Below are 57,171 nucleotides of genomic sequence, written 5' to 3' on the forward strand. Positions count from 1 at the left end.
CTGTCCACCGCGATCGAGCCGTAGGTGCCAGTATTGGACCCGGCAATGCTCCAGGTGGCGGTGGCCGCGTGATCGATGTCGGTCGAGCTGAACTGGCCACTGACACTGAGGGTGGTGTCTTCCTTCACGGTGCCGGCATCGTTGCCGCTCGCGAAGCTGAGCACCGGTGCGTCATTGCTGCCAGTAATGGTGATGGTCACAGTCTGCGTCGCCGAAGCAGCGTTAGCCGCGCCGCTGTTGTCGGTGGCGACCACGGTGTACGAGAAGGTGACGGTTTCACCCGCGCCGAGGAAATCGAGGTTCTGGCTGGTGCTGTAGTCCCAGCTGTTCTGATCGACCGAGAACCCGGCGACCAACGCCGAAGCCACGCCCGCATTGAGCGTGCCGCCGCTCCAGGCGATGTTGCCGTTGGAGGTGTGCGACACAGTCACCACGTCGATGTTGTCCACATCGGCAAAGCTCAGTGCGCCGCTGTCGCTCAGTGTGGCCGTACCGTTGCCTTCGCTCATGGCGCCGGTGGTGTCGGCAATCGTCAGCGTCGGCCGGTCGTTGGTGCCGGTGATGGTAATGGTCACGGTCTGTACCGTGCCGTCGCCGATCGCCACGTTATAAGTCTGGGTGAGGATCTGGCCTTCGCCCAGGAACTGCACGGCGGCGTTGTCTACCGCGAAGTGCCAGCCCAGCGAACCGCTACCGGTGCCGGTGCTGTCGTGCAGTGGATCTGTGGTGAAGCTGCCCAGGTAGCCGGAAGCGCCCGGTGTGACGGTGACGCTGTGGGTGTCGATCAGGTCGGCGTCGGTGAAGGTGATGCTGCCGTTGGCGGCGTAGTCGCCACTGTCTTCCTTGGCATCGCCGGTCTGCACGCCGCTGGTGATGTGCACCTGGTCGTTGGTGCCGGTGATGGTGATGATCACATTTTGCGTTGTCGACGAACCATGCCCATCATTGACGGTGACCACATAGGTTTCGGTAGCTGTCTGACCCTGGGCCAGGTACTGGGCTGCCGCATTGTTCACGGTGTAAGTCCAGTTAACGGTGCCGTTGGCCGCATTGGCCGCTTCAATGACAGAGGCAAGGCTGAAGTTGCCCAGCGCTGTGATATTGCCTCCCGCCGCCACGAATGAAGCGGTATGCGTGTCGCTCAGATCGACATCGCTAAATGCAATCGTGCCCGTCGTACTCAGCGAATCGGTAGTGCTCGGCGTTGTGGGCGCATCTTCGGTCACCGTGCCAGCCTGCACGCTGACGTTCATCGTCACACTGTCATTCATACCGGCAAATTGCACTTGCGCAGTGGCCCAGCTGAGGGTGCCATTGCCGAGACGAATCGCATACGTAAAGCTGTCTGCCAGGGACGCTCCGGCAGCAAGCTCCTGAAGTTGCGTCTTGAAAGCAGTCGATAAGGTAGCGGCGTCGTAGCCGACTTTGCCATCCGATGTAATCCAGATTTTTGCCCCGTTGAGGCTGGTGTCGGTGCTCGTCGCCTCAATTCTGCTCGTGTCCTGGACCAGCAGATCGGCCGGGGCATAAACCTTGGTGGCAGTAGAAAGGCTGGTCGCGTTATCAACTGACCAGAGCGTCTTTGCGTTACCGCCCAGGTCATTGGACATGACATCCAGGTACACGACACCCTGCAGGTCTTCAGTGATGGTCACGTTGCTCGTGCCAATGACACCCGTAGTGAAAATGTCGTCCTGCGCCTGCGGCGTATTGGAAAACGAAGTAACGGTGCCGCCGCTGGTCGTGGTGGTGGTAGCCATGTCTTTCTCCCGAGAATGCTTTTTTTATTGGAATTGCCAGGGACTGCTAACAGGACGAAGTCCCGTGCTTGCGCCGCTCAGAGTGTTCAGGAGCGGTACGGGGCGGCTACCGGACATCGTCGACCGTCTGGGCTTGACGGGACAGGTGGTGCCGGCAGAGGGGCGCTGGTCTCGCGGGGGTGAAGAAACTCGCCGTACTTGAGGAGCGAATCGCAGAAGCGGTCGGGCGAACGTGGGCCCAAGCCTGAGGCTGCGCTGCGCGTGGCGCGCAGTATCCTGAGAGCGCCCATAGGGAAGGGACTCCTGAAGTAATGGCTGGATAAGGCCGTATTTTGGTACAGCACTGACTCAGGGATACGGCCTTTCCTGATATCAGTTTGATAGGTGTTTAGTTGTGGGGTCAGGCTTTGTAAAGGTGTTAAGCGCAGGTAACAGTACGATGTGCCAATATTCCGACAAGTGGGTGTTTTGGTGTCAATATTATGTCGATTTGTTTTTGGCGAAGTGACCGCAGGCACTCAATAGTGGTGCACCTCAAATGAGCTGAAACCCTTATGCGGCAAGGGCTGGCTGCATAATTCCAGTACAAGGAAACTCTAAAATTGCAGCGTCAGCGGTTAGAAAAGCCCGTCAGAGCATTCCTCTGGCAGTTTTTTTCTTGCTCGAACCACCTGACGACTTACGTGGAAAGTCCGTTATTGCTGTGCCTTACTTCTGACTCCACTCACGGAGCCAAGCAATGCGACACAGAGGTGCACAGTTCTGGTTATGGACCGACACCCGTTTGCCTCACCGCACCCATGAAGAAGTGCTCGGTGACGGGGTACAAGTGGAAGTGCGGGCGCGCGTGGGTCATGAGGGAATCACCCAGGTGTTCATCGGTGTTTACGATGCCCGTGGGATCATGCTGTGTGAGGAGTTTCACGACAGGGGCCGTGATGAGACTTACTGTGCGGCGTTGAAGTGGGGCGCTCTACGAGCGGGCGAGATCGTCGCGGGCACGCAGGCCTTCGTTGCACCTCATCGGGTGCAACTGACGCTCGGCACGGTCATCACCGATGAGTCGGTACTGGCGCTGCGGCGGATGGAAATGAACGAACGTGAGCGTTTCAAGCTCAGCTGTGAAGATGCGTGGTCGGAATACCTGACCGCCAAAGCGGCCATGCTTGACCTCATGCGCGCGCCCAAAGTCGATCCCAGGGTCTGGGCGGACCACAAGGAGCGACTGAAGCAGGCGATTGACCGGCGCGTCTGTGTACAACGCGCCTATTTACGCTGAGCTATTCAGAACCTGATGCCCGGGGCTGTCGCAGGGTCTCGATGGTCGCGATCAGGTCATCGTAGGACACCGGTTTTCCAATGTACTGGTCAAAGCCCGATTGACGAGCCTTTTTAATATCGCTGATAGCGCCATAGCCAGTCAGGGCAATGGCCGGCACATCCTTGACATGCGGCAACTGACGTAATGCTTGCATCAGTTCATGGCCGTTCATGACCGGCATGCCCAAGTCCGAAATGATCAGGTCGAAGTGGCTGTTTGCAGCCGCGTCCAGAGCGTCCTTCGGATGATCGAAGGCAACGACTTCGGCGTCCTCCATTTCCAGCAGCATCTTCAGGGTTTCCAGTACCTCGGCGGAGTCGTCGACCAGCAGAATCGTCAGGCCGCTCAGTTTTCCTGATACCTCATCGGTTGGCGTTGTGGTTTGGGTTTTGCCTTCACTACTGGCCAGGGGCAAATAGACAGTGAAGGTACAGCCTTCCCCAACGCCCGGCGAACTCACTTCAACCGTGCCATGTTGGGCCTCGGTCAATTGGCGCACCAGTGACAAACCGATGCCCAGCCCTTCGCGCTGGTGGTTGGCGTGCTGTGTTTCAGCCTGGCCAAACAGGTCGAATACGTGTTCGAGGTTCTCTGCCGCGATGCCGGTGCCATTGTCCTTGACGTCCAGCCGCGCCATGTTTCCGGCCAGGCTGGCGATCAATTGCACGCGGCCGTCGGGCGGGGTGAATTTCAGTGCGTTATTCACCAGGTTCCAGATGATCTGCTCCAGGCGCGTCGGATCGGCGCGCACCATCAACGGCTCCGAAGGCACATGCAGCTCGACGGTGGTGCTGTGCTGGTCGTTGAGGACGACGGTGTAAATATCGCGCAGCACACTGGCCAGATCCACGGCGATCGGTTTGAGCTTGAGCTTGCCGGTGCGCACGCGTGCGACATCCAGCAGGTCGTCGATGATCCGCGCCTGGCTGCTGACAGCATCGCAGATGGTGTTGACGGCTTTGGCGGCCGGCGCCACCGACTTGGTCACCGGCAAGCGCCGCAACAGTTCGGCGTTGAGCTGGATCAGGTTCAGAGGATGCTTGAGTTCGTGGGACATGACCGCGAAGAACTCATCCTTGAGGTAATTGGTGTTCAGCGTCTCGGCCAGTTGCTGGCTTTGTTCCTCATGCTGGCGTTTGTGACCGGTCAGGTCCCGGGCGATTTTCACGTAGCCGCGAAGGTTGTCACCGCTGAGCAAGGTCACTTCGCCGCTGCAATAGAAGCGGCTGCCGTCCTTGCGCAGGTGCCAGCGTTCATCTTCGGAACGGCCATGGGTGCGAGCCCCCAGCAGTTCGGATTCAGGCACGCCGGAGGCGCGGTCTTCGGCGGAAAAAATGAAGTCGTAGTAAGCGCCTTCGGCCTCAGCCTTGCTGTAGCCGAAGATCAGTTCGGCGCCTTTGTTCCAGGTGGTGATCACGCCTTGTTCATCAAGGGTGATGATCGCGTAGTCGCGGGTGCTTTCGGCCACCAGGCGCATGCGTTCTTCGCCCAGGCGCAGCTCTTCTTCGGCCTCGCGGCGTTTGGTGATGTCAATGAACGTCAGCACGGTGCCGTCGATACGGTCTTCGCTGGAGCGATAGGGCAGCAGGCGGGCGATGTACCAGTGCTTGTCGGTGCTGCTGACTTCACGTTCGATCATGTTCAATGATTCGAACACCGATGCCGCGTCACTCGCCAGGTCGTCGTAGTGCAGGCGATGGGTGATGTCGAGCAGGGAGCGGCCGGTATCCACCGGCAGCATGCTGAAGATATCGGTGGCACGCGGAGTGAACCACTTGATCCGCATGCTGCGGTCGACAAACACCGTGGCAATGTCGGTGGAGGCGATCAGGTTGGTCAGGTAGTCGTTGATCTTGTCAGTTTCTTCGACTTTGGTTTTCAGCTCGTAGTTGACCGTCAGCAGCTCTTCATTGATCGATTGCAGCTCTTCCTTGCTGGTTTCCAGCTCTTCGGTGGCCGAGCGCAGTTCTTCGTTGATCGCCTGCATTTCTTCGTTGGAAGCTTTCAGTTCCTCACTGGAAATTTCCGATTGTTCAATGGTGTCCTGCAAGTGCAGTTTGGTGCGTTGCAGTTCACGTTCCAGGTTGGACAATACCTGGCTCTCGGTTTGCAACAGGGGCGTGGTCGTCGCTTGCGAAGGATCGACTTCGACGTCCTCGAAAATCACCAGGATGAACTCGCCGTCCGCCTCTTCATCCTTGTAAGGCTGCACCTCCAGGCTGACCTTGTAACGCCGCTCCTCGAGCTTGATCGGCACCTCGCGAGACTTCACCGCCAGGCCGCTCTGCTGGGCCTGGAACAGCGTGGTGCGGATTTCCAGGCGCAGCTCCGGCAGGATCAGCGTCAGCAGGTTACGTGACAGCTCACCGCCCACATGCCGCAGGAAACGCCCGGCACTTTCGCTCATGTGCAGGATATCGGCATTGGTATCGATGATCATGCTCGGCGGGCCGGAGCGTTCGAGGGCGCGCTGGTGGATGTCGGCGAACGACAGTTTGCGCTGCACGGCGTGCTGCGGTGCCTGATGGGAAATATTGGAGCGCACATAACCACCGCGCGGCACGGTCGGCGTGCGTCGACTGTTGGTGGTGCCGGTCTTGGCGCGGAAGATCCGGTTGCGTTTGTCCACCGGCGTGAACAGCTCATGGCAAGCGTCTGCGCTTTCGGAGGAACCGAGGAACAGAAAACCGCCGGGGCGCAAGGCGAAGTGGAACATCTGCAGGATTTCGCGCTGTACTTCGCGATCCAGATAGATCAACAGGTTCCGGCACACGATCAGGTCGATTTGCGAGAAGGGTGGATCGGACAGCAGGCTGTGTTTGGCGAACAGCACCTTCTCGCGGATTTCCTTGCGAATCCGATAGTGCTCATCTTCCTTGATGAAGTAATGCCGCAGCCGCGTCGGCGGCACATCCGTCACGATGGCTTGCGGGTACAGGCCGGCCCGGCCGAAGCTGATGGCGCGCTCGTCGATGTCGGTGGCGAAAACTTGCAGTGAGGCCTTGCTGGCTTCCTGTTGCAGCTGATCATTGACCAGCATCGCCAGGCTATAGGCTTCTTCGCCGGTGGAACAGCCAGCCGACCAGACCCGGATTTCTTCCTTTTCAGGCTGCGCCGAAACCGCGGCGCTGACCAGTTGCGGAATGACATCCCGCTCCAGCGCTTCGAAGGCTTCGCGATCACGGAAAAAGTTGGTCACGCCGATCAGCATGTCCCCCAGCAGCGCCTTGGTTTCTTCGGGATTGCTTAGCAGGTAGCGGTAATAAGCTCCCAAGTCGGGCTGGGCCGTGACCTGCATCCGGCGTTCGATCCGCCGCAATACCGTTGCGCGTTTATAGTGCTTGAAGTCATGACCGGTGCCGGTACGCAACTGGATCAGGATGTCGTGCAGCATTTGTTCGGCGAGCACGGCATCACGTTCGGCTACAGAGGCGAAGGATTGCAGTTCCGGATCATTGGCGGCGGGCAAGCTGATTTCCCGGGAGTTGTGCCACAGGTCCAGCAGCTTTTGCGGCATGTCTGCTACGGGCAACACCAGATCGACCATGCCGGTCTCGATGGCCGCCCGAGGCATACCGTCGAACTCGGCGTCCTCCGGTACCTGGGCCAGGGTAATGCCGCCCTGTTCCTTGATGCGCGACAGGCCGACCGCGCCGTCGGAACCACTGCCTGAGAGCACCAGGCAGAAGGCACGCTCGCGGTGCACCTGCGCCAGGTCGCGGAAGAACAGGTCGATCGAGGCATGGCGTCCCAGTTGTGGGTCGTTTTCAATTACCTCAAGGTTATTGCCATTCATCACCAGTCGCCGCGCCGGCGGGATGACATAGACCCGGTTTTTCTCGATCGGTACGGTTTCGGTGACCTGCAGAACCGGCATCCGGGTCGATTCCTGGATGATCTTGTCTGCGACGCTTTGGTGGTCGGGCGACAGGTGAAGAATGATCACAAACGCCATGCCGTTGTCGTTAGGCATGTTCTCGAAAAACAATTTGATGGCTTGCAGTCCGCCAGCCGACGCACCGATGCCCACCACTGGAAAATCCAGGGTACTGAGGGTCAGGGCCTTTCGCTCGGGAGCCGTGGCCGAGTGCTTGGGGGTGGTGGTCATTTCCTGGCCTTTGCCGGCGATTTAGAGCGTATTGGGTTCAAGCGGATAATAATTAGCGTGCTTCAATAAATCAGGATAATCCCGTTTTTCAATAACGCCTTCAAATATTTAGCGCAGCCGTATGATCTTTTGGCAGTAAAAGGAACGATTGCACTCCCGCTGCTTCAAGGGAACGCGACTACTGGCCGATAACGCAACAAGCCGTTGTGATTTCATCGCTGGCGGCCGGTAAAGCTCATCACGCGATTGTGCGAAATTGCTTGATAGCCAATGGCCTCTCGCTATCATCTGCGCGCCTGAAAGGCCGCGAAGCTGAACTCGCAGCCATTGCCTTTAGGTTGTTCTTCCTTAAATTGCCTGGAAATCTTCGATGCTGTCGTATCACCAAAAAAGCTTTTTGATCGTCGATGATTTCTCGGATTTCCGCAGTTCCGTCAGGTCCATGCTGCGGGAGCTGGGCGTCAAGGACGTCGACACCGCTGATACCGGTGAGCAGGCGCTGCGCATGTGCTCGCAGAAGTCCTACGACTTCATCCTGCAGGATTTCCACCTGGGCGATGGCAAGAAAAACGGTCAGCAGGTGCTCGAAGACCTGATGATCGAGAAGCTGATCAGCCACGAAAGTGTGTTTGTCATGGTCACCGCCGAAACCAGCCAGGCCATGGTGCTCAGTGCACTGGAGCATGAGCCCGACGCTTACCTGACCAAACCGTTCAACCGCTCCGGCCTGGCCCAGCGCCTGGAGCGACTGGAACAGCGCAAGACCTTGCTCAAGCCGATCCTGCAAGCGCTTGACCGGGGCAAACCGGTTGAAGTGCTCAACGCCTGCATCGCCCTGTGCAAACAAGACATTCGTTATTCGCCGCTGTGCCTGCGCTACCGCGCCGATGCATTGCGCGACTTGAACCAGAACGAAGCGCTGGAGCGTCTTTACGACAGCATCATTGCGGATCGGCCTTTGCCCTGGGCGTTTGCCGGATTGGGCCAATTGCTGTTCAAGCGCGGGCAGGTCAGCCAGGCCAAGGGCATTTACGAAAAAGCCTTGAAAGTCTTCCCGATGATGCCGGCCCTCTACGATGGCATGGCCGATGTGCTGGTCGCCGAAGGTGACACCAAAGCGGCGCAGAAAGTGTTGGAAGAAGCAATTCGCCTGTCGCCGCTGGCGGTGCGCCGGCAAGCGTTGCTGGGCAAGTTGGCAATGGCCAACGAAGATTTCGACACTGCCTCCAAAGCCTATCGCCAGGCCGTGAACCAAGGGGCGCAGTCACGTTTCAAGGATGCGGAAAGCAACCTCGGCCTGGCCCATGCCTTGATCAGCAAAGGTGCGGAAAAGGGCCTGGACACGCGGACCCGCCTGGAAATCAACACGACGCTGAGTGCAGTGGCGAAGGAGAACCCGTCAGACCCGGGCCTGCAGATTCGTGCGCGTCTGATGAAGGCCACCAGCCTGCTGCTCAACGATGCCGAGACCGCCGAGAAGCTCACCGAGCAAGCGATGATGCGCCTCGATGGCATGGAACAGTTCATGAGCGCCGAAGCGGCGCTGCTGGTGGCCAAGCAGTTGCAAATGCTCGGGCAGGCGAGTGCCGGTGCTTCGATGTTGAAAAACTGTGCGGAAATCTACGGCGACGATCCGACCGTGATGAAGGGCATCGCCAAGCTGACCGACGACCCGACCATCCTCAACTCGGGCAATGCCGCCGCCGACCTCAACCGTCAGGGCGTGCGGGTGTACAAGACCGGCAATCTGGTGGAAGCCCGGGATGTGTTCCGCAAAGCCCTGGCGCTGCAACCGAAGAACATCAGTATTGCCCTGAACATGGCGCAGTCGCTGCTGCATGGCACCGACACCAGTGTCCCGTCGGCCGAGCTGGAAGAGTGCCGGGCCTGCCTGAAAACGGTCGGCCTGATGCCCGATACCGATGCGCGTTATCCGCGCTACCAGAAACTGAAAATCAAGGCGTTCGGCGAATGATCGACAGCGAACCGTCACTCGACTTCTCTACGGTGATTGCCTCCACCGTGCACGACATGAAGAACTCTCTGGCCATGCTGATGCAGGCGCATAGCCAATGGCTGGCGCGTTTGCCCGACCCTGAGCGGCACACCCCGGAGCAGGGCGTCATCGACTTCGAGTTCGCCCACCTCAATGGCATGCTGGTGCAGTTGCTGGGGCTGTACAAGCTGGGCGTCAACCAGATGCCATTGCAGCCGGCCTACCATGAGCTCGATGACTTCATCGAGGCGCAACTGGCGGCTCATCAAGAAGTGTTCGCCAGCCGCGGCATTATCGCGACCTATGAAGTGGACCCGTTGAGCCCGCTGGGTTTCTTCGATCGGGAGCTGATTGCCTCGGTGCTCGCCAATTGCATCAACAACGCCATTCGTTATGCCCGGCATGCCTTGTTGATCAGTGTCAGCGATGAGGCCGGGCAATTGGTGCTGACCATCAACGACGATGGTGAGGGTTATCCACTCGAGATGATCGAGCGTCAGGCCGACTATGTGCAGGGCATCAACCACAGCAGCGGCAGTACCGGCCTGGGCTTGTACTTTGCCGGGCGGATTGCCGCCTTGCATCAGCGTGATGGTGTGGGCGGACGTACCGAAATCAGTAATGGCGGGCCATTGGGTGGCGGCGTGTTCAGCCTCTATCTCCCCTGAACGACACGTTCCTCACAGGATTGCGCCTTTTTGTTTGACGCTGCTTGATATTCCGAACAGCCGGAGCCTATTTTGTACGGGTCGCCGTTCGCGGCTCGTACAACAACAAGGATTGCGTCATGACAACCGATGGCCATCGCTCACTCGCGCAGCGATTGACGGGCATTGATGAGATTGAATGTGTCACGCCGGACCTGAACGGCGTGCCACGCGGCAAAGTAATGACCGCTGAAGGATTTCTTGAGGGGCGGCGTTTGCAGATGGCGCGGGGAGTGCTGCTGCAATGCATCATGGGCGGCTATCCGCCCGCGCACTTTTACGGCAGCGATGATGGCGATCTGGCGCTGGTGCCTGATCCGGGGCAGATCCACCGCTTGCCCTGGAGTTCGCACCCTCGGGCACTGGCCATATGCGATGCACAGGAACTGACTGGCGAGAGCTCGCACCTGTCGACTCGCGGCCAACTCAAGGCGGTGATCGCTCGCTACGCCGCCCTCGGTCTGGCGCCGGTCGTGGCGACCGAGCTGGAATTCTTTGTGTTCGCGCCCAACCCTGACCCGACGCAACCCTTCCAGCCGCCAGTGGGCCTGGACGGTCGTCGCGAGGACGGACATTCGGCATTCAGCATCAGCTCCAATAACGGCTTGCGGCCGTTCTTCACTGAAGTCTACGCAGGCATGGCGGCGCTGGGCTTACCCCGCGATACCTTCATGCACGAGATGGGCGTCAGCCAGTTCGAGATCAACCTGCTGCATGGCGATCCGCTGCTGCTGGCCGACCAGACCTTGCTGTTCAAGCATCTGCTCAAGGAAGTCGCGCTCAAGCATGGCCTGACCGTGGTCTGCATGGCCAAGCCGTTGGCTCACACGCCGGGCAGTTCGATGCATATTCACCAGAGCGTCGTCGAGATCGGCACCGGGCGTAACGTGTTCAGCGACGAGGCTGGCGAGCCGACCGCGACCTTCCGTCATTTCATCGGTGGTCAGCAAGCTGGCCTTGCGGATTTCACCGCGCTGTTTGCGCCGAACGTGAACTCTTATCAGCGCCTGTGCCATCCTTTTGCATCGCCCAATAATGCCTGCTGGTCCCACGACAACCGCGCGGCCGGCCTGCGCATTCCAGCCAGTTCACCGGTCGCTCGTCGGGTCGAAAACCGCTTGCCGGGGGCTGATGCCAACCCGTATCTGGCGATCGCCGCGAGCCTGGCGTCGGGGCTGTATGGCATCGAAAACAAACTGGAACCGAGCGAAGCGGCCCGGGGCGAGTTCGTGGTGCCGGATAATCTTGCGTTGCCGTGTACCTTGCATGCCGCACTTGAACGTCTGAAACGTAGCCAATTGGCGAAGGAACTGTTCGGCAAGGAGTTCATCGAAGGCTACATCGCTTCGAAGACCCTGGAGTTGACCAGCTTCCTCGATGAAATTACTCCCTGGGAACGGCGTGTTCTAGCAGCCCAGGCCTGACGACCTGTCGCCATCGGGCTATCGTTGTCGATAGCCCGATACTCACTGCAAGGAGCCGCTCGGAACGCCAATGCGCCAAATCCTGAAATCCTTTCGAGGACTTTATTTCGCCTCGCTGATGATGTTGATCGGCTCGGGCCTGTTGAGTACTTACCTGGCCCTGCGCCTGGCGGCCGATAAGGTCGACAGCCTGTGGGTCGGCGCGTTGATGGCGGCCAACTATTTCGGCCTGGTGCTGGGCGGCAAGATCGGCCATCGGTTGATTGCCCGGGTCGGGCATATTCGAGCTTATTCAGCCTGCGCCGGGATCGTCGGTGCGGCGGTGCTGGGCCATGGCCTGGTCGATTGGCTGCCCGCGTGGCTGTTCCTGCGGGTGATTGTTGGCCTGGGCATGATGTGCCAGTACATGGTGATCGAAAGCTGGCTCAATGAGCAGGCAGAAGCCAAGCAGCGTGGCGTGGTGTTCAGCGGCTACATGATCGCTTCGTACCTGGGGCTGGTGTTGGGCCAGCTGATTCTGGTCATGCACCCGGGGCTGGGCCTGGAGCTGCTGATGCTGGTCGCTCTGTGTTTCGCCCTGTGTCTGGTGCCGGTGGCCCTGACCCGGCGGATTCACCCAGCGCCATTGCACCCGGCGCCGATGGAACCGCGCTTCTTCATCAAACGTGTGCCGCAGTCACTGAGCACGGTGTTGGGGGCGGGATTGATCGTCGGTTCGTTTTACGGCCTGGCGCCGCTGTATGCCTCCCAGCAAGGATTGTCCACCGAGCAGGTCGGTCTGTTCATGGGCAGCTGCATTTTTGCAGGCCTGGTGGTGCAGTGGCCGTTGGGATGGCTATCGGATCGTTATGACCGGGCGGTATTGATCCGAAGTTTTGCGTTTAGCCTGGCACTGGCCGCGTTGCCGCTGGCGATCATGCCGCAGGTGCAACTGGAGGTGCTGTTCATCGCCGGGTTCCTCTGTTCGTTGGTGCAATTCTGTCTGTACCCGCTGGCGGTGGCGTTCTCCAACGACCACGTCGAGGGTGATCGCCGGGTGTCGCTGACGGCGATGCTGCTGGTGACTTACGGTGTCGGCGCGAGTGTCGGACCGTTGGTGGCAGGGGTATTGATGAAGTTGTTCGGCAGCCAGATGCTGTATGCCTTTTTCAGTTTTTTTGCATTGGTGCTGGTGTGGCGAATCCGCCCGAAAGCAGTCACCAATCTGCATCAGGTGGACGATGCTCCGCTGCATCACGTGGCCATGCCCGACAGCATGACGAGTTCGCCACTGGTGGCTTGCCTTGACCCGCGTGTCGATGAGCAGGTGGTGCAGGATCAGATGCAGAACTCGGTCAACCCGGAGGCTGATGTCAATCCGGATGCCGAGCCAGAACCTGAACCAGTTTCGGATTCAGAAGACCCGGACGCAGGTCGCGAGCAAAGTTTTACCGAAGCGCGGCCTTGATCAAGGCATAAAAAAACGGGCAGTCCCCGCAAGGGACTGCCCGTTTTTTATTGGCGGGGTGTATCAGAAGTCGTCTTTGTCAAAGCGCCGCGCTTCACGCTGAAGCTGATAGACGAACCGCTCGACCTGCCGTTGCACCAGGCCGCTCATGTTGTGAAAGCGCACGCCGGCGAAGGTGGTGTTGATCTTTTCTTCAAAGTGCAGGTAACGCAGCTCCACCGGTGCCGTCATGCTGCCGAAGGGCAGGGCGGCGATGAAGCGGTCGTAGACCTGGCCCAATTGCAGCTTGGCGGTGATGTCGCCTTCGAAGCGCAATTTGCAGCCGGTGGCGGAGATGTCCAGCAGTTTGCCAGCGAGGGGCGACTTGAGTTTCTCGCCCCCCAGCTCGACATTGACCAGTTGTGCCAGCTTCAACGCAGCGCGGAAAGCATTGCGGCGCTGGTGGTAAACCACCTCATCGGGCAGCGTGCCGCGGTAGCAGCGGCCATCGCCGGACTCGTCGATGGTCAGCGGGCCATTGCTTTCCCAGGCGATGCGCACGCCGTCGTGGAAGCCTTCGACCTTGAACGGTTCGCCGGCCAGCAGAAAGCGTTCGCCGTCGCGCGGGATCATTTCGTCCAGGGCGATCATGTTGCTGTCACGGTCGACGTCCACCAGATAACTCTGGAAGCGCTGGCTGCGCTCGTGGAACGTGATGATCAGCGGGTCATGGCTGTCTTGCAGCTGACGCAGGTTGCCGGAGATTTCCAAAGGAGTGGTGAGCACCTTGGGTGGCTGCGGAGCATCTTCCGCGCTTAAGGCATTGGACACGGGGTATCAATCTCCAGGCAAATATGACTACTGGCCGGCATTCTGCCAGCATGTTGCGTGTCTTGATAGGGCGTGCTCATTGAAAGGCTTAAGCCTGACTGAGCGGGCGTGGCTTGGCGAGCTTGGAGGTTGATCCGCGGGCATCGTAGAGCGCTGGCGGCTCGCCGCCGGTGAGGATTTTCAGCTGGTTGGCCGTGGCGGCCTGCTGCACCAGAATCGACTGGCCATTGTTGGCATTGGCGGCTTGGCACTGGGCCAGGAGGTCGGTGAGCACGTCGCTCTGTCCCAGCAATCGTTCGCCAATGCTCGACTGGCTGGCGAGTTGCTCCAGGCCCTGGCGGTTGGTTGGCAGGTTGAGGCTGGCGAGGATTTCACTGCGCTTGCGGCCATGCTGTTCGAGCAGAATGATCAATGCCTGTTTATGCGCCAGAATTTCTTCGAGCAGTGGCATGTCGCGACCGTGCAAGGCAAGGGACTCGGTTTGCAGTAGCTCCAGCAGTTGTTGCGCCGGGGCGAAGTCGTCGATGATCAGTTGCAGTAATTGAGTGTCGTGCATGGCTGGCCTTGGGTTTTAAGCGTCCAAAAGCCTGGCGCGGGCCGTGGCCTAGCGCTGGGCTTCGAAGTTGAGCAGTTTGCTGGCTACACGGTTGCTGTCGACTTTATAGCTGCCATCGGCAATCGCTGCTTTCAACTCGGCCACGCGGGCGTTGTCGACGGCAGGCTGATCGCGCAGCTTGTCAGTGACCTTCTGCAACTGTTGAGCCTCATTGCTGAGGTGTACCGATTCCCCGCTTTTGGTGGTACTGGCCTGTTCGGCCGGGGTATTCAGCGGCGCGGATTGGCCGGCTTCGGCGGTTTCCTTGGCGGTGCTGGTACGCGTACTGCCCGTAAGTGACGAGGAGCTGTTTAAACGACTGAAATCGATGACCATGACAAAAAACCTCTGGATATTTGGACGCTTGCCATGTTTTCGGCGATTCCCCGAAAAACTTTAGGCCCATTTATCAATGAGCTCGCATGCGCCAGCGCATGCCCTGCATGCGGCACAGTTTAGGCAACCGCCAGGCGGTGCGCCATCACTTCACAAACACAGAGCCCTTACATGGCCACTTCCACCTGGCCGGGCGCTGTGACTTGCGCCTTGATGACCCGCTGGGAGTTAAGGTTTTTCACGCGAATCTGTTCCCTCAGGCCGCCGTTGGACAGCGCTTCACCCGGCATGCGCACACTGAGCGTACCACTGCGGGCGGTAATCACCACCTGGTCGCCCTTGCGAACCACTTCCGCCTGTTCGAGATGCACCAGCGTAATGATCTGATCGGCGACCATTGGTCGGGTAAGTTTTTGCCCGATAGCCTGATCGACGGAAGTCAAAAACCCCTGATTTATCAGGCTGATATCACGCTCGCGCAGGGTTACGTCCTGAGGTTCGATAATCCCTGTGCGCTTGAGCGGACGAGTGGTCGTCACAATGTCGCGAAACAGCTTCACTTGAGCGGGCACGAAGACCGTCCAGGGCGAGGCGCCATCGCAGCGAACCTTGACCGTGACCCGTCCCAGAGGCCTTGCCGGGCTCTCGAGGGTGGCTGTCAATTCCTTGTCGCACATAGGCATGCGCAGGCGCGGATCGAGCTGGTTGACCTGGATTTCGTAGCGACCTTGCGTTTGACTGGTGGCCAGATAGTCCTCTACGGTGAATTCAAGAAAGCCCTGGGTGACGCCGATAAGCATGTCAGGCAAGGTAACCGTATCAGCAAGGGCAGGGCTGCCAGCGTTGAACAGGCAAGCGGCCGACATCGCGCAGAGCAATCTGCGGCAGGTTGATGTCAGGTGTCGGAAAAATGTCGGTTCTGTGTTCATAAGAGTTAAAAAGCAAGCGCCGTGCCGTTTCGTGATGAATGTGCGTCGCAACACACTTAGCGTTGGTGTAGGAGTCTGGGCATGGCTGGTGTAATGGATTCGGTGAACCAGCGCACGCAACTGGTAGGGCAGAATCGCCTTGAGCTGTTGTTGTTCCGTCTCGACGGCCAGCAGCTGTATGGGATCAACGTGTTCAAGGTTCGCGAGGTGCTGCAATGCCCCAAGCTGACCCTGATGCCCAAGTCCAGTCCTGTCGTGTGCGGTGTGGCGAATATTCGGGGGGCAACCATTCCGATCCTGGATCTGGCGATGGCGACCGGTGCCGGTCGGTTGCTGGACCAGAGCAATCCCTTCGTGATCATCACGGAGTACAACACCAAGACCCAGGGTTTCCTGGTTCGGTCGGTGGAGCGCATCGTCAACATGAACTGGGAGGAGATTCATCCGCCACCCAAGGGCACGGGGCGCGATCACTACCTGACGGCTGTGACTCGGGTCGACAACCAGTTAGTCGAAATCATCGACGTCGAGAAGGTGCTGGCGGAAGTGGCGCCGACGCCGGAAGCGATTTCGGTGGGCGTGGTCGATGTTGAGACCCAGCACAAGGCGCTCTCTTTGCGCGTATTGACGGTCGACGACTCGTCGGTGGCACGCAAGCAGGTGACCCGTTGCCTGCAAACGATCGGTGTCGAAGTGGTGGCGTTGAACGACGGCCGGCAAGCGCTGGATTACCTGCGCAAGCTGGTTGACGAGGGGAAGAAGCCGGAAGAAGAGTTCCTGATGATGATCTCCGACATCGAGATGCCGGAGATGGACGGGTACACCCTGACGGCCGAGATCCGCGCCGATCCGCGCATGCAAAAGCTCCATATCATCCTGCATACTTCGTTGTCGGGAGTGTTCAATCAGGCGATGGTCAAGAAGGTCGGTGCCGATGACTTCCTGGCCAAGTTCCGTCCTGATGACCTGGCATCCCGGGTAGTCGACCGGATCAAAGCAGCAGATAACAGCTAGAGGCCTTCTGCCCCTGGCGGTCAACACGATTTAAGAGGCGGTATCTTTGTCTACGGGTAATTTGGATTTCGAACAGTTCCGGGTATTCCTGGAAAAAGCCTGTGGCATTTTGCTCGGTGAAAACAAGCAATATCTGGTCTCGAGCCGTCTCAACAAACTGATGGAACAGCAGGGCATCAAATCGTTGGGTGAGCTGGTTCAGCGCATCCAGACCCAGCCGCGCAGCGGTTTGCGCGAGATGGTGGTGGATGCCATGACGACCAACGAAACCCTGTGGTTTCGTGACACCTATCCGTTTGAAGTCTTGAAGAACAAGGTATTGCCTGAAGCGATCAAGGCCAGCCCCGGTCAGCGCCTGCGGATCTGGTCGGCGGCGTGTTCGTCGGGTCAGGAGCCGTATTCGCTGTCGATGTCCATCGATGAGTTCGAACGGGTCAACATGGGCCAGTTGAAGATGGGCGTGCAGATCGTTGCCACCGACCTGTCCGGCAGCATGCTGACCAACTGCAAGACCGGCGAGTACGACAGCCTGGCCATCGGTCGCGGTCTGTCGCCCGAGCGCCTTCAGCGTTACTTCGACCCCAAGGGGCCGGGGCGCTGGGCCATCAAGGCACCAATCAAGAGTCGGGTGGAGTTTCGCTCGTTCAACTTGCTGGACAGCTACGCGAGTCTGGGCAAGTTCGACATCGTGTTCTGCCGCAACGTGCTGATCTACTTCTCCGCCGAGGTGAAGAAAGACATCCTGTTGCGCATTCACAGCACGCTCAAGCCGGGCGGTTATCTGTTCCTTGGCGCGTCCGAAGCGCTGAACGGTTTGCCGGACCATTACCAGATGGTCCAGTGCAGCCCGGGGATCATTTACCAGGCGAAGTGATTCGATGACGGCATACAAAAAAACGGGAGTCCTCAGGGGCTCCCGTTTTTTTTGCCTGCTTGTTTCTCATAGGCACCCCAATACCTGTAGGAGCGAGGCTTGCCCGCGAAAGCGTTGGGGCGGTCAATGATGATTGTTGTCTGGCAGACCGTTTTCGCGGGCAAGCCTCGCTCCTACAGTTGATCGGTGTTGCCCTGGGAAAGCGGCAGAAAAGCGGCAGGCGGCGGAAATCGGTTGCCGCTTTTCTGGCATTGCCGCCTCGTTACTGCTCGCAAAGCCCCGGTTTACGGGCTTTTTTGAATTGGCACGCCGCTTGCTATGTTCACGTTACGAAAAATCAGGTCACCCGAAGGTTTCCCGACATGAGCATCAGCTTCGATAAAGCGCTCGGTATCCACGAACAAGCCCTGGGCTTCCGCGCTCAGCGTGCTGAAGTCCTGGCCAACAACATCGCCAACGCCGACACCCCGAACTACAAGGCTCGGGATCTGGACTTCTCGAAAGTGCTCGCCGAGCAGAACGAGAAAACCAAAAACGGCAAGTTCGCCTTGAGCATGACCAACAGCCGTCACATCGAAGCTGAAGGCCTGGGCAATGGCGACGAGTCGCTGATGTATCGCACGCCGATGCAACCGTCGATCGACCAGAACACCGTGGACGCCCAACTGGAACAGTCGAACTACGCGGAAAACGCGGTCAACTTCCAGGCCAGCTTCACCCTGCTCAACAGTAAATTCAAAGGGCTGGTGTCAGCCCTGCGCGGAGAGTAATTCATGTCCCTGTCCAGTGTTTTCAACATTGCCGGTAGCGGCATGAGTGCCCAGACCACTCGCTTGAACACCGTTGCCAGTAACATCGCCAACGCCGAGACCGTTTCGTCGAGCATCGACCAGACCTACCGCGCCCGTCACCCGGTGTTCGCCACCATGTTCCAGGGCGGCCAGAGCGGCGGCAGCGATTCGCTGTTTCAGAACCAGGACGCGGCCGGTCAAGGCGTGCAAGTGCTGGGTGTGGTCGAAGACCAGAGCAACCTTGAAGCGCGCTACGAGCCGAATCATCCGGCCGCCGATGCCAAGGGCTACGTCTACTACCCGAACGTCAACGTCGTCGAAGAAATGGCCGACATGATTTCCGCAAGCCGTTCGTTCCAGACCAACGCCGAAATGATGAACACCGCCAAAACCATGATGCAGAAGGTCCTGACCCTCGGTCAGTGATAAGGGGCGACTTTCGATGAGTGTTACCGATACCACCAGCGGCGTAAGCCTCAAGGATGTCCTGGCCAACTCTTCGGTCAAGACCACGACCACCAGTGATGGTCTTTCCGCGGCGACCAGCAGTGCCACCGGCAGCAAGGCATTGGGCAAGGATGCGTTCCTGCAACTGCTGGTCACCCAGCTGAAAAACCAGAACCCGCTCGATCCTCAGGACAACAGCGCGTTCGTAGCCCAGTTGGCGCAGTTCAGTAGTCTGGAAGGCATCACCACGCTGAACGACACCGTCAGCGGCATTGCCAGCAACTACAACTCGTCGCAAGCTCTGCAGGCTTCTTCGCTGGTGGGCCGTTCGGTCATCGCGCAGACCGGCAAAGCCGTGGTCGACACCTCCAAGAACCTCAACGGTACGGTTGTGCTGCCGGCGTCGGCGAACCCGGTTACGCTCAAAATCAGTGACGCCGAAGGCAAGACCATCCGCACCATCGACATGGGCAGCCAGAGCGCTGGCAACGCCAGTTTCATCTGGGACGGCAAAAACGATGCCGGAGCAGTCGCCGCGGCCGGCACGTACTCCTTCTCTGCCAGCGCAACCTACGACGGCAAAGCGACCTCACTGGTTACTTACCTGCCGGCAACCGTCAACAGCGTGACCATCAGCCAGACCGGCGGTGAGCTGATGCTGAACCTGGCAGGCCAGGGCAGCGTTGCCCTGTCCAAAGTGCAAACCATTGGTCTATAGAGCCGACTAACACGGCACAAAGGAGTGGAATATGTCTTTCAATATCGGCCTTAGCGGTCTCTATGCAGCCAACAAACAACTGGACGTGACCGGCAACAACATCGCCAACGTCGCGACCACCGGTTTCAAATCGTCCCGTGCAGAATTCGAAGACGTGTACTCGGCCACTCGCCTGGGTACCGGCAGCAAGACCATCGGTAACGGCGTGCGCCTGGCCAACGTTTCCCAGCAGTTCAGCCAGGGTGATGTGAACAACACCGGCAACGTGCTGGACATGGGCATTCAGGGCAACGGCTTCTTCATCCTCAGCGACAACGGTTCCCTGAGCTACACCCGTGCCGGTGCGTTCAAGACCGATGCTCAAAACTTTGTGGTCGATAACAACGGCAACCGTTTGCAGGGGTATGGCGTCGATTCCAATGGCAAGATCATCAACGGTGTGTTGACTGACTTGAAGATCGACACCTCGAGCCTGAAGCCGAATCCGACTACCAAGGTTGATCAGACGATGAACCTGAACTCGGCGGAAACCACGCCGACCGTGGCCCCGTTCAGCCCGACCGATACCAACAGCTATAACAAGACCATCTCCACCAAGGTTTACGACAGCCAGGGTAACGAGCACACCATGGATCAGTACTACGTGAAGACGGGTACCAATGCCTGGCGTGTCTATACCTACATGGACGGTCGCTCCCCGGCCAACCCTGCAACCACGCCTCCAGTGCCGATCACCGCTGACATCACTTTCAACTCCGACGGCAGCATTAACACGCTGACGGCGGGTGCCGGCTGGACCCAGACTGGCAACACGTTGACCATGACCGGTTGGGTGCCAGGTGCCATTACCAACGCCGCAACGATTCCTGTGACTTGGGGGCCGAACGGTTCCGTCGCTGCCACTGGCGGTATCGCGTTCAACATGGCGCTGACCACTTCTTACAACTCGCCAACCGCCCGTACCGCCCAATACCAGGACGGCTACGCCACCGGCCAGATCTCCAGCCTGACCATCGACGCCAGCGGCGTCATGACCGCCAACTTCAGCAACCAGCAAACCAAGGCCATCGGCCAGGTGGCTGTGGCGAGCTTCGCCAACGAGCAAGGCTTGCAGCCAATTGGCGGTACGCGCTGGAAAGAAACTTTCGCCTCTGGTGTGGCCGGTGTCGATGCGCCGAAGACCGGTACCCTGGGTTCGGTCGTGTCCAACTCGCTGGAAGAGTCCAACGTCAACCTGACCAACGAACTGGTTGATTTGATCAAGGCGCAGAGCAACTACCAGGCGAACGCCAAGACCATCTCCACCCAGAGCACCATCATGCAGACCATCATTCAGATGACCTGATGCTGGGTGTCGCTGCATAAAAAGCCCCTCGCGAGAGGGGTTTTTTTATGGCCGGGATATTTGTTAAGCATTGGGGCTTTTTGTCATTGGTGAGGGCCTCTTCGCGGGGTACTACTTTCCTTGAGGCAAAAGAAAACCCCCGACCAGCCAGAGGCTCATCGGGGGTTTCAGGTAAGCGCCCTGGAGCGCCTACCGGCTCAGCTTATTGGCAAGCTTCGCAATCCGGCTCGTCGATGGCGCAGGCCTTCGGCACTGGAGCTGGACCGGCTGGGGCTGCCAGGACCGAGTCGTCACCGTGGTTGCCGCCGCTGGAAACAGCGTTCAGCTTACCGGTGTTGATGGTCGACTTCTCGGTGCTGGTTGCGGCCAGGGCACGGAGGTAGTAAGTGGTTTTCAGACCACGGTACCAGGCCATGCGGTAGGTCACGTCCAGTTTTTTGCCCGAAGCGCCGGCGATGTACAGGTTCAGCGACTGAGCCTGGTCGATCCACTTCTGACGACGGCTGGCGGCGTCGACGATCCACTTGGTGTCCACTTCGAAGGCCGTCGCGTAGAGCTCTTTGAGTTCTTGCGGGATGCGCTCGATCTGCTGCACCGAACCGTCGTAGTACTTCAGGTCGTTGATCATGACCGAGTCCCACAGGCCGCGAGCCTTCAGGTCGCGAACCAGGTACGGGTTGATCACGGTGAATTCGCCCGACAGGTTCGATTTCACATAGAGGTTCTGGTAGGTCGGTTCGATCGACTGCGACACGCCGGTGATGTTGGCGATGGTTGCGGTCGGTGCGATGGCCATGATGTTGGAGTTACGAATGCCTTTCTGCACACGGGCGCGAACCGGTGCCCAGTCCAGGGTTTCGTTCAGGTCAACGTCGATGTACTTCTGGCCACGCTGCTCGATCAGGATCTGTTGCGAATCCAGCGGCAGGATGCCTTTGGACCACAGCGAACCCTGGAACGTCTCGTAGGCGCCACGCTCGTCAGCCAGGTCGCAGGAAGCCTGGATCGCGTAGTAGCTGACCGCTTCCATCGACTTGTCGGCGAATTCGACGGCAGCGTCGGAACCGTAAGGGATGTGCTGCAGGTACAGAGCGTCCTGGAAGCCCATGATGCCCAGACCGACCGGACGGTGCTTGAAGTTGGAGTTCTTCGCTTGCGGCACCGAGTAGTAGTTGATGTCGATCACGTTATCGAGCATGCGCACGGCGGTGTTCACGGTGCGTTGCAGCTTGGCGGTGTCCAGCTTGCCGTCGACGATGTGGTTCGGCAGGTTGATCGAGCCCAGGTTGCAAACGGCGATCTCGTCCTTGTTGGTGTTCAAGGTGATCTCGGTGCACAGGTTCGAGCTGTGGACCACGCCCACGTGCTGCTGCGGGCTGCGCAGGTTGCAGGGGTCTTTGAAGGTCAGCCATGGGTGGCCGGTTTCAAACAGCATGGACAGCATTTTGCGCCACAGGTCTTTGGCCTGGATGGTCTTGAACAGCTTGACCTTGCCCGGGTACTCGGTCAGGGCTTCGTAGTACTCGTAACGCTCTTCGAAGGCCTTGCCGGTCAGGTCGTGCAGGTCCGGTACTTCGGACGGCGAGAACAGGGTCCACTTGCCGTCATCGAAGACACGCTTCATGAACAGGTCAGGGATCCAGTTGGCGGTGTTCATGTCGTGGGTACGACGACGGTCATCACCGGTGTTCTTGCGCAGTTCGATGAACTCTTCGATGTCCATGTGCCAGGTTTCCAGGTAGGCACAGACAGCGCCTTTGCGCTTGCCACCCTGGTTAACGGCGACGGCGGTGTCGTTCACCACTTTCAGGAACGGCACGACGCCCTGGGATTTGCCGTTGGTGCCCTTGATGTACGAACCCAGCGCCCGAACCGGGGTCCAGTCGTTGCCCAGGCCGCCTGCGAATTTCGACAACATGGCGTTGTCGTGGATCGCGTGGTAGATGCCCGACAGGTCATCCGGCACGGTGGTCAGGTAGCAGCTCGACAGCTGTGGACGCAGGGTACCGGCGTTGAACAGGGTCGGGGTCGAGGACATGTAGTCGAAGGACGACAACAGGTTGTAGAACTCGATCGCACGGTCTTCTTTCTGCTTCTCTTCGATCGCCAGGCCCATGGCCACGCGCATGAAGAAAATCTGTGGCAGTTCGAAGCGGATACCGTCCTTGTGAATGAAGTAACGGTCGTACAGGGTTTGCAGGCCCAGGTACGTGAACTGCTGATCGCGCTCGTGGTTGATCGCCTTGCCGAGTTTTTCCAGGTCGAAGGACGCCAGAACCGGGTTCAGCAATTCGAATTCGATACCTTTGGCGATGTACGCAGGCAGTGCCTTGGCATACAGGTCGACCATTTCGTGGTGGGTCGCGCTGTCGGCGACACCGAGGAAGCCCAGGCCTTCGGCACGCAGGGTGTCCATCAGCAGGCGGGCGGTCACGAACGAGTAGTTCGGCTCACGCTCGACCAGCGTACGGGCGGTCATCACCAGGGCGGTGTTGACGTCGGTCAGGGCCACGCCGTCGTACAGGTTTTTCAGGGTTTCGCGCTGGATCAGCTCGCCGTCGACTTCTTCCAGGCCTTCGCACGCTTCGGTGACGATGGTGTTCAGGCGACCCATGTCCAGCGGTGCGAGGCTGCCATCGGCGCGGGTGATGCGGATCGATGGGTGAGCGTTGACGGCTTCTTCGGCAGGGGAGTGCGCTGCGCGCTCTTTGGCGCGGGAGTCACGGTAGATCACATAGTCGCGGGCGACTTTCTGCTCGCCGGCACGCATCAGGGCCAGTTCGACCTGGTCCTGGATTTCTTCGATGTGGATGGTGCCGCCCGAAGGCATGCGACGCTTGAAAGTCGCGGTGACTTGTTCGGTCAGGCGGGCAACGGTGTCGTGGATTCGCGACGAAGCGGCAGCGGTGCCGCCCTCAACTGCGAGAAACGCTTTGGTGATGGCGACGGTGATCTTGTCATCGGTGTAAGGGACGACAGTGCCGTTACGCTTGATCACGCGCAGTTGGCCAGGCGCGGTGGCGGACAGATCCGAATTCGAATCGGCGGCCTGCGGCAAGGTGCCTTGCGGGTTCTCGCGAGTTGTGTCGGTTTGCATGGGGGGTTGTCTCCACATTCTCTATGTTTGTTTGGGCACCATCACGGTGCCCACCGTTCTGTCCTGAAGCACTACAACCGGCGAGGGCCGGGCATACCAACTTCGGGACAGATCAGGAAGGGGGCTATTGGGCGCCGCTTCCATGCCGAAGTCTTTGGTGTCACGTCTTGGGCCTGAAACCGAATTCCGTTTTGAGTGGCAGTAAATGACTGCAACACCCGTACCGTTATCGCCGTTTCGGGCTTAAAAACAGTAGCCATCCGCACACGCGGTTTGGTCTTTCGAAAATACGTTTGGTTCAACCGGAAAGAGGCAATAAAAGCGCTTGAAATCGGTGTCCGGTTTGTGTTTGGTTTTTGGCGTAAAACCCTACATGTAGGGTTTTTTTTGCGCCGAGGTACAAGATAATGCGTTTTGGAGGGTGTTGCAACGTACTACCTGTGGATAAACCTGTGCGTAAATTGTGTGTGAAAGAGGGAACGGGCGTGTAGGCCGCGACCTAGCTGGAGCCGACCATTTTTCACTGATTTTCAGCGACAGAAAACAGTCATCCGGATTTTTAAGGGCGCGAACCCTATCACAAAAAACCGTTGTGTCCGAACGCATTTACCGGCTTGTGTTCCAGACGTGTGGCGTTTATACAATCGGCCCATGCAGATGCATTCTTATCCTCCCCAATCATTACAAAAAGACGGGTGGATCCTTCCTTATTGATGGTGTTGGCAAGCAGAGGTCATCGTGGAGCAAGAAGCCTGGCAGGTATTGATTGTCGAGGACGACCAGCGTCTGGCCGAACTGACCCGCGATTACCTGGAAGCCAATGGCCTGCGAGTATCGATCGAGGGTAATGGCGCCCTGGCCGCAGCACGCATCATCAAGGAGAAACCGGACCTGGTGATTCTCGACCTGATGCTCCCCGGCGAAGATGGCTTGAGCATTTGCCGCAAGATTCGCGACCGCTATGACGGGCCGATCCTCATGCTCACCGCGCGCACCGATGACACCGATCAGATTCTTGGCCTGGACCTGGGCGCCGACGACTACGTCTGCAAACCGGTGCGTCCACGTTTGTTACTCGCGCGTATTCAAGCCCTGCTGCGCCGCAGCGAAGCCCCGGAGGTGGCCCCGGAAAAACTCCGACGCCTGCAGTTCGGCCCATTGGTGGTGGACAACGCATTGCGCGAAGCCTGGCTGCATGACAAAGGCATCGAATTGACCAGTGCCGAGTTCGATCTGCTCTGGCTGCTGGTGGCCAATGCCGGGCGTATTCTGTCCCGCGAAGAAATATTCACCGCGCTGCGCGGTATCGGTTATGACGGCCAGGACCGCTCGATCGACGTGCGCATCTCGCGCATCCGCCCCAAGATCGGCGATGACCCGGACCATCCGCGGCTGATCAAGACCGTCCGCAGCAAAGGCTATTTGTTCGTGCCGGAAGCCTGCACCCTGTGAACTCGATCTTCCTGCGTATTTATGGCGGCATGTGCGCGGCGCTGATTCTGGTGGCCGTACTCGGCGTGCTGGCGTTGCACCTGCTTAACCAGGTGCGCAGCGAGCAGTACCGCGAGCGCCTGGCCCACGGCACCTTCTCGCTGATGGCCGATAACCTGCAACCGATGAACGAAACCGAGCGCCATCGGGCGTTGCTGTTGTGGGAGCGCTTGCTCGGGATTCCGCTGGCGCTGAAGACGTTCCCCCAGACCGACCTCGACCTGACCCAGCGCACCCGCGTGTTGCACGGCCAGGCCCTGGTGGAGCAGACCGGTCCGCATGCGGCGAAGGTTTATCGCCTGGTCAGCGAAAAGGAGCAGTTGGTGCTCACCGGTGAAGTCCAGCAGATCAGCGAGCAACTGGCGCGGGCGACCATCTACCTGCTGGCCGATGAACTGGTGCGCTACCCGGTGGCCGAGCAGCCCAAGCGTCTGGAGCAGTTAAAGGAAGATAAGGGTTTCGGCTTCGATCTGCGGCTGGTGACGGTTGATGAGGCCGACATGGACGAAGACCAGAGCCGCCGCGTGTCAGAAGGCGACACGGTGATGGCGTTGGGCAAGGGCGGCGATTCGATCCGGGTGTTTGCCGGCATGGTCGGTACGCCGTGGGTGTTGGAAATCGGCCCGCTGTATCAGATGAATCCTTACCCGCCCGAGTGGCTGGTGCTGATCGCGGCCCTTGGCCTGAGCCTGATCGGTTTGATTGTCTATCTGTTGGTGCGGCAACTGGAGCGTCGTTTGCGCGGTCTGGAAGCCGCCGCCACGCGAATTGCCAAGGGCAGCCTGGAAACCCGCGTACCGGCCCGTGGCGCCGACTCGGTGGGGCGGCTGGCCTCGGCGTTCAACGGCATGGCCGAGCACTTGCAGCAATTGTTGGCGATTCAGCGAGAACTGGTGCGTGCCGTGTCCCACGAATTGCGCACACCAGTGGCGCGCCTGCGTTTTGGCCTGGAGATGATCGGCTCGGCCACCACGCCTGAGGCGCTGGAGAAATACCGCGAGGGCATGGACCACGACATTGAGGACCTCGATCGGCTGGTCGACGAGATGCTCACCTATGCGCGGCTGGAGCAGGGCTCGCCGGCGCTGAATTTCCAGCGGATCGATCTGGATGCGTTGGTCAATCAGGTGATCGAGGAGTTGGCACCGTTGCGCGCCGAGGTCACGGTACAGCGCGGCTTGTGCCTGTCGGCCGCCGATTGCGACGGCGCCTGGGTCGAGGCCGAGCCGCGTTACCTGCACCGGGCGTTGCAGAACCTGGTGAGCAACGCCATGCGCCATGCCCATTCACGGGTGACCGTCAGCTATCAGGTGGGTCAGCAGCGCTGTCGGGTGGATGTCGAGGATGACGGGCCGGGCGTGCCGGAAACCGCGTGGGAGAAAATCTTCACCCCGTTCCTGCGCCTCGACGACAGCCGCACCCGTGCCTCGGGTGGGCATGGGCTGGGGTTGTCGATTGTGCGGCGGATCATCCATTGGCACGACGGGCGAGCGCTGATCAGCAAGAGCAAAAGCCTGGGCGGGGCGTGTTTCAGTTTGAGCTGGCCGAGGAATCAGGAACGGCGTTGAGGTTGGGCACGTGACAGGGGGCTTCAGGCCTTGATACTGACCAGACTCAACAACTGCCCATCCATCACCGCAAACTGCGCGTCCAGTTCGGTGCCGCTGCGCCACTCACTGGACAGGTCGGTCAGCAACCGCAACCGCACTTCACCGCCCTCGCTCCACTCCAGCACTTCGGCGTGTTCGAAATAGAAGCGCTTTTGGACGATCGGGTAGAGCGCCTTGAACAGGCTTTCCTTCACCGAAAACGTCAGCGTCACCACCATCGCCAACTGATCGCGAGCCCCGGCGGCCATGCGCTGCAACTCAGGCCCGGTGAGAATCTCTCCGGCCAGGCGTTCGGCCCGTTCTGCGTCGAGCAGATTTTCCAGGTCCATCCCCAAACCGCGCCAATGGGCCTTGTTCGCGACAATCGCCGCGGCCCGGCCGGTGCTGTGGGTGATCGAACCGGTGATATGCGCTGGCCACACCGGTGCGCGGTCTTCACCAATGGCCGGAATGAAGCTCAGCCCTTCCAGCTGTTGCAACGCGGCCCGAGCGCAAATCCGCCCGGCAAGAAACTCGGCCTGACGCTTGGCCACCGAACGCTGGATGCTCGCGGGCGGCTCGATGGCGCTGCGCTGGAAATCATCGCTGGCCAGTTGCCTGGTATCGAAGTGAGTGCCCAGCAGGACCGTATCGGGCAGCGCAAACGGCAGCGGCCAATGGGCGTCGAGCGGGGTGCAGCAGGCGGGTAGGGCGGGGACGGGATTCATGACGGGCATTTTGCCGTTTAGCTCAATGGCTGGGTAGTGGCAGCAGGGCTTTTGTGGCGAGGGGGCTTGCCCCCGTTCGGCTGCGAAGCAGTCGTAAACCCGGTCAACGTGGTGTGTCTGTCGACATGCGATTGCAGGTTTTGGGGCTGCTTCGCAGCCCAACGGGGGCAAGCCCCCTCGCCACAGAGGTCTATCTGATCAGCCAAAGATCTTCTTGAAAAACGCCTGCATGTCCGCCCACGACTTCTCATCGGCGGCCTTGTTGTAACCAATGTCCGGCCCGCCATGATCGCCATGGCTCAGACGATCCGCATCAGGGTTGCTGAAGCCATGCTTGGCGCCTTCGAGGCTGACAAATTTATAGTCGGCACCGGCCTTGTCCATTTCCGCCTTGAACGCCGTCACGTTTTCCGCTGTGACCATGCTGTCCAGGGCGCCATGCTCCACCAGGATTTTCGCCTTCACACTGCCAGGCACCGCCGGCGTATTGGTCGCCAGTGCACCGTGGAAACTCACCACGCCCGCCAGCGGCAAGCCCTGACGAGCGGCATTCAGCACCACTGCGCCGCCGAAGCAATAGCCGATGGCCGCCAGTTTGGCCGGATCGGTCTGTGGCTGTTTCTTCAGCAAATCGAGCCCGGCCTGAAACCGCGCGCTGGCTGCTGCGCTGTCCTTTGTCGCGGCTTGCATGAACGCCATGGCGTCCTTGGGGTGTTCGGTGTTCTTGCCGTCGCCATACATGTCGATCGCCAGTGCGCTGTAGCCCAGACCCGCCAGATCGCGTGCGCGCCGCTTGGCGTAGTCGTTGAGCCCCCACCATTCATGTACCACCACCACACCCGGACGCGGACCTTTAATGGCGTCGTCGTAGGCGTAATAGCCAATCAGCTTGGTGCCATCGGCACTCTGATAGGGAATTTCCTGGGTCTTGATGGCGGCCTGGCTGACCCCGCTCACGGCCAGTAATACAAGGGCGAGCAACACACGCATGGCTGAATCTCCTTATAAACAAACGTCAAGAAAGCGTAGTCGATTTGATTCAGCTCAGGTTCAGAGTGCGTTCAGGGGCTGTACAGGGTGAGGTCAGTAACCTTGCCCCGTACCCAAAAAGCACATAGCGCATGAGGAAATTCCCCAATGACTACTTTGAAAAAGCTGCTGCTGGCTTTCACCGTGATGGGCGCCAGTGTTGCCGCCCACGCCGACACCACCAATTTTGCCGGGCTGACCTTTGGCCAGACCAGCGACAAGATTAAAAAATCCAGTGCCCTGAACGACAACCTCAACCACCCGAACGCCGACGGAGTGATCGGCAAGGACAACACCTGGGGTTTGCGTGTGGGCCAGCAAGACAGCCAGGGCCGCTACTACGCCACTTACGACAACGTGTCGGGCTCGCATAATGGCATTAAACTGCGTCAGGAAAACCTGCTGGGCAGCTACGATCTGTTTTACCCAGTGGGTGGCAGCACCAAACTGTTCGGCGGTGCCACAGCCGGTTTGACCAAAATGACCCAGGAATCGCCAGGCTTCAGCCGCGACAGCGACATCGGTTACGCCATTGGCGGCCAGCTCGGCGTGTTGCAGCAAGTTTCGCAAAACACCTCGGTCGAGCTGGGTTACCGTTACCTGCGTAGCAACGCCAGCACCGAGATGAGCGAGCGCGGCGGCAGCAAACAGGGGTCGCTGGACTTGACCAGCAGCGCCCAGACGTACTTGTCCGCCAACTACGCTTTCTAAACAGCGTTTGGTTGCCAGTCAGTTAAGCCTCGCAACCTGTGGGAGCAGGCTTGACTGACCTTTGGAGATGTTGATTTGCCCCGGAGAGCCTTATGAAATTGCTGGTTGTCGAAGATGAAGCGCTGTTGCGCCATCACCTGCAGACCCGTTTGACGGACAGCGGCCACGTGGTCGAGGCCGTGGCCAACGCCATCGATGCGTTGCATCAGGCCGAGCAGTTCAACCATGACCTGGCGGTGATCGACCTCGGTTTGCCGGGCATGGGCGGGCTCGACCTGATTCGTCAGCTGCGCTCCCAGGGCAAGACGTTTCCGATCCTGATCCTCACCGCGCGCGGCAACTGGCAAGACAAGGTCGAAGGCCTCGCCGCCGGTGCCGACGACTACGTGGTCAAGCCGTTCCAGTTCGAAGAGCTGGACGCCCGGCTCAATGCCTTGCTGCGTCGCTCCAGCGGTTTCACCCAGTCGACCATCGTCGCCGGTCCCTTGGTGCTGGATCTCAATCGCAAACAGGCGTCCCTCGATGACCAGCCGCTGGCGCTGACCGCCTACGAATACCGGATCCTCGAATACCTGATGCGCCATCACCAGCAAGTGGTGGCCAAGGACCGCTTGATGGAGCAACTCTATCCGGATGACGACGAGCGCGATCCGAATGTGATCGAAGTGCTGGTCGGCCGCTTGCGTCGCAAACTCGAAGGCCCGGCCGGGTTCAAGCCGATCGATACCGTGCGTGGCCTCGGCTACCTGTTCAATGAGCGCTGCACTTGATTCGTTCCCTTCGTGTCCGCTTGATGCTCGCCGCCACCACCCTGGCGGTGTTGTTCATGCTGGCGTTACTGCCGGCGATGCAGGGCGCGTTCAGCCTGGCGTTGCAGGACTCCATCGAGCAGCGCCTGGCGTCGGACGTCACCACGCTGATCTCCGCCGCCCGGGTGGATAACAACCGCTTGCAGATGCCGGCGCAGTTACCCGATGAGCGTTTCAACCTCACCGACAGCCGTTTGCTCGGCTACATCTATGACCGCGAAGGTCACCTGGTCTGGCGCTCGAGGGCCACCCAGGAAGAGAACATCAACTACAAGCCGCGTTACGACGGGCGCGGGAACGAGTTCGCGAGGATTCGCGAGGCCAATGGTGAAGAGTTTTTCGTCTATGACGTCGAGGTCAAGCTGCTCGGCGGCAAAAGCGCGGCGTTCAGCATCGTCGCGCTGCAACCGGTGCGCGAATACGAAGTCACCCTCGAAGGCCTGCGGGAAAACCTCTACCTGGGCTTCGGTGCCGCGTTACTGGTGTTGCTCGTCTTGCTCTGGGTCGGCCTGACCTGGGGCTTGCAGGCGTTGAGCCGGCTGAGCCAGGAGCTGGACCAGATCGAAAGCGGCACCCGCGAAAGCCTCAGCGAACAACACCCGCGCGAACTGCTGCGCCTGACCGGCTCGCTCAACCGTTTGCTGCACAGCGAGCGTGAACAGCGCAGCCGTTACCGCGACTCCCTCGACGACCTGGCCCACAGCCTGAAAACTCCGCTGGCGGTGTTGCAAGGGGTCAGCGAAGACATGGCGCAAAAGCCGCAAGAGCGCGATCAGGCCTGGGTGCTGCAAACCCAGATCGAACGCATGAGCCAGCAGATCAGCTATCAACTGCAACGGGCCAGCCTGCGCAAAAGTGGTCTGGTGCGCCATCAGGTACGCTTACGCCCGGTGCTGCAAAGCCTCTGCGACACCCTGGACAAGGTCTACCGCGACAAACGCGTGCGGGTCGCCTTCGATCTGCCGGATCAGTGCTACGTACCGATCGAGCAGGGCGCCTTGCTGGAAATGATGGGCAACCTGCTGGAAAACGCCTATCGCCTGTGCCTGAACGAAGTACGCATCAGTGTGCGCGAAACCCTCAGTGGCATTGAGCTTTGCATTGAAGACGATGGCCCCGGCGTACCACCGGACCAACGCGCACGGATTCTCGAGCGCGGCGAGCGGCTGGACCGCCAGCATCCGGGGCAGGGGATTGGCTTGGCGGTGGTCAAGGACATCATCGAAAGCTACAGCGCCAAGCTGACGCTGGGGGATTCGCCGATGGGCGGCGCGGCGTTCCGGATTCATTTTCCGGTGGTTTGATGTAGGGGCTTGGCCGAAAAGATCGCAGCCTCGTTGCACTCGACAGCTCCTACAGGGATTTGCGTCCACCTGTAGGAGCTGTCGAGTGCAACGAGGCTGCGATCTTTTGATCTTAAACGGCGATGTTTAAACGACACTTCCAGAAACTCACCCAACCTACACATCCTTGCGCCGCTGCCTACGACTACGCCAGAATCCGCCGGCTAGTGCGCCTTGAGGCCGGCCTATATCGTTTCCGGGTCGCTGACCAATCAGCGATCGGGTTTAGCAGCCCGGGTCATCTCTAGACGTATAACGTTAACCGTTTATGTTATGGCGGCTTTGCGTGGGGCACTTCGGTGCGCCGGGTTCTAGAGTCCTGGTCTGCTAACCCGCGTACAGCCGCCACCTCTTTTTCGTTTAGCAGCGATATGTAGCGGCTCCATCACTCTAGGAGCGTCATATGTTCAAGATCACACCGAACCCACCGGAAACCGATCCAACATCCCCCTACGAATCCCTCGATTCCAAAAAACTCCACGAAGCCGCCGACCGCGCCCTCGACCACTACCTCAAACCACCCACTCCCAAAGACACCAAGCGCAAACCCAGCACCATTTACCATGTCGGTGCGAAGGTCGATAACGAAACCCTGCTGGTCAACGCCTGCGAATCCCTGGCGTCAGCGAGCGTGATGCTCAGTGAATTCGCCGGGCTGATGGACATGCCCCATCGCAACATGATGTTGGGGATTCAATCGGTGGTCATGCTCGGTGAGCTGGCCGTCAACCGGGTGCTGGATAACCTTGATCCGCAGGGCTAGCGAGGATCTGTGGCAAAGGGGCTTGTTGTGGCGAGGGGGCTTGCCCCCGTTCGGCTGCGCAGCTGTCGCAAAACCGGTGTATGCGGTGTACCTGAAACCTGCGGTTGCAGATTTTGGGGGCGCTTCGCAACCCAGCGGGAGCAAGCTCCCTCGCCACTACAGCATGGCTGCCTGCAAAGTTGTGAAATCAGTTCTCCTGCGCCCGATAAGCCCCCGGCGTCAACCCCGTCCACTTCTTGAACGCCCGGTGAAACGCCGAAGGCTCTGAAAACCCCAACTGCTCGGCAATCTGTTGCAACGATAGATCCGCCCGCCCCAGGTGATAAATCGCGATGTCCCGGCGTAACTGATCCTTCAATTCCTGAAAACTCGTGCCTTCCTCACGCAAATGCCGACGCAAGGTTTGCGGGCTGATGTGCAGGTGCGCCGCCACTGCTTCCAGGTCCGGCCAGCGTGCACTGTCGCGGCTGAGCAAGCGCCGCAATTGGCTGCTCAGGCTGTCGCCTTCGTCGGGGCGTGACAGCAGGTCGGCGGGGGAGCGCTCGAGAAAGTGCTTGAGGGTTCGTTCGTCCTGCAACAGCGGCATGTTCAGGTAGCGGCTGTGGAACAGCAGGCTACTCTGAGTAGTATCGAACGTTAGCGGGCAGGAAAACAGCAAGTCGTATTCGGCCCCGTGCTCGGGCCTCGGGTAACTGAATGTGGCGTGTTCCAGACGAATGCGTTGGCCGATCAGCCAGCTGCCGAACCGATGCCAGATCACCAGCAGGCTTTCGCTGAGGAAGTGGTCCGGGTCCCACAGCGGCGAATCGTCGAGACTCAGGCGAATCATCTCGCCTTCGCGGCTCAGGGTCAGACGCGGCGCCCCGGGAAACAGGCTGTAAAACAACAGGCCGCGATTGAGTGCTTTCTCCAGCGTGCGGCAGTGGATCACCGCGTGGCACATCATCGCGAAGCTGCCGGGTTTGCTCGGGGCCTGCCCGAAGCCCAGGTATTCGTCGTCCAGGGCCAGCCACAATCCCTGGATCAAGCGGGTGAACTGTTCAGGCGCGATTCGGGCGCGCGGTTCTTCAAGCAACTCGGGGCTGATCCCCAGTTGCTGCAGCAGGCTCGAATAGTCGTAGCCACGTCGGCGCGCGCCGCCGAGGGCGGCACGGGCGAAATGGCTGGCGATGGTGCGTTCACGCATGGGGCAGGTCCGTCCACTGAGCAATGGATGGTAGCGGTGCCCATCGACGATGAACAAGGCGGATATCCGCCAAATTGCAGGACGAGGTCAGGTGGGTTGGCGGAAATCCGCCACATGGTGGTAACTGGTTGGTGACCAAAAGAAACCTGTAACCCTTGATGTCAAAAGGCTCGCAGGCTTTTTGGCGAATGTGGCACGGGCCTTGCGATACAACCAGCAGATGCCTGCCGTTGCGCAGCTCGACAAAACAAATCCCTCCAGTGCAGGAGGGTTCGCAATTGAAGTGTCTTGGGCAACAGATGGATGTTGTCACCGGGCGCTCTTGAGGAACTTTGCAATGACGACTCGTCAGCCACTGTACAAATCCCTGTATTTCCAGGTGATCGTTGCCATCGCCATCGGCATCCTGCTCGGTCACTTCTACCCGCAGACCGGTGTAGCCCTCAAGCCGTTGGGTGACGGGTTCATCAAACTGATCAAAATGATCATCGCTCCCATCATTTTCTGCACCGTCGTCAGCGGTATCGCGGGCATGCAGAACATGAAGTCGGTCGGCAAGACCGGCGGTTACGCGCTGCTCTACTTCGAGATCGTTTCGACCATTGCACTGCTGGTCGGTCTGGTGGTGGTCAACATTGTGCAGCCGGGTAACGGCATGCACATCGATGTCACCACGCTGGATGCCTCCAAAATCGCAACCTACGTGGCTGCCGGTGCGGATCAAAGCGTCGTTGGCTTCCTGCTGAATGTGATCCCGACCACCATCATTGGTGCGTTCGCCACGGGCGATATCCTGCAAGTGCTGATGTTCTCGGTGATCTTCGGTTTCGCCCTGCATCGCCTGGGTGCCTACGGCAAGCCGATCCTGGACTTCATCGATCGCTTCGCCCACGTGATGTTCAACATCATCAACATGATCATGAAGCTCGCGCCACTCGGTGCCTTGGGCGCCATGGCGTTCACCATCGGTGCCTACGGTGTGGGCTCGCTGGTGCAACTCGGTCAGTTGATGGCCTGCTTCTACATCACCTGCCTGCTGTTCATTCTGGTGGTGCTGGGTGGTATTGCTCGCGCTCATGGCTTCAGCGTGCTGAAAGTGATCCGCTACATCCGTGAAGAACTGCTGATCGTACTGGGTACTTCCTCTTCGGAGTCGGTACTGCCACGCATGCTGATCAAAATGGAGCGTCTGGGTGCGCAGAAATCCGTGGTAGGTCTGGTGATCCCGACCGGCTACTCGTTCAACCTCGACGGTACGGCGATCTACCTGACCATGGCGGCAGTGTTCATTGCTCAGGCCACCGACACCCACATGGACATCACTCACCAGATCACTCTGCTGGTGGTGTTGCTGCTGTCCTCCAAAGGCGCTGCTGGCGTGACCGGTAGTGGCTTCATCGTACTGGCCGCTACCTTGTCCGCTGTTGGCCACCTGCCGGTTGCCGGCCTCGCGCTGATCCTGGGTATCGACCGTTTCATGTCCGAAGCCCGCGCGTTGACCAACCTGATCGGTAACGCGGTTGCCACCATTGTTGTGGCCAAGTGGGTCAAGGAACTGGACACCGACGTGCTGCAATCCGAGCTGGCCTCGGGCGGTCGCGGCATTGCCGACGAGCCTAAAGATGATGTTTTGGGCCACGTCGAAGGGGCAACCCCGACGAACGCCAAGTAAGCCTTGTTGTAATGAAAAACCCGCTTCGGCGGGTTTTTTGTTGCCTGCGATTTGAGCGTAACGGTCAGTGTCACTGGCACATAAGGTGATTGCTGCAATGTCCCGGGCTGCCTAGGCTTGGGGGACTGCACTGGAGAACGCTCATGCTCGGTCCACTGGCATCACTCAAGGTTCTGGATTTCTCGACATTGCTGCCGGGGCCGTTCGCCTCGTTGCTGTTGGCGGACATGGGCGCCGAGGTGCTGCGCATCGAATCGCCGACCCGCACGGATTTGCTGCGGGTGCTGCCGCCCCATGATCAGGGGGTGTCGGCCAGCCACGCCTACCTCAATCGCAACAAGCGCAGCCTGGCGCTGGACCTCAAGCAGCCCGAGGCGCTGGAGGTGATCAAGCAATTGCTTGCGGACTACGACATTGTGCTGGAGCAGTTCCGCCCTGGCGTGATGGAACGGCTGGGCCTGGGGTATGAAGCCTTGAAGGCGATCAATCCACGGTTGATTTATGTGTCGATCACCGGCTACGGCCAGACCGGCCCTTACAAGGACCGCGCCGGCCACGACATCAACTACCTGGCGCTGGCGGGCCTTTCGAGCTACACCGGCCGCGCCGACAGCGGCCCGTTGCCGTTGGGTATGCAGGTGGCAGATGTAGCGGGCGGTTCGTTGCACGGGGTGATCGGGCTGCTGGCAGCGGTGATCGCGCGGCAGCAGACCGGGCAGGGACAGCATCTGGATGTGAGCATGACTGACTGCGCCTTCAGCCTGAACGCCATGGCCGGTGCCGGCTACCTGGCCTGCGGCGTTGAGCCGGGCAGGGAAGACCAGATGCTCAACGGCGGCAGCTTCTACGATTACTACCGGTCGCGCGATGGCCGCTGGTTGTCGGTGGGCAGTCTGGAACCGGGGTTCATGCAGCAACTGTGCACGGTGCTGGGCCGTCCGGAACTGGCGGCCGAGGGACTGTCGTCCGACCCCGCCCGGCAACGGGCGCTCAAGGATGCGCTGAACATTGAATTCGAAAAACACGACTTTGCCTGGCTGTGTGAGCTATTTGCCGGGGCCGATGCGTGTGTCGAGCCGGTGTTGAGCCTGGGCGAAGCGGTCGGGCATCCGCAGTTGCAGGCGCGGGAACTGGTGGCTGAGGTGCCGCGGGGCGATGGCTCGACCCAGGCGCAGATGGCCTGTCCGTTGAAGTTTTCAGCGGGGTTGCCTGAGCCACGGCACATCGGCGCCCGGCTGGGGCAGCATACGGATCAGGTGTTGGGTGAACTGGGGTTTAGTGTTGAGCGGATTGAAGCGCTGCGGCGGGCCAAGGTAGTTATCTAGCGTCTGTCCCGGCCGAAGCTCAACTTATTCGACCCGCATTTCCCCGCTGAACACCAACGTACTGCGACAGCGCCGGCACAAATACCGCCGCCCCTGACGTACCAGGCTATGACGCTGGGCCGAAAACGGGAAATCGCTGTCGGCGCAGGGGCATTTGTAGATGTAGCGGGTCACGCTGCGACGTTTGACGTCATAGGTGTGGCAGCGGTTGGGCGGCAGTTCGTAGACGCCGCGCATGATCAGTTGCCACTCTTCGCCGTGGGGCTGGATGCGGTCGCCGAACAGTTGATGGGCGATCAGGTGCGCGACTTCGTGCGCCACGGTCTGCTTGAGGAAGTCTTCGGTGTTTTCCCGGTACAGCTGCGGGTTGAAGCGCAGCAGGTTCTCGTGCAAATGCGCGACACCGGCTTTTTGCCCGCGCAGCTTGAGGCTCACCACGGGGCGTTTGAAAGGTCGTTTGAAAAAGGATTCGGCTTGCAGGAAACAGTCTTCGACGCGGGTATTGAGTTGCTCGGGCATGCTTGATGGATCTCCAAGGATGTCGAGTATGCCGCAACCCCGAGGGCTTGCGAATCGCTCAGGCGCCGAATGGTCGTTGCTCGCATTAGAAGGCCGCCTTGCGGCGGCCTGTAGTGGCGGAACGTGTTTTTTATGTCGGCGCTTGTTTGTCAGTTGGTATAGACCGGTCCCACGCCAAGGCCCCAGACAATCACGGTAAACGCCATGATGGCTACCAGCACCACCAGTCCTACGGCGAGCACCGAGCTCGAAAACAGGAAGCCTTCGTCCGATGGAATGTTCATGAACGTTGGTAGCCCTACATACAGCAGGTACACCGTGTAGCAGACAGCCGCGGTGCCGACGATCATCCCCAGCCACAAGTGCGGGTACAGCGCCGCCAGGCCGCCGACGAACAGTGGGGTGGCGGTGTACGTGGCGAATGCGATACAGCGCGCCAGGCTCGGGTTGGCGTCATAGGTACGGGCCATCCAGTGAATGAAGGCGCCCATCACCGCGACACCGCCGAGCATTGCCAGGTACGACATGATGGTCATCCATAGCGCGCTTTCCATAGTCAGCATGACCGGCGCTCGGTTACCGATGACCCAGCCGACTTGCGTAGTGCCGATAAACGCCGATATGGCAGGGATCGCCGCCAGAATCAGGGTGTGCGTCAGGTACATGTGGCTGATGCTTTCTTCCTCGTCGCCACGGATTTCTTTCCATTCCTGGTCAGGGTGGGTAAAGAGTCCCACTACGTGATGGATCATGCCAGTCACTCCTCTTGTTGTTGCCATCGCCCCCCAGCGGAGCGCTTACAGGCCAAAGTGGCCAGGTAAGAACAGGTCTGAATACGCATGCGACCTTATGTCGCAGTATAGAAAGGAGTTACTTGCAATAGTGCGAGGGCTTTAGAGCAAATCGCGCTGTAAAGCACACCGTTAATCGCGGAAGTGTCTTGAGATTTTGATCCTCGGTGGTGCTGAAATGACCGAAGATCGCGGATATGCACCTGGATCTCGTACGATCCGTCAGGGCTCTTCGCCCTTGAAGGGTTTTTGCGTAAAATGCCGGCCTTTCGTCACACCTCACGGATTTCGCGTCATGGGCACTCTTACGGTCAACCAGAACAAACTGCAAAAGCGCCTGCGCCGCCAGGCCGGTGAGGCTGTTGCCGATTTCAACATGATTGAAGACGGCGACAAGGTCATGGTCTGCCTGTCCGGTGGCAAGGACAGCTACACCATGCTCGACGTGCTGATGCATTTGCAGAAAGTCGCCCCGATCAAGTTCGAGATCGTCGCCGTGAACATGGACCAGAAGCAGCCAGGCTTCCCCGAGCACGTGCTGCCGGCTTACCTCAAAGAACTGGGCATCGAGTACCACATCGTCGAGAAAGACACCTACTCGGTGGTCAAGGAGCTGATCCCGGAAGGCAAGACCACTTGCTCGCTGTGCTCGCGCCTGCGTCGCGGCACGCTGTACACCTTTGCCGACGAAATCGGCGCGACCAAAATGGCCCTCGGTCACCACCGTGACGACATCGTCGAGACGTTCTTCCTGAACATGTTCTTCAACGGTTCGCTCAAGGCCATGCCGCCAAAGCTGCGCGCCGACGACGGGCGCAACGTGGTGATTCGCCCGCTGGCCTACTGCAACGAAAAAGACATCCAGGCCTACTCGGACCTCAAGCAATTCCCGATCATCCCGTGCAACCTCTGCGGCTCCCAGGAAAACCTGCAACGCCAGGTGGTTAAAGAGATGCTGCAGGAGTGGGAACGCAAGACCCCGGGCCGCACCGAGAGCATTTTCCGCAGCCTGCAGAACGTGATCCCGTCGCAACTGGCGGACCGCAACCTGTTCGACTTCACCAACCTGCGTATCGACGAAAGCGCCGCATCGCGGTTCGTCAACGTAGTGAACCTCTGAACAAAATTGTGGGAGCGAGCCTGTGGTGAGGGGGCTTGCCCCCCCGTTAGGCTGCGAAGCGGCCCAAATTGCGGATGCACCAAATATTTTGTGAGTGCTACGCACTCAAACGGGGGCAAGCCCCCTCACCACGGGGCTCCCATAGATCCGTTTCATCCCATAGGAGAGGGCATGCGCGATTACAAGTGGCTGCACGAATACTGTCTGAACCGCTTCGGTTCGGCGGCTGAACTGGAAGCCCATCTGCCGGTTCCCAAGACCCCGGCGCAATTGCGCAAGATCAGCGACGACCGCTACCTCTCGACCATGGCATTGCGGGTATTCCGTGCCGGGCTCAAGCACAGCCTGGTGGATGCCAAGTGGCCGGCGTTCGAAGAAGTGTTCTTCAAGTTCGACCCGGAAAAAGTCGTGCTGATGAGCGCCGAACATCTGGAGCGCTTGATGCAGGACGCGCGAATCATCCGCCACCTGGGCAAGCTCAAGAGTGTGCCGCGAAATGCGCAGTTCATTCTGGACGTGGCCCATGAGAAGGGTAGTTTCGGTGCGTTGATCGCCGACTGGCCGGTAACCGATATCGTCGGCTTGTGGACCTACCTGAAAAAACACGGCCATCAGTTGGGCGGGTTATCCGCACCGCGATTCTTGCGGATGGTCGGCAAGGACACCTTCGTGCCGAGCTACGACGTGGTGGCAGCGCTGAATGCACAGCAGATCATCGACAAGGTGCCGAGCAGTTTGCGCGACCTGGCCACGGTGCAGAATGCGTTCAACCAATGGCACGAAGAGAGTGGTGGACGGCCGATGAGCCAGATTTCGATGATGCTGGCGTATACCGTTAACCACTGACGAAGATGATCATTCCCACGCAGAGCGTAGGAACGATCACCGCGGGGCTATCAGGCGGGGGCAATCTCGCCTTCCCCCGCCAACTTGCGGTTCAACTGATACCGCCACCGCACATACAGCATCGCCGAGCAGAACACAGCCAGGCTCGCGCCCATCTCCAGCAAACCGAACAGCTGCCGGTTCGGGTCATAGGCGGCCAATGCGCCCTTGATGAAATACAGATTCACCACAAAACACATCCACGAATGCCCACGGGCACTGCCGACGATCATTCCCGGGGCCAGCAACAGCAGCGGCACCAGTTCGATCAGCAGAATCACCCACGGCCGCGCGCCATGCAGGTCGGCGAACACCAGGTAGTAGGCGCAAAGCAGCCCCGCCAGGCCGAAAAAGCACAGCAGGCTGATGACGCGCATCGCCCGTACACGCGGTTCGAGCCATTCGATGGCAGGCAACACCTTAGGCTTCTTAGCCACGATGGCTCTCCAGTTTCTGCGCAGTCTTCGCCAGGCGCAGGCCCAAGGCACGGCACAATGCGACTTCATGTTCGTTCAAACCGCTTTTGCCATCGGCCCCGGCGTGATGACTGGCGCCGTAAGGCGTGCCGCCGCCACGGGTTTCCAGCAGCGCCGATTCACTGTAAGGCAGGCCGGTGATCAACATGCCGTGGTGCAGCAACGGCAGCATCATCGACAGCAGTGTGGTTTCCTGGCCGCCGTGCAGGCTGGCGGTCGAGGTGAAGACTCCGGCCGGTTTGCCCACCAGGGCGCCGGTCAGCCACAGGTTGCTGGTGCCGTCGAGGAAGTATTTCAGCGGTGCGGCCATGTTGCCGAAGCGGGTCGGGCTGCCCAGGGCCAGGCCGGCGCAGTTCTTCAAATCGTCGAGGCTGGCGTACAGCGCGCCTTCATCGGGAATGTCCGGCGCCACGGCTTCGCATTCAGTGGAGATCGCCGGCACCGTGCGCAACCTGGCTTCAAGGCCGGCCTGCTCGACACCGCGGGCAATCTGCCGGGCCATTTCATTGGTCGAGCCGCTGCGGCTGTAATACAGCACCAGAATGTACGGCGCGCTCACGGCAGCAACTCCAGTACATTCTCCGGCGGACGGCCGATGATGGCTTTGTCGCCGACTTCGAGAATCGGCCGCTCCATGAGTTTCGGGTGTGCGGCGATGGCGGCGATCAATTGCGCTTCGCTCAAGCTGCTGTCGGCCAGGTTGAGGGTTTTGTACTCGTCCTCGCCGGTGCGCAGCAATTGCCGGGCGCTGATGCCGAGTTTGCTCAACAGGCTCTGGATTTGCGCGGCGTCCAGTGGTGTTTCCAGGTAGCGGACGACCGTTGGCGTCAGGCCACGGGCTTCGATGAGTTCGAGCGCACCGCGGGATTTCGAGCAGCGCGGGTTGTGATAAAGCGTCAGATCGGTCATGTGCGGGTCGCTTCTTGCGTAAAGTGGCGGCTATTCTAACTGTGCGGCGCGTAATCCAGAACCTTGGGAGGCGATGGGTCGCAGGTGCATTCTATTTTTGACAAGGATTGAGACATGACAAGGCGACTGGCAGCAGCATTGGCGATCATGGGGGCGTTATTGCTGGGGGGCTGTGGCAACGACTATGGCATCGACCAGAATGGTCACAAGGTCGCCGCCGAGCGTCTGGATAAACAATGGCTGGTGCTCAATTACTGGGCCGAGTGGTGCAGCCCGTGCCGGACCGAAATCCCACAGCTGAATGTGTTGGCCGAGCAGCTCCAGGGCAAGAAGATCGGCGTGTTCGGGGTCAACTTCGACAATGTGCAGGGCGAAGAGCTCAAAGGCGCCAGTGAGAAACTGGGGATCAAGTTCACCGTGCTGGCCCAGGATCCGGCCGACCTTTTCGAATTGCCGCGCAGTGAAGCGCTGCCAGTGACTTACATCATTGATAACAAGGGCAAGGTGCGGGAACAGTTGATGGGCGAGCAGACGGCGGCGGGGGTGATGGCGAAGCTTGAGGCGTTGCAGGCGACCAACTGACCAAGCACCGCCTGTGGCGAGGGAGCTTTGTGGCGAGGGGGCTTGCCCCCGTTGGGCTGCGAAGCAGCCCTAAACCCTGAAACCTCGTTTCATCAGACATTGCGCGTGTACGTTTTGCGACTGCTGCGCAGCCGAACGGGGGCAAGCCCCCTCGCCACAAGTCACTTGGCTACAACCGAGGGGCAATCACCCCTCTTCAAGCCACCAACGCAATGGCTTGCCTTCGGCCGGCCAGAAGCGCATCTGGTCAATCGGTGAGACGTCCCAGCGCTGGACGTTTTCCAGCGCCTGCAGGAAGCGTTTTTCCTGCTCCATCAACGCCGGCGCGCAGAGTTTGCGGGTACTGCCGATCTTGCCGAAGCTGAGCTTTTCACCTTCCAGGGAATACGGCGCGAACCAGTGGTTGCAGCCGCCGTTACCGTAGGCCCGACCGTCGTCACCGAGCGTGATGGTCAGGTGGCTGTAGTCCATCAGCGGACGTTCGCCGATCCACTCCAGAATGTAACTGCGGTTCTGTTGCAACTTTACCGGCTCGGCGGCGCAGCCCAGCAGGCTGGCACCGACCATCGTGGTCAGAGCAAGGCGTTTCATCACGCAGGCTCCTGGCACTTCGGGCACAGGTGTTTTTCGCCGGCTGCGGTCCAGCCCAGCTCGGCAATCCGTGCGGTGGCGGCCGGTTTTTCAGCCTTGTTGCCCAGCTTGGCGTCGACCGCGAACTCGAAGCTCAGCTCTTTGGCGCAGCTGTCGCAGTTGACTTTCCAGGTGTGGATCGCCAGTTCGCCGAACACCGGACCACTGGCCACCGCGACCCATTGGCCGGGCGGGTTGATCAGGTGGCGAACCGTTTCGACGGTCAGGCGCATGGACAAGTCCTTGCTGCCTTTGAGGGTCACTACCAGCACGTCGTTGTTACGAATCGAGCCACCGTTGCCGGTGACTTGATAACGCCCCGGCACCAGGGCGCGGCATTCGGTGAGGGTGTGTTGCGGGTTCATCAGGCTGTAGCGGAAATCGTGTTCGACCATGGGTCCTCCAAATATGCGCGATATGCTAGCACGGGCATCAGCACAGCATGGCGTGGGCATGTGACCTTCGATCAGGTTCAAATTGCCTGCTAATCCATGGCAAACTGCCACTTTTGCATCTCTAAGGAACAGAAATGGCGTTGATCGAATGTTACGAGTGCAAGCAACGCATCAGCTCCACGGCGCCTGCTTGCATTCATTGCGGTGCGCCTGCGGCAACGGTGCACGCGGCTACTTCGACGGCAGCGCCTGTGGAAGCACCGCTTTCTTTCGGGCGTTTGCCGAGCAATGAGAGTGTGCCTCGGGTGACCCCGGCCGCCTTCGGGCGTAAACGAAAAACCGAAATCCAGGCTGAGGTCCCGGCACCGGTGCTCAATGGACCGCGTCCGGTGGAACTCTGGCTGAAACTGATGATTTTCTTTCTGCCGCCGTTTTTTGTCTGGTTCCTGCTGCGTCGCGGGCATTCGCTGGGGCAGCGCTTGCTGGGCTTCGGCTGGCTGGGCCTGATGATCCTCTTGTCCAAGGCCTGAGCCGTTCAGCGCTCGACCTGATTGTGTGGCGAACCGGCCACCCAGGCCGCGATGTTCTGCAAAGTAGTCGCGGCAATCGCACCCAGGGCTTCGCGAGTGAGGAAGGCCTGGTGTGCGGTGATGATCACGTTTGGAAAGGTCAGCAGGCGCGCCAGCACATCGTCTTGCAGTGGCAGGTCGGAGCGGTCCTCGAAGAACAACTGCGCCTCCTCTTCATAGACATCGAGTCCCAGATAGCCCAATTGGCCGTTTTTCAATGCGTCGATCAGCGCCGGCGTGTCCACCAGACCGCCACGCCCGGTGTTGATCAACATCGCGCCGGGCTGCATGTGCGCCAGTGACTCGCGGTTGATCAAATGTTTGCTCTGCTCGTTGAGCGGGCAATGCAGGCTGATGATCTGAGACTCGGCCAGCAGTTGCGGCAAGCTCAGGTAGCGCGCGCCGAGGGCTTCGACCTGTGGGTTCGGATAGGGGTCATAGGCCAGCAATTGGCAGCCGAAGCCGTGCATGATCTTCGCAAAGGTCGCGCCGATCTGCCCGGTGCCGACCACACCGACGGTCTTGTTCACCAGGTCGAAACCGGTCAACCCGTGCAGGCTGAAATCGCCCTCGCGGGTACGGTTGTAGGCGCGGTGCAGACGGCGGTTGAGCGCCAGGATCAACGCCACCGCGTGTTCGGCTACGGCGTGGGGCGAGTACGCCGGGACCCGCACAACCGTCAGCCCCAGGTGCTTCGCCGCCGCGAGGTCGACATGGTTGTAACCGGCCGAGCGCAGGGCGATCAGGCGTGTGCCGCCTGCTGCCAGGCGTTCAAGCACCGGGGCGCTGAGGTCATCGTTGATGAAGGCGCAGACCACCTCGTGATGCTCGGCCAGCGCCGCCGTGTCGAGGCTCAGTCGTGCCGGCTGGAAATGCAGTTCGATGCCGGCGGGCAGGACGGCGGCGAGAAAACTCTCACGGTCGTAGGTCTGGCTGCTGAAAAGAATCGTGCGCATGCTGTCCTCCTGGAAGTCTCAAACCCCGTAGCAGCCTTCGGCAGCTGCCATAGGGTTTAAGCTTAGCGTTCAGGCCTTCCTGCGTTATTGCGCTGCATCAGGCATTGATGCGCGCATGGGCCGCGAGGCGATTGATGGCGCGTTCGAGTTCTTCCAGTGCGACGGGGGCTTTCGGGTCCTGTTGCTTGAGCAGGGTTTCGCTGCGCTGGCAGGCGGCGCGCAGTTGCGGGACGCCGCAATAACGGGTTGCCCCGTGCAGGCGATGGACCCGCTCGATCAGGGCGTTCTGGTCGTTGGCTTCACGGGCCACGCGGATGGCCTCGCGGTCGGCTTCCAGGGAGGCCAGCAGCATGGCCAGCATGTCCGCCGCCAGATCGGCCTTGCCGGCCGCCAGGCGCAGGCCTTCTTCGTGGTCCAGCACCTGCAGTTCATGACCGCTGTTGTTATCGCTATTACGCTCCGGACCCTGATTGCGCAGCGCCAGGCCCGTCCATTTCAACACCACTTGCGCCAGTTGCCGTTCGCTGATGGGTTTGGTCAGGTAGTCGTCCATGCCGCTTTGCAGCAACGCGCGTTTTTCATTGGCCATCGCATGGGCGGTGAGGGCCACGACTGGCAGTGGCGTGCAATGCCGCTCGCTTTCCCATTGGCGAATGGCTTCGGTGCTTTGGCGCCCATCCATGCCGGGCATTTGCACGTCCATCAACACCAGATCGAAAGTCTCGTTCTGTACGGCCTTGACCGCGGCGTAACCGCTTTCTACCGCGAGCACCTTGGCGCCCATGTCTTCGAGCAGGGTTTGCACCAACAGCAGGTTGGCCGGGTTGTCGTCCACGCAAAGGACCTTCGGCGCGCGGCTGGAAACCGGCTCGGCGGGGTCGCTGCGCTGCTGGCGCGGGTTGACCAGATCAGACAGGGCCCGACGCAGCTTGCGGGTGCAGGCGGGTTTGGACTGGAGCTGGCTGTGGGGGTTGGGCACCGAGAGATGGAACAGCGTCAGTTCGGTGGTCGGGCACAGCACCAACACTCTGCAGCCCAGGTGTTCAAGGTCCCAGATGTGCTGGTTGAGGCGCTCCGGCGGCATGTCGTTGCTGGTGATGCCGAGCACCGCCAAGCCGATTGCCTGATCGGTCTGGTGAGCGCCGGTCACGCCATTGGCCAGGCTTTCCAGGGTATTGAACGGCGTGACGCTCAGGCCGCAGTCTTCCAGTTGATGCTGCAATGCCTGACGGGCCAGTTCATGGTTTTCCAGGACGGCCACCCGCTGCCCGAGCAACGGTGGGCCGGGCAGGTCTTCGGCGTCGTCGCGGGTTTTGGGCAGGCTCAGGCTGATCCAGAATTCCGAGCCTTCGCCCGGCGTGCTGTCGACGCCGATCTCGCCGCCCATTTGTTCGATCAGCCGTTTGGAAATCACCAATCCGAGGCCGGTGCCGCCGGGTTGTCGGGACAACGAGTTATCGGCCTGGCTGAAGGCCTGGAACAGGGCGCGCACGTCCTGGTTCGACAGACCGATGCCGGTGTCCTGAATGCTGATGCGCAGTTGCACGCTGTCTTCATGCTCTTCTTCGAGCATCGCCCGGGCGACGATGGTGCCTTCGCGGGTGAACTTGATCGCATTGCTCACAAGGTTGGTGAGGATCTGCTTGAGTCGCAACGGATCGCCCACCAGCGACAGTGGCGTATCGCGATAAACCAGGCTCACCAGCTCAAGCTCTTTGGCGTGGGCGGCCGGGGCGAGGATGTTCAGGGTGTCTTGCAGCAGGTCGCGCAGGTTGAACGGAATATGGTCGAGCACCAGTTTGCCGGCCTCGATTTTCGAGAAATCGAGAATCTCGTTGATGATCCCCAGCAGGCTGTCGGCGGACTTTTCGATGGTGCCCAGGTAATCGAGCTGGCGCGGCGTCAGTTCGCTTTTTTGCAGCAGGTGCGTGAAGCCGAGAATGCCGTTGAGCGGCGTGCGGATTTCATGGCTCATGTTGGCCAGGAACTCGGACTTGATCCGGCTCGCCTCCAGGGCTTCCTTGCGCGCTAGATCCAGCTCGATGTTCTGGATTTCGATGGTTTCCAGATTCTGACGCACGTCTTCGGTGGCCTGGTCGACGCTGTTTTGCAATTCTTCCTGAGCGTTCTGCAGCGTCCCGGCCATGCGGTTGATGCCGGACGCCAGTTCATCCAGTTCCTGGCTGCCGAGGGGCGGCAGGCGGGTTTCCAGGTGACCGTCCTTGAGTTGTGCCACGGCCTGTTTGATCTGGCTCAATGGCCGATTGATGGTTCGGCCCATGCGTAACGCCAGCAGCGCCGCACCGGCCAGGCCTCCGCCGATCAGCAGCAGGCTGGCGAACAGGCTGCGGTAGCCGCGCAGCAGCATGCCGTTGTGGGACAGTTCGAGTTCGACCCAGCCCAGCAGGCGGTCGGCTTCATCGGGGATCAGGTCGCCGGCCAGGTTGCGGTGCTTGCCGAATACCGGCAGCAGGTAACGCGTGGCGTCATTGCCACTGCGGCGCAGCAACTGTGAACCGTTGCCCAGGGGGGCCTGATTGAGCATGGTCGGGCCGGCATGGGCCAGCGGCGTGCGGTCGGGGGCGAGGAAGGTCACCGCGCGCACGTCGGTCTGTTCCAGGGACTGGGTGGCGATGCGCTCCAGCAGCTCGTTGTCTTTGCGACCCATGGCCGGGGCCACCAACGGTGCCAGCTGTTCGGCGATCATTTCGCCGCGTTGCATGAGCTGGGCTTGCAGGTCCGATTGCTGCATCCAGGTGAAATAGCCGCCCAGGACCAACGCCATCAGGGTGGTCGGCAACAGGGTCAGTAACAGCACGCGGCCTTTAATTCCCAGTTTCTTGAGCACGCATCTCTCCTGCATCCAGCTGTTTATTGACCTGCACATGCGTCCGGCACGCGCCACCTGCGCAGTGTAGCGATTTGCATGCGGGCAATCTTCGTAAAATTGATGTCGTCATTCGTCGGTCAGTTCAATGCTTTGGCCCAGGGAGACAAACCTTGGGTTGCCCCTGGAGAGGCAATCTTGAATAATCAGCAATTGAGAATTATTTGCAGATACTCATGACTCCCATCGCGATTGGCCATCCTCGCATCCTCTCTATCGAAGACGATCCAGTGCTCGGTGCTTATGTTTATGAGCATCTGGGGCGCTGCGGTTTTCAGGTGACCTGGTGCCAGAACGGGCAGGAAGGCCTGGCGATTGCGCGCCAGCAGGCCTTCGATGTGGTGTTGATGGATATTCTGTTGCCGGGGCTCGATGGCCTGGCGGTGTTGACCCAATTGCGCCAGAGCCATTCCACGCCAGTGGTGCTGATGTCGGCGCTGGGTGCCGAGGCGGATCGCATCAGTGGTTTTCGCCTCGGGGCCGACGATTACCTGCCCAAGCCTTTCAGCATGGCCGAGTTGCGGGTGCGCATCGAAGCGATCCTGCGGCGGGTGGCGTTCGACCGTCGACCAGCGCCGATACCGACGCCCCCTGCGACGGACTGCCTGCGTTTTGACGATGAACTGGGCGAGGTCTTTTGTGGTGAACTCGCGGCCGGCCTGACCCGCAGCGAGTACCGCTTGCTGGACACGCTGAACCGCAACGACGATGAAGTGTTGAGCAAGGCGTTCCTTTATCAGCAGGTATTGCAGCGCGGTTATGCGCCCCATGACCGCAGCCTCGACATGCACATCAGTCAGATTCGCCGCAAGCTCAAGGCCATCGGTTACACCGAGCGTGAAGTGCGCACGGTGTGGGGCAAAGGGTACGTATTGAGTGCGGTCGATGAAGTGGTCTGACGCGCCGGGCCGCACGGTGGTCCTGCAACAGCAACTGCTGCACGATCTGTCCCACGAATTGCGCACGCCGCTCAGCCGGTTGCGGGTGGCCTGCGAAAGCGAGCAGGACCTGGAGCAATTGCGCGAGCGCATTAGCCGGGAAGTCGACGGCATGCAGCGCCTGGTCGAGGATGCGCTGCAACTGGCCTGGCTCGACACCGAGTGCACGTCTTTGCCCGATGAAGCGATCCAGGTCCAGGCCTTGTGGGAAATGCTCACGGAAAACGCTTGCTATGAAAGCAGCTGGCCGGCGAGTCAGTTGCACTGTGCGGTGGATGCCTCCTGCTGGGTGCGCGGCCATCTCAATACCCTGGCCCAGGCACTGGAAAACATTCTGCGCAATGCCATTCGTCATTCACCGCAGGGCGGTGCCGTGATGTTCGGTGGCCGGCGTGATGGCGACTTTTGGCACCTGTGGCTGGAGGACGAGGGCGGTGGAGTGGCTGACGAGGATCTTGAGCGAATCTTCTCGCCGTTCATCCGGCTCGACGGTTCACGGCCGGGGGATGGTGGGTTCGGATTGGGGTTGAGCATTGCGAGGAATGCGGTGCAGCGCCAGGGCGGGCGGCTTTGGGCGGAGAATGCAGGGCGGGGCTTACGGCTGAATATGCTGTTATTGGCTGATCTCCATGGCGACAATGATGACGCCCCCGCTCCCACAATTGATATGTGTCGACCACAAATTGCGTGATCAACCCCGGCCGCGAAGAGGCTTGCTGATTTTGCCGGAGCGTTCCCGTTATTTTGTACGACCTTTCTTAAAGGGTATCGCCGACACCTTAAGCCTGACTTGACGGAATAGACTCGCGTTTTTCCTCGTCCTCCAGGAGTTCGGTATGAATGCATCCAGCGTCCCCGGCAACGCACACGACGACCGTTTCAATGAAGTGCTTGCGCTGATTCAAAATGCCAAACAGCAGGCCATGCAGGCGGTGAATACCCAGTTGATCGAGCTGTATTGGCAGGTCGGTGCTTACATCAGCCGCAAGCTGGAACAGGCTGAGTGGGGCGATTCTGTGGTCAGCCAACTGGCTGAGCATCTGGCTCAGACTCAACCGGGGTTGCGCGGGTTTACCCGGTCGAACTTGTTTCGCATGCGCCAGTTCTATGAGACTTATCACGCTGAAGAGAAAGTCGCACCACTGGTGCGACAATTGTCCTGGTCGCATAACCTGATCATTTTCAGCCAGAGTAAACGGCCGGAAGAGCGGGAGTTCTACGTGCGTTTGGCAGTTCAGGAAAAATGGTCGAAGCGCGAACTAGAGCGTCAGTTCAAAACCGCACTGTTTGAACGAAGCGTGACCCAACCAGCAAAAATCTCAGCAGTGCTGAGACAAGCCCACCCGGCAGCGCTTGAGATATTCCGCGACGCCTACATGCTCGAGTTTCTCGACCTGCCGGGTGGCCATGCCGAAACTGATCTGCATAAAGGGTTGATGGCGCGCCTCAAAGAATTCCTGAGCGAGCTTGGCCGCGATTTCTGCTTTGTCGGTTCCGAGTATCCGCTTCAAGTGGGTGGGTGTGATTTTTCCCTGGACCTGCTGTTCTTCCACCGTGGCCTTAATTGTCTTGTAGCCATTGAGCTTAAGGTCGGTCGTTTTAAGCCGGAGTATTTGGGCAAGCTGAACTTCTATTTGGAAGCGCTGGATCGCAAGGAGCGCAAACCCCACGAAAACCCGGCCATCGGTGTGTTGCTCTGCGCCAGTAAGGATGACGAAGTGGTCGAATACGCCCTTAACCGCAGCCTGTCGCCAGCGTTGATCGCTGAATACCAGGTCCAGCTTCCGGACAAACAGCTGCTGCAGGCCAAATTGCATGAGTTTTATGCATTGAATATTGCACAAGGAGAAGAGGAGTGAACTGCTTATTCCCATAAGCCATAAGCCCCTTACTTTGCGTGATATGGCCTGCGCACGTTTGCCGGTATGATAGGCGCCCCCGCAGTCCGGATTGCGAATACGCCATGACCTTGCAGTACCCAACCATCGCCGATTGCGTCGGCAACACTCCGCTGGTCCGTTTGCAGCGCCTGCCTGGCGTCACCAGCAACACGCTTTTGCTCAAGCTCGAAGGGAACAACCCGGCGGGTTCGGTCAAGGATCGTCCGGCGCTGTCGATGATCACCCGCGCCGAATTGCGCGGGCAGATCCACGTCGGCGACACGCTGATCGAAGCGACTTCGGGTAACACCGGGATTGCCCTGGCCATGGCCGCCGCGATCAAGGGTTACAAGATGATCCTGATCATGCCGGACAACTCCAGCGCCGAGCGTAAAGCCGCGATGACGGCCTATGGCGCCGAGCTGATTCTGGTCAGCCAGGAAGAAGGCATGGAAGGCGCGCGCGACCTCGCCCAGCGAATGGAAGCCGAAGGCCGTGGCAAGGTGCTTGATCAGTTCGCCAACGGTGACAACCCCGAGGCGCACTACACCACCACCGGTCCGGAAATCTGGCGTCAGACCCAGGGCACCATCACGCATTTCGTCAGCTCGATGGGCACCACCGGCACCATCATGGGTGTCTCGCGCTACCTGAAAGAACAGAACGAGAACGTGCAGATCATCGGTCTGCAACCCATGGAAGGCTCGGCAATTCCGGGCATCCGCCGCTGGCCGCAGGAATACCTGCCAAAGATTTATCAGGCTGATCGCGTGGACCGGATCGTCGACATGGCGCAAAGCGAGGCCGAGGACGTGACCCGTCGTCTGGCGCGCGAAGAAGGCATTTTCTGCGGCGTGTCTTCGGGCGGTGCCGTGGCGGCGATGCTGCGCCTGTCCAAAGAAGTTGAAAACGCGGTGATTGTCGCGATCATCTGTGACCGTGGCGACCGTTACTTGTCGACCGGCATTTTCGACGCGCCCAACTGATGGCCAAGCAAGAGAGAGGCCTGCGCTTTCAGCCCACGGGCGGCAGCAAGGCCCCGCAAGTCCCGACCGGCAAAAAGCAGCGTTTGACCATCGAGCGCCTGGCTAATGACGGTCGCGGTATCGCATTTTTTGAAGGTCGCACCTGGTTCGTCATCGGCGCCTTGGCCGGTGAAGAGGTCGAGGCGCGGGTCTTGGGTGCCCACGGTAAAGTGGTCGAGGCGCGTACCGAGCGGGTGTTCCAGGCCAGCCAATTGCGCCGCCCGGCACCGTGCGCCCATGCCGGTCGCTGCGGTGGTTGCAGCGTGCAGCATCTGCCCCACAACGAACAACTCGCCCTGAAACAGCGCATGCTCGCCGAGCAATTGTCGCGGGTTGCCGGCGTCGAACCCGAAGAGTGGGCTGCGCCATTGAGCGGTCCTGAATTCGGCTACCGGCGTCGTGCCCGGGTGGCGGTGCGTTGGGACATGAAGGCGAAAAAACTCGAAGTCGGTTTCCGCGCTGCCGGCAGCCAGGACATCGTTGCCATCAACGAGTGCCCGGTGCTGGTACAGCCCTTGCAGCCGATCATGACCTGCTTGCCGGATATGCTGCGGCGCTTGAGCAAACCTCAGGCACTGGGGCATGTGGAATTGTTCAGCGGTTCGTCATTGGCGGTATTGCTGCGGCACATGGCGCCGTTGTCCGAAGCCGACATGACGATCCTCAAGGAATTCTGCGCGCTCCATGAGGCCCAGTTGTGGCTGCATGGCGACGGCGAGCCGCAACCGGTCGAGGCCGATCAGACCCTGGGCTATCGCCTTGAACCGTGGGACTTGAACCTGGCGTATCGGCCTGGAGATTTCATCCAGGTCAACGCCGGGGTCAACGAAGCGATGGTCGCTCAGGCGCTGGAATGGTTGGCGCCGAAAGCCGATGAGCGGGTTCTGGACCTGTTCTGCGGGTTGGGCAACTTTGCCTTGCCGCTGGCCAGGACCGTTCGTGAAGTGGTGGCGGTGGAAGGTGTGCAGGCCATGGTCGAGCGGGCCGCCGCGAACGCCGCTAGTAATAATTTGCATAACGCGAAATTTTTTCAGGCCGATTTATCCCAGCCTTTGGCTGATGCCGAATGGGCCAGCGAAGGCTTTTGTGCGGTACTCTTGGACCCACCTCGCGACGGTGCTTTCGAGGTGGTGCGCAAGCTTGCGTCCCTGGGTGCCGAACGATTGGTTTATGTGTCGTGCAACCCTGCAACTCTGGCGCGCGACACGGTCGAATTGATCAAGCAGGGCTACCGGTTAAAACGTGCCGGGATTCTCGATATGTTTCCTCAAACGGCGCATGTCGAGGCCATGGCGTTATTTGAAGCGAGCTAGGATGGCTCGTCTGGTCCGACTGACCGTCCGTGCCGCCACGCATCAGCCCGGCGGGGCGCCCGGACAATGAAGGTCAGCGATTTGACGCATTGAATCTGCGTCGTAGGGAAGGTAAAGCAAGATGGTACAGGTGAGAGCACACCAGCCGATCAACACTGACGGCAGTATCAATCTCGAGGCTTGGCTCGATCACGCGGTCAGTATCGATACGGCACTGGATCGCGAAGCCTTGAAAGAAGCCTGCGAGTTCGCTCGCGAGGCCGAACAACAAGCCAATGCGGCGAAAAACCTGTGGTCCGAAGGGACCTCGAGTTTCCGCACCGGCCTTGAGATCGCCGAGATTCTCGCCGACCTCAAACTCGATCAGGATTCGTTGGTCGCGGCAGTCTTGTACCGCGGCGTGCGCGAAGGCCAGATCCAGTTGCCGGCGGTCAGCCAGCGCTTCGGCCCGGTGGTCGCCAAACTGATTGACGGCGTGCAACGCATGGCGGCGATCAGCGACAGTCTGAGTCCGCGTAAATCCATGGTGATGGGCACCCAAGGCCAGGTGGAAAACCTGCGCAAGATGCTCGTGGCCATGGTCGACGACGTGCGCGTCGCGCTGATCAAACTGGCCGAGCGCACTTGTGCGATCCGTGCGGTAAAAACCGCCGATGACGAGAAGCGTAACCGCGTCGCCCGTGAAGTCTTCGACATCTACGCGCCGCTGGCTCACCGCCTCGGTATCGGTCATATCAAGTGGGAGCTGGAGGACTTGTCCTTCCGTTACCTCGAGCCCGACCAGTACAAGCAGATCGCCAAGTTGCTCCATGAGCGACGGCTGGATCGCGAGCGCTTCATCAGCGATGTGATGACCCAGCTCAAGAACGAGTTGCAGGCCACCGGCGTCGAGGCTGACATCAGCGGCCGTGCCAAACACATCTATTCGATCTGGCGCAAAATGCAGCGCAAGGGTCTGGAGTTCAGCCAGATCTACGACGTGCGCGCCGTTCGCGTGCTGGTGCCGGAAATGCGCGACTGCTACACCGCGCTCGGCATCGTCCACACCCTGTGGCGGCACATCCCGAAAGAATTCGACGACTACATCGCCAACCCGAAAGAGAATGGCTACCGCTCGCTGCACACCGCGGTAATCGGCCCTGAAGGCAAGGTACTGGAAGTGCAGATCCGCACCCACGCCATGCACGAAGAAGCCGAGCTGGGGGTTTGCGCGCACTGGCGATACAAGGGCACCGACGTCAAGTCCGGCTCGAACCACTACGAAGAGAAAATCTCCTGGCTGCGTCAGGTTCTCGAGTGGCACGAAGAGCTGGGCGATATCGGCGGCCTTGCCGAACAGCTGCGGGTCGATATCGAGCCGGACCGGGTTTATATCTTCACTCCTGACGGTCATGCCATCGACTTGCCGAAGGGCGCGACACCGCTGGACTTCGCTTACCGCGTGCACACCGAAATCGGTCACAACTGCCGCGGCGCCAAGATCAACGGGCGCATCGTGCCGCTCAACTACAGCCTGCAAACCGGTGAACAGGTCGAGATCATCACCAGCAAGCACGGCACCCCGAGCCGCGACTGGCTGAACCCGAACCTGGGCTATATCACCACGTCACGGGCGCGGGCGAAGATTGTTCACTGGTTCAAGCTGCAAGCCCGCGATCAGAACGTTGCGGCCGGTAAAACCTTGATCGAGCGCGAACTCAATCGCCTCGGCCTGCCGCAGGTGGATTTCGACAAGTTGGCCGAAAAGGCCAACATGAAGACCGCCGAGGACATGTTCGCTGCGTTGGGCGCAGGCGATTTGCGCCTGGCGCAACTGGTGAACCTGGCGCAGCAACTGGTCGAGCCGGAACGCGGCAACGAACAGCTGGAGCTGATCCCGCGCAAAGCCACCGGCTATAAACCGGGCAAGCGCGGCGATATCCAGATCCAGGGCGTCGGCAACCTGATGACCCAGATGGCCGGCTGCTGCCAGCCGTTGCCGGGGGACGCCATCGTCGGTTACATCACCCAGGGCCGTGGCGTGAGCATCCACCGTCAGGACTGCGCCTCGGTGCTGCAACTGGCCGGGCGCGAGCCGGAGCGGATCATCCAGGTCAGCTGGGGGCCGGTGCCGGTGCTCACCTATCCGGTGGACATCATCATTCGCGCTTACGACCGTTCCGGTCTGCTGCGTGACGTGTCGCAGGTGCTGCTCAACGAGCGGATCAACGTGCTGGCGGTCAACACCCGCTCGAACAAAGAGGACAACACTGCGTTGATGTCCCTGACCATCGAGATTCCGGGGCTGGATGCGCTGGGGCGGTTGCTGGGGCGGATCTCCCAGTTGCCGAACATCATCGAAACCCGCCGTAACCGCACACCGTAAGGCGTTCACTTTTTTGTGGCCGCCAAGCTTTTGTGGGGCTGGCTTGTCGGATCGCGGCGGTGCGGCGATCCGACAAGCCAGGTTCCCACAGGTTCTCGCAGAGATTGATTGATGTATTCACTTGAAGACCTGCTGCACCTGATGAACCGTCTGCGCGACCCGCAGTACGGCTGCCCGTGGGACATCAAGCAAACCTACGCCACCATCGTCCCGCACACCCTGGAAGAAGCCTACGAAGTTGCCGATGCTATTGAACGCGGCGATTTCGATCACTTGCAGGGTGAGTTGGGCGACTTGTTGTTCCAGGTGGTTTATTACAGCCAACTGGCTCGGGAAGAAGGGCGCTTCGAATTCGCTGGCGTGGTCGACAGCATCACGCGCAAGTTGATCCGCCGTCATCCTCACGTATTTCCCACCGGGGATCTGTACGCGCCGCTGGACGTCCCGCGTCTGAATGAAGAGCAGGTCAAGCAACGCTGGGAAGAGATCAAGGCCGAAGAACGCGCCGAGAAGTCTTCGGCGCCGGAGCAGTTGTCCTTGCTCGATGACGTACCCGCGGCACTGCCGGCGTTGTCCCGTTCGGCAAAACTGCAGAAGCGCGCAGGGCAGGTCGGGTTCGATTGGCCGGACGCCTTGCCGGTGCTCGACAAGGTTCGCGAAGAGCTCGATGAAGTGCTTGAAGCCATGGCCGACAATGACTCGGCGGCGATTGCCGATGAAGTCGGTGACTTGCTGTTTTCCGTGGTCAATCTGGCGCGTCACCTCAAGGTCGATCCGGAAACCGCACTGCGTGGCGCGAACACAAAATTTGAAAGACGCTTCCGATTTATCGAACAGGCATTGCGCGACACCCACCGTCCCATAGAAGATTGCACCCTCGAAGAGTTGGACGCCTTGTGGGGCGAAGCCAAACGTCAGGAAAAGAATTTGCCCAGCTGCGGCTGAGCTGTTGCCTAAGTGAGTAAGCACCATGAGCCTTTCCCTTCGCGACCAGTTGCTCAAAGCAGGGCTGGTCAACCAAAAGCAGGCCAAACAGGTCGGCAAAGAAAAACAGAAACAACAGCGTCTGGCCCACAAAGGCCAGATCGAACTTGATGACTCCCAGCAGCGTGCGGCTCAGGAAGCCATGGCCGAGAAGGTCAAGCGCGACCAGGAGCTCAATCGTCAGCAGCAGGAGAAGGCCGAGCAGAAGGCCCGAGCCGCCCAGGTCAAGCAATTGATCGAAGTCTCGCGCCTGCCCAAGCTGAACACCGAGGACTACTACAACTTCGTCGACGACAAAAAGGTCAAGCGTATCTCCGTCAACACCCTGATGCGCAACAAGCTCAGCAGCGGTTCCCTGGCGATCGTGCATCACGCTGGCGGTTATGAAGTGATCCCTCGTGAAGCGGCCCTGAAGATTCAGGAGCGCGACCCACAGCGCATCGTGCAGCTGAATGTGAAGACAGAAGAAGTCAGCACCGAAGACGATCCGTACGCGGCCTATCAGATTCCTGACGATCTGATGTGGTAAGCCGTTAGCAGCTGCAACAACGACAAACCCCGCTCATGGCGGGGTTTGTCATTTTCAATGCGGTGGTTATGCAGAACGCGCTTCGCGTTGCTGCTCCAGTGATTCCAGTTCGGCCTTGTATTGGTGGGCTTCGGTCTCGGAATGGAACATCCCGACCAGCAGGTCTTGTTGATGTACATCCCAGATGCGGATACCGGCGGCGATGCCTTCATGGGACATATGTGAATCGTCGCGTTCAGTTACTTTTACAGTCATCTGCTAGCTCCAATCTCTGTTATCTGCAGCAAGGCGTGTGCAGGCCTTTGTTATAAGTTTTGTTAGCTGGCTAAGTAAACGACTGAAATCGGTAACGGACTTTTTCAAAAACGGAGAAAGTGCTGCAGCCCGCGAAATACGCGACATTCAGTCGCAGGCTGTTGAGTTCCATGACAAATGTTTCATGTCTAAAGGGCTGTCTGGCCGTAGATAAAACCTGGCCAAAAAAAAACGCCCCGAACCAGTCGGGGCGTTTTTATGTGTGGCGTAGGCGGGGTATTACTTACCCTGCCAGCGCTTCAGTACCAGCGTGGCGTTGGTGCCACCGAAGCCGAAGCTGTTGCTCATCACGGTGTTGATGGTGGCGTCTTCGCGAGTCTTGGTCAGGATTGGCATGTCTGCCACTTCCGGGTCCAGTTCGTCGATGTTGGCGGAACCCGCCATGAAGTTGCCTTCCATCATCAGCATGCAGTAGATCGCTTCGTGAACGCCGGCGGCGCCCAGGGAGTGACCCGACAGGCTCTTGGTGGAGCTGATGGCCGGAGCGTTGTCGCCGAACACTTCACGCACACCTTTCATTTCCATCACGTCGCCGACCGGAGTCGAGGTGCCGTGGGTGTTCAGGTAGTCGATCGGTGCGTCAACGGTGGACATGGCCATCTGCATGCAGCGGATGGCGCCTTCGCCGCTTGGAGCGACCATGTCGTAGCCGTCGGAGGTCGCGCCGTAGCCAACGATTTCCGCGTAGATCTTCGCGCCGCGGGCCAGAGCGTGTTCCAGCTCTTCGACCACGACCAT

The 57,171-nt window shown here is 59.7% G+C and carries 51 protein-coding genes and 1 pseudogene (1 of these 52 only partly in view); 31 read left to right on the forward strand and 21 right to left on the reverse strand.

Annotated features, from left to right (window positions below):
• Positions 1-1,760 (reverse strand): VCBS domain-containing protein (locus AC1DQM_RS27415; RefSeq protein ID WP_442115352.1); only part of this gene is annotated, 1,760 nt, incomplete at its 3' end.
• A 739-nt stretch (positions 1,761-2,499) separates the two neighbouring features.
• On the opposite strand from AC1DQM_RS27415, the gene AC1DQM_RS27420 reads away from it, so the two are divergent.
• On the forward strand, positions 2,500-3,039 hold the full coding sequence (locus tag AC1DQM_RS27420) for a hypothetical protein (protein WP_086944554.1): 540 nt from the start codon (positions 2,500-2,502) through the stop codon (positions 3,037-3,039).
• Between the two features lies 1 nt (position 3,040).
• Here the strand turns inward: AC1DQM_RS27420 and AC1DQM_RS27425 are convergent, their stop codons facing one another.
• A complete protein-coding gene (locus AC1DQM_RS27425) occupies positions 3,041-7,189 on the reverse strand; it encodes a CheR family methyltransferase (protein ID WP_442115353.1) in 4,149 nt (1,382 codons plus the stop codon).
• A 370-nt stretch (positions 7,190-7,559) separates the two neighbouring features.
• On the opposite strand from AC1DQM_RS27425, the gene AC1DQM_RS27430 reads away from it, so the two are divergent.
• From AC1DQM_RS27430 to AC1DQM_RS27445, 4 genes are all read left to right on the forward strand, one after another.
• Positions 7,560-9,164: a tetratricopeptide repeat-containing response regulator gene (locus tag AC1DQM_RS27430; protein ID WP_096480928.1), complete on the forward strand. Its 1,605-nt coding sequence runs from the start codon at positions 7,560-7,562 to the stop codon at positions 9,162-9,164.
• A complete protein-coding gene (locus tag AC1DQM_RS27435; RefSeq protein WP_442115354.1) occupies positions 9,161-9,853 on the forward strand; it encodes a sensor histidine kinase in 693 nt (230 codons plus the stop codon). The genes AC1DQM_RS27430 and AC1DQM_RS27435 overlap by 4 nt, the downstream gene beginning before the upstream one ends.
• A 221-nt stretch (positions 9,854-10,074) precedes the next feature.
• Positions 10,075-11,316, forward strand: coding sequence for a glutamine synthetase family protein (locus AC1DQM_RS27440; protein WP_442115367.1), 1,242 nt, complete (start codon positions 10,075-10,077; stop codon positions 11,314-11,316).
• A gap of 70 nt (positions 11,317-11,386) precedes the next feature.
• Positions 11,387-12,763, forward strand: a complete 1,377-nt coding sequence (locus tag AC1DQM_RS27445; protein WP_442115355.1) for an MFS transporter — start codon at positions 11,387-11,389, stop codon at positions 12,761-12,763.
• A 63-nt stretch (positions 12,764-12,826) separates the two neighbouring features.
• Here the strand turns inward: AC1DQM_RS27445 and AC1DQM_RS27450 are convergent, their stop codons facing one another.
• From AC1DQM_RS27450 to flgA, 4 genes are all read right to left on the reverse strand, one after another.
• The gene (locus tag AC1DQM_RS27450) at positions 12,827-13,573 is read right to left on the reverse strand and encodes a flagellar brake protein (RefSeq protein WP_064616479.1); all 747 of its coding nucleotides are present in this window, start codon (positions 13,571-13,573) and stop codon (positions 12,827-12,829) included.
• Positions 13,574-13,661: 88 nt separating this feature from the next.
• A complete protein-coding gene (locus AC1DQM_RS27455) occupies positions 13,662-14,129 on the reverse strand; it encodes a flagella synthesis protein FlgN (RefSeq protein WP_442115356.1) in 468 nt (155 codons plus the stop codon).
• Between the two features lie 48 nt (positions 14,130-14,177).
• Positions 14,178-14,504: a flagellar biosynthesis anti-sigma factor FlgM gene (flgM, locus tag AC1DQM_RS27460; protein ID WP_007937499.1), complete on the reverse strand. Its 327-nt coding sequence runs from the start codon at positions 14,502-14,504 to the stop codon at positions 14,178-14,180.
• Between the two features lie 167 nt (positions 14,505-14,671).
• Complete coding sequence (gene flgA, locus AC1DQM_RS27465; RefSeq protein ID WP_064616483.1) at positions 14,672-15,433, reverse strand: flagellar basal body P-ring formation chaperone FlgA; 762 nt, start codon at positions 15,431-15,433, stop codon at positions 14,672-14,674.
• Positions 15,434-15,514: 81 nt separating this feature from the next.
• Here flgA and AC1DQM_RS27470 point away from each other — a divergent pair, with 81 nt between their 5' ends.
• From AC1DQM_RS27470 to flgE, 6 genes are all read left to right on the forward strand, one after another.
• Positions 15,515-16,447, forward strand: coding sequence for a chemotaxis protein CheV (locus AC1DQM_RS27470; RefSeq protein ID WP_007937503.1), 933 nt, complete (start codon positions 15,515-15,517; stop codon positions 16,445-16,447).
• Positions 16,448-16,493: 46 nt separating this feature from the next.
• Entirely contained in the window at positions 16,494-17,321 is an 828-nt protein-coding gene (gene cheR, locus AC1DQM_RS27475) for a protein-glutamate O-methyltransferase CheR (RefSeq protein ID WP_026286437.1), read from the forward strand.
• A 362-nt stretch (positions 17,322-17,683) separates the two neighbouring features.
• A complete protein-coding gene (gene flgB, locus AC1DQM_RS27480) occupies positions 17,684-18,091 on the forward strand; it encodes a flagellar basal body rod protein FlgB (protein ID WP_007937506.1) in 408 nt (135 codons plus the stop codon).
• Positions 18,092-18,094: 3 nt separating this feature from the next.
• Positions 18,095-18,538, forward strand: a complete 444-nt coding sequence (gene flgC / locus AC1DQM_RS27485; RefSeq protein WP_007937507.1) for a flagellar basal body rod protein FlgC — start codon at positions 18,095-18,097, stop codon at positions 18,536-18,538.
• 16 nt (positions 18,539-18,554) lie between these two features.
• Entirely contained in the window at positions 18,555-19,277 is a 723-nt protein-coding gene (gene flgD / locus AC1DQM_RS27490; protein WP_064616485.1) for a flagellar hook assembly protein FlgD, read from the forward strand.
• A 31-nt stretch (positions 19,278-19,308) separates the two neighbouring features.
• Entirely contained in the window at positions 19,309-20,622 is a 1,314-nt protein-coding gene (flgE, locus tag AC1DQM_RS27495) for a flagellar hook protein FlgE (protein WP_064616487.1), read from the forward strand.
• A gap of 202 nt (positions 20,623-20,824) precedes the next feature.
• On the opposite strand, the gene AC1DQM_RS27500 is transcribed toward flgE, so the two are convergent.
• The gene (locus tag AC1DQM_RS27500; RefSeq protein WP_018926318.1) at positions 20,825-23,719 is read right to left on the reverse strand and encodes a ribonucleoside-diphosphate reductase subunit alpha; all 2,895 of its coding nucleotides are present in this window, start codon (positions 23,717-23,719) and stop codon (positions 20,825-20,827) included.
• A gap of 738 nt (positions 23,720-24,457) precedes the next feature.
• Between AC1DQM_RS27500 and AC1DQM_RS27505 the strand changes: the two genes are divergently transcribed.
• Together AC1DQM_RS27505 and AC1DQM_RS27510 are read left to right on the forward strand one after the other, a co-directional pair.
• Positions 24,458-25,171, forward strand: coding sequence for a response regulator (locus tag AC1DQM_RS27505; RefSeq protein WP_018926317.1), 714 nt, complete (start codon positions 24,458-24,460; stop codon positions 25,169-25,171).
• The gene (locus AC1DQM_RS27510; RefSeq protein ID WP_086944558.1) at positions 25,168-26,778 is read left to right on the forward strand and encodes an ATP-binding protein; all 1,611 of its coding nucleotides are present in this window, start codon (positions 25,168-25,170) and stop codon (positions 26,776-26,778) included. Before AC1DQM_RS27505 ends, AC1DQM_RS27510 begins: the two co-directional genes overlap by 4 nt.
• A gap of 23 nt (positions 26,779-26,801) precedes the next feature.
• Here the strand turns inward: AC1DQM_RS27510 and AC1DQM_RS27515 are convergent, their stop codons facing one another.
• Both AC1DQM_RS27515 and AC1DQM_RS27520 read right to left on the reverse strand, forming a co-directional pair.
• Positions 26,802-27,527 carry a 4'-phosphopantetheinyl transferase family protein gene (locus AC1DQM_RS27515; RefSeq protein ID WP_442115359.1) on the reverse strand — a complete coding sequence of 242 codons (726 nt, stop codon included), beginning with the start codon at positions 27,525-27,527 and terminating at the stop codon, positions 26,802-26,804.
• 198 nt (positions 27,528-27,725) lie between these two features.
• Positions 27,726-28,517 carry a dienelactone hydrolase family protein gene (locus tag AC1DQM_RS27520; RefSeq protein WP_064616494.1) on the reverse strand — a complete coding sequence of 264 codons (792 nt, stop codon included), beginning with the start codon at positions 28,515-28,517 and terminating at the stop codon, positions 27,726-27,728.
• Positions 28,518-28,664: 147 nt separating this feature from the next.
• On the opposite strand from AC1DQM_RS27520, the gene AC1DQM_RS27525 reads away from it, so the two are divergent.
• From AC1DQM_RS27525 to AC1DQM_RS27540, 4 genes are all read left to right on the forward strand, one after another.
• Positions 28,665-29,267 (forward strand): hypothetical protein, encoded by a 603-nt coding sequence (locus AC1DQM_RS27525; protein WP_442115360.1) that lies wholly within the window; start codon positions 28,665-28,667, stop codon positions 29,265-29,267.
• Positions 29,268-29,359: 92 nt separating this feature from the next.
• Positions 29,360-30,037: a response regulator transcription factor gene (locus AC1DQM_RS27530; RefSeq protein ID WP_064616498.1), complete on the forward strand. Its 678-nt coding sequence runs from the start codon at positions 29,360-29,362 to the stop codon at positions 30,035-30,037.
• The gene (locus tag AC1DQM_RS27535; RefSeq protein WP_442115361.1) at positions 30,034-31,380 is read left to right on the forward strand and encodes an ATP-binding protein; all 1,347 of its coding nucleotides are present in this window, start codon (positions 30,034-30,036) and stop codon (positions 31,378-31,380) included. The genes AC1DQM_RS27530 and AC1DQM_RS27535 overlap by 4 nt, the downstream gene beginning before the upstream one ends.
• A 442-nt stretch (positions 31,381-31,822) precedes the next feature.
• Complete coding sequence (locus AC1DQM_RS27540; protein WP_007937528.1) at positions 31,823-32,182, forward strand: DUF6124 family protein; 360 nt, start codon at positions 31,823-31,825, stop codon at positions 32,180-32,182.
• 187 nt (positions 32,183-32,369) lie between these two features.
• Here AC1DQM_RS27540 and AC1DQM_RS27545 read toward each other — a convergent pair whose 3' ends face one another.
• Entirely contained in the window at positions 32,370-33,368 is a 999-nt protein-coding gene (locus tag AC1DQM_RS27545; RefSeq protein ID WP_018926307.1) for an AraC family transcriptional regulator, read from the reverse strand.
• A 337-nt stretch (positions 33,369-33,705) separates the two neighbouring features.
• Here AC1DQM_RS27545 and AC1DQM_RS27550 point away from each other — a divergent pair, with 337 nt between their 5' ends.
• Positions 33,706-35,040, forward strand: coding sequence for a dicarboxylate/amino acid:cation symporter (locus AC1DQM_RS27550; RefSeq protein ID WP_111455173.1), 1,335 nt, complete (start codon positions 33,706-33,708; stop codon positions 35,038-35,040).
• 143 nt (positions 35,041-35,183) lie between these two features.
• Positions 35,184-36,365 (forward strand): CaiB/BaiF CoA transferase family protein, encoded by a 1,182-nt coding sequence (locus AC1DQM_RS27555; protein WP_442115362.1) that lies wholly within the window; start codon positions 35,184-35,186, stop codon positions 36,363-36,365.
• A gap of 24 nt (positions 36,366-36,389) precedes the next feature.
• On the opposite strand, the gene AC1DQM_RS27560 is transcribed toward AC1DQM_RS27555, so the two are convergent.
• On the reverse strand, positions 36,390-36,884 hold the full coding sequence (locus AC1DQM_RS27560) for a SprT family zinc-dependent metalloprotease (RefSeq protein WP_007937535.1): 495 nt from the start codon (positions 36,882-36,884) through the stop codon (positions 36,390-36,392).
• 149 nt (positions 36,885-37,033) lie between these two features.
• Complete coding sequence (locus tag AC1DQM_RS27565; protein WP_018926304.1) at positions 37,034-37,636, reverse strand: Yip1 family protein; 603 nt, start codon at positions 37,634-37,636, stop codon at positions 37,034-37,036.
• 334 nt (positions 37,637-37,970) lie between these two features.
• On the opposite strand from AC1DQM_RS27565, the gene ttcA reads away from it, so the two are divergent.
• Both ttcA and AC1DQM_RS27575 read left to right on the forward strand, forming a co-directional pair.
• Complete coding sequence (gene ttcA, locus AC1DQM_RS27570) at positions 37,971-38,795, forward strand: tRNA 2-thiocytidine(32) synthetase TtcA (protein WP_007937538.1); 825 nt, start codon at positions 37,971-37,973, stop codon at positions 38,793-38,795.
• A gap of 171 nt (positions 38,796-38,966) precedes the next feature.
• Positions 38,967-39,641: a DNA-3-methyladenine glycosylase I gene (locus tag AC1DQM_RS27575; protein ID WP_007937540.1), complete on the forward strand. Its 675-nt coding sequence runs from the start codon at positions 38,967-38,969 to the stop codon at positions 39,639-39,641.
• Positions 39,642-39,691: 50 nt separating this feature from the next.
• On the opposite strand, the gene AC1DQM_RS27580 is transcribed toward AC1DQM_RS27575, so the two are convergent.
• The 3 genes from AC1DQM_RS27580 to arsC are packed head-to-tail and all read right to left on the reverse strand — an operon-like array spanning position 39,692 to position 41,065.
• Positions 39,692-40,117 carry a DUF2069 domain-containing protein gene (locus tag AC1DQM_RS27580; protein WP_018926303.1) on the reverse strand — a complete coding sequence of 142 codons (426 nt, stop codon included), beginning with the start codon at positions 40,115-40,117 and terminating at the stop codon, positions 39,692-39,694.
• The gene (gene wrbA / locus AC1DQM_RS27585) at positions 40,110-40,715 is read right to left on the reverse strand and encodes an NAD(P)H:quinone oxidoreductase (RefSeq protein WP_018926302.1); all 606 of its coding nucleotides are present in this window, start codon (positions 40,713-40,715) and stop codon (positions 40,110-40,112) included. Before wrbA ends, AC1DQM_RS27580 begins: the two co-directional genes overlap by 8 nt.
• The gene (gene arsC / locus AC1DQM_RS27590; protein WP_018926301.1) at positions 40,712-41,065 is read right to left on the reverse strand and encodes an arsenate reductase (glutaredoxin); all 354 of its coding nucleotides are present in this window, start codon (positions 41,063-41,065) and stop codon (positions 40,712-40,714) included. Before arsC ends, wrbA begins: the two co-directional genes overlap by 4 nt.
• Before the next feature lie 114 nt (positions 41,066-41,179).
• Between arsC and AC1DQM_RS27595 the strand changes: the two genes are divergently transcribed.
• On the forward strand, positions 41,180-41,647 hold the full coding sequence (locus AC1DQM_RS27595; RefSeq protein ID WP_018926300.1) for a TlpA family protein disulfide reductase: 468 nt from the start codon (positions 41,180-41,182) through the stop codon (positions 41,645-41,647).
• Positions 41,648-41,833: 186 nt separating this feature from the next.
• On the opposite strand, the gene AC1DQM_RS27600 is transcribed toward AC1DQM_RS27595, so the two are convergent.
• Positions 41,834-42,238: an META domain-containing protein gene (locus AC1DQM_RS27600; protein ID WP_007937547.1), complete on the reverse strand. Its 405-nt coding sequence runs from the start codon at positions 42,236-42,238 to the stop codon at positions 41,834-41,836.
• Positions 42,238-42,672, reverse strand: a complete 435-nt coding sequence (locus tag AC1DQM_RS27605) for a hypothetical protein (RefSeq protein WP_018926299.1) — start codon at positions 42,670-42,672, stop codon at positions 42,238-42,240. The genes AC1DQM_RS27600 and AC1DQM_RS27605 overlap by 1 nt, the downstream gene beginning before the upstream one ends.
• Positions 42,673-42,806: 134 nt before the next feature.
• Here AC1DQM_RS27605 and AC1DQM_RS27610 point away from each other — a divergent pair, with 134 nt between their 5' ends.
• Entirely contained in the window at positions 42,807-43,202 is a 396-nt protein-coding gene (locus tag AC1DQM_RS27610) for a hypothetical protein (protein WP_064616511.1), read from the forward strand.
• Positions 43,203-43,207: 5 nt separating this feature from the next.
• On the opposite strand, the gene AC1DQM_RS27615 is transcribed toward AC1DQM_RS27610, so the two are convergent.
• Together AC1DQM_RS27615 and AC1DQM_RS27620 are read right to left on the reverse strand one after the other, a co-directional pair.
• Complete coding sequence (locus AC1DQM_RS27615; protein WP_086944567.1) at positions 43,208-44,197, reverse strand: 2-hydroxyacid dehydrogenase; 990 nt, start codon at positions 44,195-44,197, stop codon at positions 43,208-43,210.
• Between the two features lie 97 nt (positions 44,198-44,294).
• A complete protein-coding gene (locus AC1DQM_RS27620; RefSeq protein WP_018926296.1) occupies positions 44,295-47,045 on the reverse strand; it encodes a response regulator in 2,751 nt (916 codons plus the stop codon).
• A gap of 215 nt (positions 47,046-47,260) precedes the next feature.
• On the opposite strand from AC1DQM_RS27620, the gene AC1DQM_RS27625 reads away from it, so the two are divergent.
• The 8 genes and pseudogenes from AC1DQM_RS27625 to AC1DQM_RS27660 all read left to right on the forward strand — a co-directional run bounded on the left by AC1DQM_RS27625 (position 47,261) and on the right by AC1DQM_RS27660 (position 56,118).
• Positions 47,261-47,983 carry a response regulator transcription factor gene (locus AC1DQM_RS27625; RefSeq protein WP_433785521.1) on the forward strand — a complete coding sequence of 241 codons (723 nt, stop codon included), beginning with the start codon at positions 47,261-47,263 and terminating at the stop codon, positions 47,981-47,983.
• Positions 47,984-47,996: 13 nt separating this feature from the next.
• A pseudogene (locus AC1DQM_RS27630) lies at positions 47,997-48,713 on the forward strand (sensor histidine kinase); the annotation flags it as partial.
• Between the two features lie 145 nt (positions 48,714-48,858).
• Entirely contained in the window at positions 48,859-49,881 is a 1,023-nt protein-coding gene (locus AC1DQM_RS27635; RefSeq protein WP_018926293.1) for a PDDEXK nuclease domain-containing protein, read from the forward strand.
• 104 nt (positions 49,882-49,985) lie between these two features.
• Positions 49,986-50,888, forward strand: coding sequence for a cysteine synthase CysM (gene cysM / locus AC1DQM_RS27640; RefSeq protein ID WP_018926292.1), 903 nt, complete (start codon positions 49,986-49,988; stop codon positions 50,886-50,888).
• A complete protein-coding gene (gene rlmD, locus AC1DQM_RS27645; protein ID WP_192379495.1) occupies positions 50,888-52,240 on the forward strand; it encodes a 23S rRNA (uracil(1939)-C(5))-methyltransferase RlmD in 1,353 nt (450 codons plus the stop codon). The genes cysM and rlmD overlap by 1 nt, the downstream gene beginning before the upstream one ends.
• A gap of 121 nt (positions 52,241-52,361) precedes the next feature.
• On the forward strand, positions 52,362-54,605 hold the full coding sequence (gene relA / locus AC1DQM_RS27650; RefSeq protein ID WP_018926290.1) for a GTP diphosphokinase: 2,244 nt from the start codon (positions 52,362-52,364) through the stop codon (positions 54,603-54,605).
• A gap of 111 nt (positions 54,606-54,716) precedes the next feature.
• A complete protein-coding gene (gene mazG / locus AC1DQM_RS27655) occupies positions 54,717-55,550 on the forward strand; it encodes a nucleoside triphosphate pyrophosphohydrolase (protein WP_018926289.1) in 834 nt (277 codons plus the stop codon).
• A gap of 25 nt (positions 55,551-55,575) precedes the next feature.
• Positions 55,576-56,118 carry a DUF2058 domain-containing protein gene (locus tag AC1DQM_RS27660; RefSeq protein WP_018926288.1) on the forward strand — a complete coding sequence of 181 codons (543 nt, stop codon included), beginning with the start codon at positions 55,576-55,578 and terminating at the stop codon, positions 56,116-56,118.
• 66 nt (positions 56,119-56,184) lie between these two features.
• Here AC1DQM_RS27660 and AC1DQM_RS27665 read toward each other — a convergent pair whose 3' ends face one another.
• Positions 56,185-56,373, reverse strand: a complete 189-nt coding sequence (locus tag AC1DQM_RS27665) for a hypothetical protein (RefSeq protein WP_018926287.1) — start codon at positions 56,371-56,373, stop codon at positions 56,185-56,187.
• A gap of 279 nt (positions 56,374-56,652) precedes the next feature.
• On the reverse strand, positions 56,653-57,171 hold the 3' end of the coding sequence (fabB, locus tag AC1DQM_RS27670; protein WP_007937568.1) for a beta-ketoacyl-ACP synthase I. 702 nt of this gene lie beyond the right edge of the window; 519 of the gene's 1,221 nt are visible here — the last part of the coding sequence; its start codon lies beyond the right edge, outside the window; it ends in the stop codon at positions 56,653-56,655.

Source organism: Pseudomonas sp. 01L34, from assembly GCF_056400265.1.

Bases quoted from the DNA above. Each gene is read 5' to 3' on its own strand.
- flgD (WP_064616485.1), top strand. From the start codon at position 18,555: ATGAGTGTTACCGATACCACCAGCGGCGTAAGCCTCAAGGATGTCCTG.
- AC1DQM_RS27615 (WP_086944567.1), bottom strand. From the start codon at position 44,197: ATGCGCACGATTCTTTTCAGCAGCCAGACCTACGACCGTGAGAGTTTT.
- AC1DQM_RS27425 (WP_442115353.1), bottom strand. From the start codon at position 7,189: ATGACCACCACCCCCAAGCACTCGGCCACGGCTCCCGAGCGAAAGGCC.
- AC1DQM_RS27605 (WP_018926299.1), bottom strand. From the start codon at position 42,672: ATGGTCGAACACGATTTCCGCTACAGCCTGATGAACCCGCAACACACC.
- AC1DQM_RS27555 (WP_442115362.1), top strand. From the start codon at position 35,184: ATGCTCGGTCCACTGGCATCACTCAAGGTTCTGGATTTCTCGACATTG.
- flgE (WP_064616487.1), top strand. From the start codon at position 19,309: ATGTCTTTCAATATCGGCCTTAGCGGTCTCTATGCAGCCAACAAACAA.
- AC1DQM_RS27635 (WP_018926293.1), top strand. From the start codon at position 48,859: ATGAATGCATCCAGCGTCCCCGGCAACGCACACGACGACCGTTTCAAT.
- cysM (WP_018926292.1), top strand. From the start codon at position 49,986: ATGACCTTGCAGTACCCAACCATCGCCGATTGCGTCGGCAACACTCCG.
- relA (WP_018926290.1), top strand. From the start codon at position 52,362: ATGGTACAGGTGAGAGCACACCAGCCGATCAACACTGACGGCAGTATC.
- AC1DQM_RS27595 (WP_018926300.1), top strand. From the start codon at position 41,180: ATGACAAGGCGACTGGCAGCAGCATTGGCGATCATGGGGGCGTTATTG.
- arsC (WP_018926301.1), bottom strand. From the start codon at position 41,065: ATGACCGATCTGACGCTTTATCACAACCCGCGCTGCTCGAAATCCCGC.
- AC1DQM_RS27520 (WP_064616494.1), bottom strand. From the start codon at position 28,517: ATGCGTGTGTTGCTCGCCCTTGTATTACTGGCCGTGAGCGGGGTCAGC.
- ttcA (WP_007937538.1), top strand. From the start codon at position 37,971: ATGGGCACTCTTACGGTCAACCAGAACAAACTGCAAAAGCGCCTGCGC.
- AC1DQM_RS27470 (WP_007937503.1), top strand. From the start codon at position 15,515: ATGGCTGGTGTAATGGATTCGGTGAACCAGCGCACGCAACTGGTAGGG.
- AC1DQM_RS27610 (WP_064616511.1), top strand. From the start codon at position 42,807: ATGGCGTTGATCGAATGTTACGAGTGCAAGCAACGCATCAGCTCCACG.
- AC1DQM_RS27455 (WP_442115356.1), bottom strand. From the start codon at position 14,129: ATGCACGACACTCAATTACTGCAACTGATCATCGACGACTTCGCCCCG.
- rlmD (WP_192379495.1), top strand. From the start codon at position 50,888: ATGGCCAAGCAAGAGAGAGGCCTGCGCTTTCAGCCCACGGGCGGCAGC.
- flgB (WP_007937506.1), top strand. From the start codon at position 17,684: ATGAGCATCAGCTTCGATAAAGCGCTCGGTATCCACGAACAAGCCCTG.
- AC1DQM_RS27550 (WP_111455173.1), top strand. From the start codon at position 33,706: ATGACGACTCGTCAGCCACTGTACAAATCCCTGTATTTCCAGGTGATC.
- AC1DQM_RS27600 (WP_007937547.1), bottom strand. From the start codon at position 42,238: ATGAAACGCCTTGCTCTGACCACGATGGTCGGTGCCAGCCTGCTGGGC.
- AC1DQM_RS27430 (WP_096480928.1), top strand. From the start codon at position 7,560: ATGCTGTCGTATCACCAAAAAAGCTTTTTGATCGTCGATGATTTCTCG.
- AC1DQM_RS27665 (WP_018926287.1), bottom strand. From the start codon at position 56,373: ATGACTGTAAAAGTAACTGAACGCGACGATTCACATATGTCCCATGAA.
- AC1DQM_RS27515 (WP_442115359.1), bottom strand. From the start codon at position 27,527: ATGAATCCCGTCCCCGCCCTACCCGCCTGCTGCACCCCGCTCGACGCC.
- AC1DQM_RS27540 (WP_007937528.1), top strand. From the start codon at position 31,823: ATGTTCAAGATCACACCGAACCCACCGGAAACCGATCCAACATCCCCC.
- AC1DQM_RS27420 (WP_086944554.1), top strand. From the start codon at position 2,500: ATGCGACACAGAGGTGCACAGTTCTGGTTATGGACCGACACCCGTTTG.
- flgA (WP_064616483.1), bottom strand. From the start codon at position 15,433: ATGAACACAGAACCGACATTTTTCCGACACCTGACATCAACCTGCCGC.
- AC1DQM_RS27445 (WP_442115355.1), top strand. From the start codon at position 11,387: ATGCGCCAAATCCTGAAATCCTTTCGAGGACTTTATTTCGCCTCGCTG.
- AC1DQM_RS27565 (WP_018926304.1), bottom strand. From the start codon at position 37,636: ATGATCCATCACGTAGTGGGACTCTTTACCCACCCTGACCAGGAATGG.
- mazG (WP_018926289.1), top strand. From the start codon at position 54,717: ATGTATTCACTTGAAGACCTGCTGCACCTGATGAACCGTCTGCGCGAC.
- flgC (WP_007937507.1), top strand. From the start codon at position 18,095: ATGTCCCTGTCCAGTGTTTTCAACATTGCCGGTAGCGGCATGAGTGCC.
- AC1DQM_RS27500 (WP_018926318.1), bottom strand. From the start codon at position 23,719: ATGCAAACCGACACAACTCGCGAGAACCCGCAAGGCACCTTGCCGCAG.
- flgM (WP_007937499.1), bottom strand. From the start codon at position 14,504: ATGGTCATCGATTTCAGTCGTTTAAACAGCTCCTCGTCACTTACGGGC.
- AC1DQM_RS27625 (WP_433785521.1), top strand. From the start codon at position 47,261: ATGACTCCCATCGCGATTGGCCATCCTCGCATCCTCTCTATCGAAGAC.
- AC1DQM_RS27435 (WP_442115354.1), top strand. From the start codon at position 9,161: ATGATCGACAGCGAACCGTCACTCGACTTCTCTACGGTGATTGCCTCC.
- AC1DQM_RS27545 (WP_018926307.1), bottom strand. From the start codon at position 33,368: ATGCGTGAACGCACCATCGCCAGCCATTTCGCCCGTGCCGCCCTCGGC.
- AC1DQM_RS27560 (WP_007937535.1), bottom strand. From the start codon at position 36,884: ATGCCCGAGCAACTCAATACCCGCGTCGAAGACTGTTTCCTGCAAGCC.
- AC1DQM_RS27575 (WP_007937540.1), top strand. From the start codon at position 38,967: ATGCGCGATTACAAGTGGCTGCACGAATACTGTCTGAACCGCTTCGGT.
- AC1DQM_RS27660 (WP_018926288.1), top strand. From the start codon at position 55,576: ATGAGCCTTTCCCTTCGCGACCAGTTGCTCAAAGCAGGGCTGGTCAAC.
- AC1DQM_RS27525 (WP_442115360.1), top strand. From the start codon at position 28,665: ATGACTACTTTGAAAAAGCTGCTGCTGGCTTTCACCGTGATGGGCGCC.
- AC1DQM_RS27440 (WP_442115367.1), top strand. From the start codon at position 10,075: ATGACCGCTGAAGGATTTCTTGAGGGGCGGCGTTTGCAGATGGCGCGG.
- AC1DQM_RS27530 (WP_064616498.1), top strand. From the start codon at position 29,360: ATGAAATTGCTGGTTGTCGAAGATGAAGCGCTGTTGCGCCATCACCTG.